Raw genomic sequence first — 57,671 nt, forward strand, 5'->3', positions numbered from 1 at the left:
AGCTTTGACGCAACGTTAAGGTCAAGAGTTAAAATAAAAAAATTTAATTAAACTTAATTATACTTTCAAATCCTTTTACAAAAGGAAAATAGCAAACTAGTAAATCACTAGTTTGCTATTGATTCGCATATTTCCCATGCCATACTATTTCTCGATAACTCTCTTTATCTGTATCACCCTCTGTATTAATAAACAGCACCCTTGCCTGTTCATTTAGGTGCAAGGCATGTTTTAATTCCTTATATTGTTCATTAGTCATTATTTCATAAAAGCAACCAAATGGCGCCGCTCCTGATTCACCAGCTATAATGCGAGTGTCTGTAGCTAAAGGATTTCCTAGAACGCGCATACCTGTTGCTGCTATTTCTTCCTCACAGGAGATACTTATTTTTGTGTAGGCTTTTAAGATTTGCCAAGCCTGTGGATTCGGTTCACCACAAGCAAGACCTGCCATTATAGTTTGCATCTCCCCACCAACAGTGACAAATTGATCTGTATTTTTCTTAAAGCTTTCATAATAGCAATTAGCGACATGTGGCTCAACCAAGACAAATGTAATATCCTGCTCATAGTATTGCTGTAAAAATGCTACTACTGCTCCGGCAAAGGACCCAACACCAGCTTGCAAAAATACATGTGTTGGGGCTTGCTGAATCTGTTCAACAATTTCCTGTACAAGGGTTGTGTACCCCTGCATAATCCATAATGGAATTTCATCATAGCCTTGCCACATATGTATCCTGAATCAAAACCCAACCATTTTCTAGTGCAAGCTGTGAGGTATAACGAACAGTATCGTCATAATTCATTGTCGTAATTTCAGCAAAAGCCCCTTCACTTTTAATATGCAGTAACCGCTCAGCGGCGCTACCAGCTGGCATATATATTCTTGCTTGAAAACCCAGTTCTCTTGCAGCCCATGCCACACCACGACCATGATTTCCATCTGTCGTTGAAATAAATGTTAGATTGCCTACTTGCGCTCTTACTTCTGGAGTTTTTAACTGTTCAAACGATAGCTCCTCTATATTCCTTCCAAGCTTATTGGCAACATATTGCGCAATTGCATAAATACCTCCTAAAACTTTAAAGGCATTTAAACCAAATCGATAAGATTCATTCTTAACCATAATTTTTTCTACACCCATATATGAAGATAGTGCCTCAAGATGATGGAGTGGTGTCTTCTCAAATTGCTCATATGTACGCTGAAATTGACCAACCTTCCTCACTTGATCTAGTGAAAAATATGGAAGTATTGCTGTTGCTTGTTTTATATGATCTTGCTCTAAATAATGCTGATTATAAACCCACCTTAATTTTTCCTTCATCGCCATCCCCCTCAATTTATGGTCAATATCTACATCATAGTCTATCTAACTTACAAGTACCAGGAGAGTATATATTAGGAAGTAAAAAAACTATACATTTATCGAACATCGATAAATGCATAGTTTATAAGAAAATTATTTAACAAAGATTTCTTTCACTTGATCTAGCATAATATTCGCAGCTAAAATGCCTCCAGCCGTATTCCAAATGACATCATCCACCTTATGTGCATTGCCTTTTTGGACTGCTGTTAAGTTTTTCCAAAGCGGGTCTTGTGTCCACTCTTGTTCAGTTGCTAGTGCTGAATCATCGCCTGTTGGCATGTACGTGAAGTAGAAAATAACATCCCCATCCATTTGAGGGATCGCTTCTTTCCCTACTTCAATCGCTAAGTTTCCTAGTTTAGCATTATCTTTAAATAAATCTGCTTGCGCTGCAACACGTTTAAATCCTAAAGCATCAAAAATCACACCTGAGAATGAATCTGTGTAATAGATACGAGATTTATCGGCCATAAAGCGTACAAACGAAACTTCTTGGTTGGTTTGTTCTCCAAGTTCTTCTTTCAGAGCTTGTAACTTATCTTCGTAAGCTTTTAGAACTTCTTCACCTTTTGTTTCTTGATTTACTGCTTTAGCGTATAATTTAAAATTCTCTTTCCAGTCACCACGTAATGTATCAGAAAACACAGTTGGAGCAATTTTGCTAAGTTTAGCATAATCTTTTTCTTGTCGTAATTTATTGCCAATGATTAAATCTGGCTTTAAAGAAGCAATTTTTTCGATATTTATTTCATGTTCAATACCGACAACCTCTACACCTTCCATTTGATCCTTGATGTGATCATACCATGGATCGCCTGTCCAAGATTGAACAGCACCTACTGGTTTAATACCTAGAGCTAATAATGCTTCTGTTCCTTCATTAGTTAAAACAACGATACGTTTTGGTGTGTCTTTTACTTCAGTTGTCCCCATTGCATGGTCAACACTGTAAGCATTGCTTTCTTTTGTACTTTCTTCTTTGGCATTATCTTTAGAAGTACCGCATGCTGCCAGAACAAAAATAGCAACCACAGCTAGTAAAACTAATAGTTTTTGAAAAGCTTTTTGCACCTTTTCTTCCTCCATTGTATATGATAAAATATTTAAGCATATTTGACGAGAATGAAAATCACTTTCATCTGTCTAAGAACGATATTAATCGTATTGTATGTAACTATCAATGTCAATAACTAATTTAATAATTTTCCAAGAAAAGAGTACACGTTAAATATGATATTAAAAAATAATTATTCTAAAATGATTGCTTTACTAGTAGGAGTCATACTATTACTTCTTTCTATGGGGATCAGTATTGTGTATGGTTATACAAATACTTCTATTCAAACTACGTATGAATCTTTTAGACAATTTAACAATTCAAATGAGCATCTTATTATTCAAAATGTTCGAATTCCAAGAGCTCTTATTGCCAGTTGCGTTGGTGCTTCATTAGCTATTACAGGCGTGCTTATGCAGACCTTAACGAAAAATCCATTAGCCTCTCCTGGAATTTTGGGCATTAATGCAGGAGCAGGCTTTGCTGTTGTCTTTGCCATGATTTTTTTCCACATTTCAAGCTTGCAATCTTTTGCGTGGATTGCATTTCTTGGTGCAGCAATCGCTGCTTTATCCGTTTATGGAATTAGTTTCTCAGGTAGAGATGCTGTTACTCCAGTGAAAATAACTTTAGCTGGTGCTGCCATCAGTGCCCTATTTGCATCATTTACGCAAGGTTTACTCGCTACAAATGAAGCAGAGCTTGATCAAGTTTTGTTTTGGTTAGCAGGTTCTGTACAAGGTAGAAAACTTGAAATTCTACTATCTGTTCTACCGTATCTAGTAATTGGGTGGATTGCTGCCCTCATCATTTCCCCCAAAATGAATATTCTCGCTCTTGGCGATGATGTAGCAAGAGGTCTTGGTTTACGTTTAGGACTTATGAAGATATTGGTCGGTCTTATTGTTATTTTTTTAGCAGGGGGAGCAGTTGCAATTGCTGGCCCCATTGGTTTTATAGGGATTGTCGTTCCCCATTTTGCGCGCAAGTTTGTCGGCACTGATCATCGATGGCTTATTCCTATGGCTGCTTTACTTGGGGGGATACTTTTATTGCTGGCTGATGTTGCGGCTCGTTATATTATCATGCCACAAGAAGTTCCAGTAGGCGTCATGACTGCTATGATTGGCACACCATTCTTTATTTACCTTGCGCGAAAAGGTGGAAAAAAATAATGAAACATGTAAAAACAATTCGTTTACTTCAACAAAAAATTTCATTTTTAATAGATGTACAAGCTATAAAAAAATCAACAGTGATTTGCATACTAACTCTTGCCGTGTTCTTTCTTAGTGCATCATTTGGTGATTCATTCATCAATCCATTTAAAGTTTTACAAGCTTTTTTTGGTTACGGCTCAGATTTTGATCAACTGATTATTATTGATTTTCGAATGCCTCGAATTTTCATGGCCTTGTTTGCTGGAATGGCGTTAGCCGTCGCAGGTGCAGTTTTACAAGGAATCATTAAAAATCCACTTGCCTCACCTGATATAATCGGCATATCTGCTGGTGGTGGGGCAGCGGTTGTTGGTTTCTTAGCCATTTTCAGTGATTCTAATCACTCTTTAACAGTTAGTATAGAGTGGTTGCCATTAGCAGGATTCATAGGGGCTACTATCGTCGGATGTATAGTCTACCTATTTGCTTGGAAAGATGGTGTCACACCAAATCGTCTTGTCTTAATCGGTATTAGCGTGTCGGCATTCATGCAAGCAATTACTACAATGTTAATGATTATCGGCCCAATTTATCAAGCAAGTGAAGCGAATAAATGGATTACGGGTAGTGTCAAAAGTTCGGATTGGGATCAAGTACAAATCGTTGTTCCATTGATTATTGTACTTCTACTTATCACCTTTTTTATTACTCGGCAGTTAAATGTTCAAGAATTAGGTGATGATACAGCATCAAGCCTAGGGCAACCTGTTCAAAAAACACGCCTTTACTTAATTCTATTATGTTCCAGTTTAGTAGCGAGTGCCATAGCATTTGCTGGTGCTATTGGGTTTGTAGGATTAATGGCTCCTCATATTGCACGACGCATTGTTGGTTCATCGTTCGGTGTACTTATTCCAGCATCCGCTGCAATTGGTGCATTGCTTGTAATGGTTGCAGATATTATAGGTCGTACAGCATTTAGCCCATTAGAAGTACCCGCAGGCGTCTTTACTGCTGCTATCGGTGCTCCTTACTTTATTTATTTATTATTTAGAAACCCTAAAAAATAAAGGAGTCTATACTACATGACTGAATCTTTATTAACCAAATCTCTAACATTAAGTTATGGTGATTTCAATATTATCGAAGATCTCAATTTATCTATTCCTTTGAATGAAATTACTGTATTAATCGGAGCGAATGGCTGTGGTAAATCCACACTCTTACGCTCCATTGCTCGATTATTAAAACCTAAAAAAGGCTCCGTTTTATTAGACGGTGAGGATATTTTTAAATTATCAACAAAACAAGTGGCTAAAAACCTCTCTATTCTTCCTCAATCTCCTGTTGCACCAGAAGGCTTAACTGTCCTACAACTTGTGAAACAAGGTCGCTATCCTTACCAAAGTTGGCGACAACAGTGGACTGAAAAAGATGAAGAAATCGTTTTAAACGCTTTAAAAGCTACAGGTACCGAGCATTTACAAGATAGACCAGTAGATGAGCTATCAGGGGGACAACGTCAACGTGCTTGGATAGCTATGACGCTTGCTCAAGATACAGATATCATTCTTTTAGACGAGCCTACGACATACTTAGATTTAACTCATCAAATAGACGTTTTAGATTTACTATTCGAATTGAACCAACAGCAAAAGAGAACTATTGTTATGGTACTACATGATATTAATCTTGCTTGTCGCTATGCCGATCATATTATTACAGTGCGTGACCGTGGTGTCTATCGTCAAGGGAAACCAGAAGAAATTATGACCACTGATTTAGTTAATCATGTGTTTGACCTTGATTGCCAAATGACGACAGATCCAATCTTTGGTACACCTCTTTGCATCCCATATGGAAAAGGACGAAAAATTTAATCACTAATTTAAAAAACAACAAGCCTACACAGTTTAATCATTCTGTGTAGGCTTTCATTTATTATAGCTATGTTATAAATCTAAATATCAAGTAAATTAAAAAGTGCAGTAGATGTAAATTCATCTACTGCACTTAGTATGACCCGTACGGGATTCGAACCCGTGTTACCGCCGTGAAAGGGCGGTGTCTTAACCACTTGACCAACGGGCCCATGGCGGAGAAGGAGGGATTTGAACCCTCGCGCCGGTTACCCGACCTACACCCTTAGCAGGGGCGCCTCTTCAGCCTCTTGAGTACTTCCCCAAAATAAAAATGGCTCCGAAGGCAGGACTCGAACCTGCGACAACCTGATTAACAGTCAGGTGCTACTACCAACTGAGCTACTTCGGAATAATGGTGGGCCTAAATGGACTCGAACCATCGACCTCACGCTTATCAGGCGTGCGCTCTAACCAGCTGAGCTATAGGCCCTTGGAGCGGGTGATGGGAATCGAACCCACGACATCAGCTTGGAAGGCTGAGGTTTTACCATTAAACTACACCCGCATAAATGGTGGGTCAGGACGGAATCGAACCGCCGACACTTAGAGCTTCAATCTAATGCTCTACCAACTGAGCTACTGACCCATTTCGTCCATGCTAAGCTTGCTCACTTTTTTGCTTCTCATGACTTTTATTTTAAAAATGGCGGTCCCGACCGGGATCGAACCGGCGATCTCCTGCGTGACAGGCAGGCATGTTAACCGCTACACCACGGGACCTTTTGGTTGCGGGGGCCGGATTTGAACCAACGACCTTCGGGTTATGAGCCCGACGAGCTACCACTGCTCCACCCCGCGATAATTTTATGTTGTTTCGAGTTTTTAAAGCACCATTTATAAAAATTTAAAACTGGAGGAGGTAGAGGGATTCGAACCCCCGCGCGGTGTTACCCGCCTGTCGGTTTTCAAGACCGATCCCTTCAGCCAGACTTGGGTATACCTCCGTTACAATATATAAATGGTGGACCTTGCAGGACTCGAACCTGCGACCGGACGGTTATGAGCCGTCTGCTCTAACCAACTGAGCTAAAGGTCCTTTAAGATGGCGGCAGAGGGGATCGAACCCCCGACCTTACGGGTATGAACCGTACGCTCTAGCCAGCTGAGCTACGCCGCCAGGATCTTTATACTGGTTAATTTACTTATGGTGGAGCCTAGCGGGATCGAACCGCTGACCTCCTGCGTGCAAGGCAGGCGCTCTCCCAGCTGAGCTAAGGCCCCATAATCTTTTTGGAAATGGTCGGGAAGACAGGATTCGAACCTGCGACCCCTTGGTCCCAAACCAAGTGCTCTACCAAGCTGAGCTACTTCCCGTTGTTCTTTTGGCGCGCCCGACAGGAGTCGAACCCATAACCTTCTGATCCGTAGTCAGACGCTCTATCCAATTGAGCTACGGGCGCATTTAAAATGGTGCCGAGGACCGGAATCGAACCGGTACGGTAGTCACCTACCGCAGGATTTTAAGTCCTGTGCGTCTGCCAGTTCCGCCACCCCGGCACATTTGGAGCGGAAGACGAGGTTCGAACTCGCGACCCCCACCTTGGCAAGGTGGTGTTCTACCACTGAACTACTTCCGCATGTGCATAAGCTTTTTTATCTGGCAATGAAAATAATGGTGCGGGTGAAGGGAGTCGAACCCCCACGCCTTGCGGCGCTAGATCCTAAGTCTAGTGCGTCTGCCAATTCCGCCACACCCGCTTATTATTATTTATAAATGGTGAGCCATGAAGGACTCGAACCTTCGACCCTCTGATTAAAAGTCAGATGCTCTACCAACTGAGCTAATGGCTCGAAAAAATGGTGCCGGCTATAGGAATCGAACCCACGACCTACTGATTACAAGTCAGTTGCTCTACCTGCTGAGCTAAACCGGCATATGGTGGAGGATGACGGGCTCGAACCGCCGACCCTCTGCTTGTAAGGCAGATGCTCTCCCAGCTGAGCTAATCCTCCTGGGTATTATGCCTAGCGACGTCCTACTCTCACAGGGGGAAGCCCCCAACTACCATCGGCGCTAAAGAGCTTAACTTCCGTGTTCGGTATGGGAACGGGTGTGACCTCTTTGCCATCATCACTAGACTTGGTTATGTATCATGTTTTGAAGTTGTTTACCTGTCCTTCAAGACAAGAATTATTGTATAACGTTTTCTAACATTGTGCAATACTTTTTTATAAAAAAAAGAAATTATTACTTTTTAAAGATATTTTTGTTAAGTAAGAGAAAATATTGCCCTGCAAAATATTATAGCAATTGTTGGTTCAAAAGAAAACAATTATTTTATTTGCCGATATTATTAACTTATAATCTATTTCACTACAAGTGAAGAATATAGATAATCCTTCACTCGTCTTTTCGTTAAATATTTGAAAGCTCTATTTTTAATTTTACAATATCCTCAAGTTTAGTGGAAGGACCAAAAGATATTCTAAAAAATTGGCGTGCCGCTTCCAAAGAGAACCCCATTGATAGAATAGCCTTTGTTCCCGATTCACTATGAATATCACATGCACTACCTGTAGAGATACAGATTCCCGCCTCATTTAACTTTAAAAGAACATATTGTCCCTCTACTTTTTCCATCATTACCCCACAAATATTAGGTAGTTGCTGTTTACACTCAACGAGCTGACATTTTTCAGGTAAATTATTTTCAAAATAATTTCTTAGCGTTTCATAATGTTGCAATTCATATTGATAGTTTTCAATTGCCGCGGCAAAGGCCACGATTGCAGGAGTATCTAATGTCCCCCCTCTAAGACCCCTCTCATGTGTCAAACCTGGTGTTAATGCAGGTACTCTGATTGCAGGGTTCAGATATATAGCACCACAGCCCTTTGGTCCGCCTATTTTATGAGCCGAGATGGTAATCGCATCTGCCCCTTTTGGTATAGCTAGTTTGCCAAATGATTGTACACAATCAACATGACAGAATATATTTGATTTTCTTGCCATCTTTACGATTTTCTCTACAGGCTGGATTGAACCAATTTCAGAATTGACATGTTGAATGGTAATCAAAGCAGTCTCTTCCCGGATTGCTTGTTGCAATTGCCCCAGATCAACACAACCATCCTTCTGCAAAGGTAATTTTGTTACAGTAAAGCCCTTTTTCTCAAGTGTATTCAAAGCCGCATGCACTGACGTATGCTCAGCTTGAGATGAAATAATGTGTTTTCCTTTTTTTGAGGCTAGCGCTAACGACAAGATGGCTATGAGATTTCCTTCTGTTCCACTACCCGTAAAAATTACGCCATCACTAGTTACACCTAGGGCTTGGGCTACAACCTCCCTTGATTGCTGGACAAAATAAAAAGCTTGTCCCCCTAAATCATGCAAACTCGCACTATTTCCATAATACCGTTGTGCCACCTCTACATATGCCTCAAGAGATTCCCTCATCATAGGTGATGTTGCAGCATAATCCATATAAATCATCGTCTTCTTCCTCTCTTGTTCATCAGGTCTTGTTTTCTTTTATATTTTATGTAAAGATAAGTGTCAAGACAACTGTAAAGAAGGTATAACGATGGATGTAAAGACAGACGTCCTTATAATTGGTAGTGGTATTGCTGCACTTCAGGCTGCTTTAGTGCTTGAAAAACATTTTCAAATACAAATTGTTACAAAATCATCTATATATATGAGTAGTTCTTATCGTGCACAAGGTGGGATTGCTGCTGTTACCAGTGAGGAGGATCATATTCAACATCATATTGCTGATACATTGAAAGCTGGAGAGTATCATCATGAGAAAAGGCATGTTAAAACACTTATAAAAAATGGCACTGAGATTATGCAAAACTATCTAAAGGATGGCCTCCCTGTTGATCGGCAGGTCGATGGAAAACCTGCTCTAGGACTTGAAGGAGCACATAGTCATCATCGTATTCTACATGCAGGTGGTGATCGTACTGGTCAGATTTTCATAGATTACTTGCTTCATAAACTTTCGCCCAAAACAAAGATCAATTGCTATGAAATGGCTTATGAGCTTTTACGGAATACAGATGGTGACTGTGTAGGAGTACTAACTAAAGGAGAAAAAGGTACAAAACGTTATTTGGCTCATCATGTTATTTTAGCGACAGGTGGCGCAGGTGCCCTTTATTCAAGTACATCTAATTTCCCAACTAATACAGGGGATGGGATCGCATTAGCATTTCGAGCAGGCGCTGCCATTAGTGATATGGAATTTATGCAATTTCACCCGAGTCTTCTGTGGTGTAAAAATGAAGCAAAGGGATTAGTTTCTGAAGCTGTCAGAGGGGCTGGTGGTATTTTTGTTAATGCCCAGCATCAGCCCATTATGACAGGTTTACATGCTCAACTTGACCTAGCACCAAGACATATTACTGCACTTGCCCTATTTACAAAACGTGCAGCGGGTGAAGAAACGTTTATTGATATCACTAACATTCAAGACTTTGAAGCAAAGTTTCCAACAATTGCTCAGCTGTGCCATGTTCATCACGTTCATTTACAAGATGGTCTAATCCCCGTGGCTCCGGGAAGTCATTTCTTGATGGGTGGTGTTATTGCTGATGACAAAGGAAGAACTACTATACCGAACTTATATGCAGTCGGTGAGGTTGCCTGTACAGGCGTACATGGTGCGAATCGTTTAGCAAGTAACTCCCTATTGGAAGGTATTACATTTGGTCAAAAAATGGCGCAGTTCATTATTCAAAAAGGGTGTCATCAAAAAAACTTTTTACTGGAAAAGCATCAATGTCCTGATAAAATGCCACCTTTATTTAGCAAACCCCAATTACAGCAACACATGATGCGGTTCCTAGGTATTGTTAGAAATATTGATGACTTGCAGCATTTTGTAAAGCAACTACCCTCCTTGCAATCACTTATTCAAGTTAATTTAAAGGGTCTAGAACTAGCTGAGTTGGAATTATTTATGATGCATGTAGTCGCCACATTAATGGCACATGCAGCAATTACGCGAACGGAAACAAGAGGAGCTCATATTCGGGAGGATAAATCCGAAATGAAATCACAATGGGCAAGCCGATGGATTATTTTTTCGCAAGGACAAATGAAAGTGAGGAACTCATTGTATGAATATCATCAAACTTGAGGAAATGCTCAAGCAATTTTTTAATGAGGATTTAGGAGATGGAGATTTATCGAGTGAATTTATCTTTTCAGCCGAACAACAGGGAGCTTTTTCTTTTTACGCGAAAGAAAGCGGAATTTTTTGTGGGGCTAACATTATTGAGCATGGCTTTCTCTTACTCGATCGATCAATCGAAGTCAATCTTCATACAAAAGATGGAGAGATGGTGAAGTCAGGTGATGTACTCGCTGTGATTAAAGGTCCCTTACAAAAATTATTAATCGGTGAGCGTGTCATTTTAAATCTTATTCAACGTATGTCTGCTATTGCAACGGCTGCCCATCTTGCCGTTCAAGAAACAGTAGGTACTCACGCAAAAATATGTGATACGCGTAAAACACTACCAGGACTGCGTATGCTAGATAAATATGCTGTTCGAATTGGTGGTGCTTTTAATCATCGTAATGGCCTGTATGACGCAATTATGCTAAAGGACAATCATATTGCCTTTGCTGGTAGCATTACAAAGGCAGTTCAGACCGCTAGAGCGAAAGTCGGTCATACCGTAAAAATTGAAGTTGAAATTGAAACAAAAGAACAATTAGAAGAAGCTATCAACGCAGGAGCAGATATTATTATGTTTGATAACCGTAGCCCAGAAGAAATCCGTGCATGGCTTCCCATTGTTCCTCCCACTATTGCGACTGAAGCATCTGGGGGCATCACACTTGAAAATTTAAAGGCTTATGCCCAAACGGGTATTCAATGGATTTCACTTGGCTCCTTAACACATTCAGTTAAAGCTTTTGATATTAGTGCACTCGTTCAAATGAAAGGAGATCATTCCCTTGTCCATCACTAGTTTATTACAACAGACGACATTACTCCCAGAGCATTATCGGGCACTATCTGTAAAGGAAATGGAATCTCGTATTTTATCAATAAAGAAAAAATTAGGTCCTAAATTATTTATTCCTGGCCACCATTATCAAAAAGATGAAGTCATTCAATTTGCAGATGCAACTGGGGATTCTTTACAGTTAGCTCAATTATCCGCAGCAAATAAGGAAGCTGAACACATCGTATTTTGCGGTGTACATTTTATGGCAGAAACTGCTGATATGCTGACAACGAAACAGCAACATGTCTATTTACCAGATATGCGCGCTGGTTGTTCAATGGCTGATATGGCTGATATTTATCAAACTGAACAAGCATGGCCAATTCTTCAAGAACTCTTTGGTGATACGATTATTCCTCTAACCTATGTTAACTCAACTGCGGCTATTAAAGCCTTTACTGGAAGACATGGTGGTGCTTGTGTCACTTCATCGAATGCAAAGGAACTTGTTCAATGGGCTTTTACCCAAAAACAGCGTATCTTCTTTTTACCTGACCAACATTTAGGAAGAAATACTGCCTATGATTTAGGTATACCTCTTGAAAATATGGCTGTTTGGAATCCGCATAAGAACTTGCTCGAAACAAAAGAGCCACTTGAAAATATCCAGGTTATTCTTTGGAAGGGTCACTGCTCTGTGCACGAAGGTTTTACTGTTCAACATACAGAGGTTATTCGCAAAGAACACCCGACTATGAGGATAATTGTTCACCCTGAGTGCAGCCGTGAAGTGGTTGCAGCGGCTGATGATGCAGGCTCCACAAAATACATTATTGATACAATCAATCGAGCTCCAAGCGGATCTGCATGGGCAATTGGAACAGAAATGAACCTTGTCAATCGCATTATTAAGCAGCATCCTGATAAACATATTGTCTCCTTAAACGAAAACTTTTGTCCTTGTTTAACAATGAATCGAATTGACCTTCCACATTTGTTATGGAGCTTAGAAAGTATTGAGCAAGGTCAACCTCATAACCGTATACAAGTAGATGAACATACTACCGCTGAAGCACTTAGTTCACTTGAAAGAATGCTAGCCAGAGGATAAATAGTTAAAACTTTTTAAACAGAAAGGTTGAAGATATAACCTTTCTGTTTTTGTTGACATAACGCCTACTTCTAATAGTGCTAATGGCTTCCATTTGCGCCCCGCTTTGCTATAATTGACACGACTTTATGCTCCATGATACTGTCAATTTGGAGGTGATACTAAATGGCTTTTCAATCGAAAAATATCTTTATCAATTTACCAGTAAAAGATCTAAACAAATCTATCAGTTTTTTTAAGGAATTAGGTTTTGAGTTCAATCAACAATTCAGTGATGAAACAACAGCCTCAATGATTATTAATGAAAATATCTTCGTATTAATAATGGTTGAAGAACGATTTAAAGGATTTAGTAAAAAAGAAGTTACAGATACTACTACTTCTGCAGAAGCAATCTTATGTCTCTCTGCTGAAAACCGAGAACAAGTAGATCAACTAGTGAATAAGGCACTTGCCTCTGGTGGTAAACCTTATAGTGAACCACAAGATCACGGATTTATGTATGGTTGGGGTTTTCAAGATGTAGATGGGCATATCTGGGAAGTAGTTTATATGGATGAAAATGCATTGAATCAAGAGTAAATTTTGTATCTATGAATATCAAAAAACAGTAGATGCAATTGCATCTACTGTTTCTAGTATGACCCGTACGGGATTCGAACCCGTGTTACCGCCGTGAAAGGGCGGTGTCTTAACCACTTGACCAACGGGCCCATGGCGGAGAAGGAGGGATTTGAACCCTCGCGCCGGTTACCCGACCTACACCCTTAGCAGGGGCGCCTCTTCAGCCTCTTGAGTACTTCCCCAAAATAAAAAATGGCTCCGAAGGCAGGACTCGAACCTGCGACAACCTGATTAACAGTCAGGTGCTACTACCAACTGAGCTACTTCGGAATAATGGTGGGCCTAAATGGACTCGAACCATCGACCTCACGCTTATCAGGCGTGCGCTCTAACCAGCTGAGCTATAGGCCCTTGGAGCGGGTGATGGGAATCGAACCCACGACATCAGCTTGGAAGGCTGAGGTTTTACCATTAAACTACACCCGCATAAATGGTGGGTCAGGACGGAATCGAACCGCCGACACTTAGAGCTTCAATCTAATGCTCTACCAACTGAGCTACTGACCCATTTCGTCCATGCTAAGCTTGCTCACTTTTTTGCTTCTCATGACTTTTATTTTAAAAATGGCGGTCCCGACCGGGATCGAACCGGCGATCTCCTGCGTGACAGGCAGGCATGTTAACCGCTACACCACGGGACCTTTTGGTTGCGGGGGCCGGATTTGAACCAACGACCTTCGGGTTATGAGCCCGACGAGCTACCACTGCTCCACCCCGCGATAATTTTATGTTGTTTCGAGTTTTTAAAGCACCATTTATAAAAATTTAAAACTGGAGGAGGTAGAGGGATTCGAACCCCCGCGCGGTGTTACCCGCCTGTCGGTTTTCAAGACCGATCCCTTCAGCCAGACTTGGGTATACCTCCGTTACAATATATAAATGGTGGACCTTGCAGGACTCGAACCTGCGACCGGACGGTTATGAGCCGTCTGCTCTAACCAACTGAGCTAAAGGTCCTTTAAGATGGCGGCAGAGGGGATCGAACCCCCGACCTTACGGGTATGAACCGTACGCTCTAGCCAGCTGAGCTACGCCGCCAGGATCTTTATACTGGTTAATTTACTTATGGTGGAGCCTAGCGGGATCGAACCGCTGACCTCCTGCGTGCAAGGCAGGCGCTCTCCCAGCTGAGCTAAGGCCCCATAATCTTTTTGGAAATGGTCGGGAAGACAGGATTCGAACCTGCGACCCCTTGGTCCCAAACCAAGTGCTCTACCAAGCTGAGCTACTTCCCGTTGTTCTTTTGGCGCGCCCGACAGGAGTCGAACCCATAACCTTCTGATCCGTAGTCAGACGCTCTATCCAATTGAGCTACGGGCGCATTTAAAATGGTGCCGAGGACCGGAATCGAACCGGTACGGTAGTCACCTACCGCAGGATTTTAAGTCCTGTGCGTCTGCCAGTTCCGCCACCCCGGCACATTTGGAGCGGAAGACGAGGTTCGAACTCGCGACCCCCACCTTGGCAAGGTGGTGTTCTACCACTGAACTACTTCCGCATGTGCATAAGCTTTTTTATCTGGCAATGAAAATAATGGTGCGGGTGAAGGGAGTCGAACCCCCACGCCTTGCGGCGCTAGATCCTAAGTCTAGTGCGTCTGCCAATTCCGCCACACCCGCTTATTATTATTTATAAATGGTGAGCCATGAAGGACTCGAACCTTCGACCCTCTGATTAAAAGTCAGATGCTCTACCAACTGAGCTAATGGCTCGAAAAAATGGTGCCGGCTATAGGAATCGAACCCACGACCTACTGATTACAAGTCAGTTGCTCTACCTGCTGAGCTAAACCGGCATATGGTGGAGGATGACGGGCTCGAACCGCCGACCCTCTGCTTGTAAGGCAGATGCTCTCCCAGCTGAGCTAATCCTCCTGGGTATTATGCCTAGCGACGTCCTACTCTCACAGGGGGAAGCCCCCAACTACCATCGGCGCTAAAGAGCTTAACTTCCGTGTTCGGTATGGGAACGGGTGTGACCTCTTTGCCATCATCACTAGACTATGTCGACCTTCCATACACGGCGTACTGCTGTGTCTAGAAGCTCTCTTTTTAGAAAGATTTGCTCTTTCAAAACTGGATAAACGGTGCATTGAATGTTTCAAACTTTTTTGGTTAAGTCCTCGATCGATTAGTATTCGTCAGCTCCATGTGTCACCACACTTCCACCTCGAACCTATCTACCTCATCGTCTTTGAGGGATCTTACTTACTTGCGTAATGGGAAATCTCATCTTGAGGGGGGCTTCATGCTTAGATGCTTTCAGCACTTATCCCGTCCACACATAGCTACCCAGCGATGCCTTTGGCAAGACAACTGGTACACCAGCGGTGTGTCCATCCCGGTCCTCTCGTACTAAGGACAGCTCCTCTCAAATTTCCTACGCCCACGACGGATAGGGACCGAACTGTCTCACGACGTTCTGAACCCAGCTCGCGTACCGCTTTAATGGGCGAACAGCCCAACCCTTGGGACCGACTACAGCCCCAGGATGCGATGAGCCGACATCGAGGTGCCAAACCTCCCCGTCGATGTGGACTCTTGGGGGAGATAAGCCTGTTATCCCCGGGGTAGCTTTTATCCGTTGAGCGATGGCCCTTCCATGCGGAACCACCGGATCACTAAGCCCGTCTTTCGACCCTGCTCGACTTGTAGGTCTCGCAGTCAAGCTCCCTTGTGCCTTTACACTCTACGAATGATTTCCAACCATTCTGAGGGAACCTTTGGGCGCCTCCGTTACCTTTTAGGAGGCGACCGCCCCAGTCAAACTGTCCGCCTGACACTGTCTCCTGCCCCGCTAAGGGGCATGGGTTAGAATTTCAATACAACCAGGGTAGTATCCCACCGACGCCTCCTTCGAAGCTGGCGCTCCGAGATCTCTGGCTCCTACCTATCCTGTACAAGTTGTACCAAAATTCAATATCAGGCTACAGTAAAGCTCCACGGGGTCTTTCCGTCCTGTCGCGGGTAACCTGCATCTTCACAGGTACTATAATTTCACCGAGTCTCTCGTTGAGACAGTGCCCAGATCGTTACGCCTTTCGTGCGGGTCGGAACTTACCCGACAAGGAATTTCGCTACCTTAGGACCGTTATAGTTACGGCCGCCGTTTACTGGGGCTTCAATTCGCAGCTTCGCTTGTGCTAACCACTCCTCTTAACCTTCCAGCACCGGGCAGGCGTCAGCCCCTATACGTCACCTTACGGTTTTGCAGAGACCTGTGTTTTTGCTAAACAGTCGCCTGGGCCTATTCACTGCGGCTCTCATGCGCTTGCACGCTCAAGAGCACCCCTTCTCCCGAAGTTACGGGGTCATTTTGCCGAGTTCCTTAACGAGAGTTCTCTCGCACACCTTAGGATTCTCTCCTCGACTACCTGTGTCGGTTTGCGGTACGGGCACCTCTCACCTCGATAGAGGCTTTTCTTGGCAGTGTGAAATCAGGAACTTCGTCCATACGGACTCGCCATCACAGCTCAACGTTACAGTGTGCGGATTTGCCTACACACACGCCTTACTGCTTGGACGCGCACAACCAACGGCGCGCTTACCCTATCCTACTGCGTCCCCCCATTTCTCAAACGGTGAGGAGGTGGTACAGGAATATCAACCTGTTGTCCATCGCCTACGCCTATCGGCCTCGGCTTAGGTCCCGACTAACCCTGAGCGGACGAGCCTTCCTCAGGAAACCTTAGTCATACGGTGGACGGGATTCTCACCCGTCTTTCGCTACTCATACCGGCATTCTCACTTCTAAGCGCTCCACCAGTCCTTCCGATCTGACTTCAACGCACTTAGAACGCTCTCCTACCACTGACATCGTAGATGTCAATCCACAGCTTCGGTGAATCGTTTAGCCCCGATACATTTTCGGCGCAGCGTCACTCGACCAGTGAGCTATTACGCACTCTTTAAATGATGGCTGCTTCTAAGCCAACATCCTGGTTGTCTGTGCAACGCCACATCCTTTTCCACTTAACGATTACTTTGGGACCTTAGCTGGTGGTCTGGGCTGTTTCCCTTTTGACTACGGATCTTATCACTCGCAGTCTGACTCCCGTGTATAAATATCTGGCATTCGGAGTTTGTCTGAATTCGGTAAACCGGGATGGCCCCCTAGTCCAAACAGTGCTCTACCTCCAGTATTCTCATCACGAGGCTAGCCCTAAAGCTATTTCGGAGAGAACCAGCTATCTCCAAGTTCGATTGGAATTTCTCCGCTACCCACACCTCATCCCCGCACTTTTCAACGTGCGTGGGTTCGGGCCTCCAGTAAGTGTTACCTCACCTTCACCCTGGACATGGGTAGATCACCTGGTTTCGGGTCTACGACCACGTACTATTTCGCCCTATTCAGACTCGCTTTCGCTGCGGCTCCGCCTTCTAAAGCTTAACCTCGCACGTAATCGTAACTCGCCGGTTCATTCTACAAAAGGCACGCTATCACCCATTAACGGGCTCTAACTACTTGTAGGCACACGGTTTCAGGATCTCTTTCACTCCCCTTCCGGGGTGCTTTTCACCTTTCCCTCACGGTACTGGTTCACTATCGGTCACTAGGTAGTATTTAGCCTTGGGAGATGGTCCTCCCGGATTCCGACGGAATTTCACGTGTTCCGCCGTACTCAGGATCCACTCAGGAGAGAACGAACTTTCGACTACAGGGCTTTTACCTGCTCTGGCGGACCTTTCCAAGTCGCTTCATCTAACTCGCTCTTTTGTAACTCCGTATAGAGTGTCCTACAACCCCAAGAGGCAAGCCTCTTGGTTTGGGCTCTTCCCGTTTCGCTCGCCGCTACTCAGGGAATCGATTTTTCTTTCTCTTCCTCCAGGTACTTAGATGTTTCAGTTCCCTGGGTCTGCCTTCAAGACGCTATGTATTCACGTCAAGATACTACGCGATTAAACGTAGTGGGTTCCCCCATTCGGAAATCTCCGGATCAAAGCTCACTTACAGCTCCCCGAAGCATATCGGTGTTAGTGCCGTCCTTCTTCGGCTCCTAGTGCCAAGGCATTCGCCGTGCGCCCTTAATAACTTAACCAAGTTATTAAGCCTATAAAAAACTTAAAAAAATAAATGTGTTTGTTACAATTTCAATGTCGTTTTATCCAGTTTTCAAAGAACAAGTTTTGAAGTGTTTCATTCAGATAGAATGAACCTTCAAAACTGAACGCAAAACGTAATCTTACAAACCCAAGGTTTGTATTCCGAAATAATCCTTAGAAAGGAGGTGATCCAGCCGCACCTTCCGATACGGCTACCTTGTTACGACTTCACCCCAATCATCTATCCCACCTTCGGCGGCTGGCTCCAAAAGGTTACCTCACCGACTTCGGGTGTTACAAACTCTCGTGGTGTGACGGGCGGTGTGTACAAGGCCCGGGAACGTATTCACCGCGGCATGCTGATCCGCGATTACTAGCGATTCCGGCTTCATGTAGGCGAGTTGCAGCCTACAATCCGAACTGAGAACGACTTTATCGGATTAGCTCCCTCTCGCGAGTTGGCAACCGTTTGTATCGTCCATTGTAGCACGTGTGTAGCCCAGGTCATAAGGGGCATGATGATTTGACGTCATCCCCACCTTCCTCCGGTTTGTCACCGGCAGTCACCTTAGAGTGCCCAACTAAATGATGGCAACTAAGATCAAGGGTTGCGCTCGTTGCGGGACTTAACCCAACATCTCACGACACGAGCTGACGACAACCATGCACCACCTGTCACCGTTGCCCCCGAAGGGGAAACTATATCTCTACAGTGGTCAACGGGATGTCAAGACCTGGTAAGGTTCTTCGCGTTGCTTCGAATTAAACCACATGCTCCACCGCTTGTGCGGGCCCCCGTCAATTCCTTTGAGTTTCAGTCTTGCGACCGTACTCCCCAGGCGGAGTGCTTAATGCGTTAGCTGCAGCACTAAGGGGCGGAAACCCCCTAACACTTAGCACTCATCGTTTACGGCGTGGACTACCAGGGTATCTAATCCTGTTTGCTCCCCACGCTTTCGCGCCTCAGCGTCAGTTACAGACCAGAAAGTCGCCTTCGCCACTGGTGTTCCTCCAAATCTCTACGCATTTCACCGCTACACTTGGAATTCCACTTTCCTCTTCTGCACTCAAGTCCCCCAGTTTCCAATGACCCTCCACGGTTGAGCCGTGGGCTTTCACATCAGACTTAAAGGACCGCCTGCGCGCGCTTTACGCCCAATAATTCCGGACAACGCTTGCCACCTACGTATTACCGCGGCTGCTGGCACGTAGTTAGCCGTGGCTTTCTAATAAGGTACCGTCAAGGTACAGCCAGTTACTACTGTACTTGTTCTTCCCTTACAACAGAGTTTTACGATCCGAAAACCTTCTTCACTCACGCGGCGTTGCTCCATCAGGCTTTCGCCCATTGTGGAAGATTCCCTACTGCTGCCTCCCGTAGGAGTCTGGGCCGTGTCTCAGTCCCAGTGTGGCCGATCACCCTCTCAGGTCGGCTACGCATCGTCGCCTTGGTGAGCCGTTACCTCACCAACTAGCTAATGCGCCGCGGGCCCATCCTATAGCGACAGCCGAAACCGTCTTTCAGTCTTTCACCATGAAGCAAAAGACATTATTCGGTATTAGCCCCGGTTTCCCGGAGTTATCCCAAACTATAGGGTAGGTTGCCCACGTGTTACTCACCCGTCCGCCGCTAACGTCAAAGGAGCAAGCTCCTTTTCTGTTCGCTCGACTTGCATGTATTAGGCACGCCGCCAGCGTTCGTCCTGAGCCAGGATCAAACTCTCCATAAAAGAAATTTGATTAGCTCAAATTGTTTTGCTGGCATCATGTTTGATGTCCAAAATTTTTGTTTTGTTCACTAGCAAAACTAGCTACTTAAAACTTTATTGATTACGTTTTGCTTGTTCAGTTTTCAAGGTACATTTTATTTAAGTCGTTTTCAGCGACTTTATTATCTTATCTCATCCCCGACTAAAAGTCAACAACTTTTCAAAATTTTATTTTCAAGCGTTCCTTCTTGTTAAGGACAAGTAATAATATATAATATAGCATTTTAAAAATCAAGCATTTTTCTTAAAAAAATTAAAAATCTTTTTAATATCTATTACAAACAATAGAATTCCTGCTAATACAATCAATCCACCGATGATTTGTGTCATGATTAAATACTCTTTAAATATCACCAAAGCTAAAAGAGCAGCTCCTACAGGCTCAAATAATATAGCAATTGAAACAACATTCGTACTGACGTATTTAATTGACCAATTAAACAAAGTATGACCAAGTAAATTTGGTATTAACGCTAATAAGATAAACCATAACCAATCCATCGAAGAATATGGACCAAAAGATTCCCCTTTAACCATTACATATATAAATAAAGTGATGGTACTTACAACATATACAACCATTGTATAGGTCACAAGTGATAATCTCTTACGTACATCCTGTCCTAATAGAAAATAAGCTGTCGCTAGTGCACAAGCAACGAGCGCCAGTACATCTCCATATAAGGCTGTTCCACTTACTTTAAAATCGCCCCAACTAATTAAAACACTTCCTATTATTGCAATTGATCCTGCTACAATTGTTTTCATCGTAATTTTCTCTTTAAAGAAAAAGTAAGTGCCCACAAACGCAAACAAAGGTTGTAGTGTTACTAAAACTGTTGAACTTGCTACTGAAGTATAGTTGAGTGATTCAAACCATAATATAAAATGAAAGGCTAAAAAAATCCCTGCAACTGAAGAAAATAGCCAATCACGTCTTTTTAAAGTCGTTAACTCCTTTGTATATCCCCTTAAAAACCATGGCGCCATGATTAAAACGGAAAATAGCATGCGATAAAATGCTATAATCCCCGCTTCCGCCGATGCTAATTTCACAAAAATAGCTGACATCGATACTGAAATTACACCAATCACAATCGGGATGTATGGATGGATTTTTGGCTGCTCCAAAAAACCCCACCTTCCTAAAAAAATACTTATATGTCCTTACTTCATGTTGTACAATACAAAAAAGTGATGCACATATAATAATGACAGTTTGCATATCTCTTAGCAATACGAAATATCAATGGAGGGTTGTGTATGGAAACATTATTCGAAAATATGATTACATATGAAGTTGGCATAAAATTAGTTATTGCAGCCACATTAAGTTTAGTAATCGGTATCGAAAGGGAATTAAAGAAAAAACCAGTTGGATTAAAAACAAGTTTAGTTATTGCTACTTTCAGCTGCTTATTAACGATTATCTCCATTGAAACTGCCTACTCAACCCCCGCTAGAGAAGATATTAATATTACGATGGACCCTCTTCGTTTAGCCGCACAAATTGTTAGTGGAATTGGCTTTCTTGGTGCAGGAGTCATTCTAAGACGCGGGAATGACAGCATTACGGGTTTAACAACCGCTGCTATGATTTGGGGAGCCGCTGGTATTGGTATTGCGGTTGGTGCAGGTTTTTACATGGATGCAACACTAGCTGTTGTGATCATTGTTTTTGGAATTGAAGTACTATCACCTTTTCTTATGAAAATCGGACCAAAGCGAATTCGTATGCGGGAAATTTTATTAAAAGTCCAAATTGATGATGACAACCATACAGAATCATTTCTATTATTTTTAAAGGACAACAACATTATCATTGAAAATATACGCATTAAAGATGTGCACTTAAAAAACGATAGTGTTTTACATGAGTTAGATTTACGTCTTTCCTTAATCGTCTCGGATAATTTGTTGTCATTTTATCGTTCATTACGAGCACTATCTTATATAGAAAAAATCGAAATGGAAATTTTAAACTAGTTGGAGGATTTTTTATGGCAGAACTATTAAAACTACTAAAAGACGGTAACAAACCCTCTCTAATGGCTGCATGTGTAAATGCATTTTTAGGAATTATTAAAGGAATCGCCTTTTTCTTTACAGGTAACGTTGCGATGTTTGCAGAAATGATGCACTCTCTAGGCGATGCAGCAAACCAATTATTTGTGTATATAGGTTCAGCACTCTCTAAAAAGGCACCTACAAAACAATTTCCCGGTGGCTTTGGTCGTATTGTCAATTTAGTATGCCTTTTCGCCGTAATAATTGTAGCTATCCTTTCTTATGAAACAATAAAAGAAGGTTGGCATCATTTTATTCATCCCACAGGAGAGTCTAGCGGGATATTGATTGCCCTAGGAGTATTATTCATCGGGATTGTTTTAGAAGGGACAGTGCTAGCTAAAGCGGCTGCAGAAGTGCTACATGAATCAGGTCAAGAAAAAGCAGGTATCGCATCTATTCCGAAAGCATTCACATACTTGAATAGAGCAAAACCGGCAACAAAATTAGTTTTTATGGAAGATTTAGTTGCTACTGGGGGCAACTTCTTAGCCTTTGCTGCTATTTTAATTGCTTATTTTACAGGTTGGGGTCGAATAGAAGGACTAGTTTCGATGATAATTGGGGTCATGATGTTTTATGTTGTAGGTAAGGTATTCCTTGATAACGCACGTGGTGTCATTGGTGAAACTGATGAAGAGATGTTAAACCATATCGCTCACCTCGTAATGGATGATCCAAATATCAAAGATATTGTGCGTCTTGAAGTGATTAAAGAAGGAGAGTTTTTACATGTAGAATTAGTGGCTGAAGCTGATCCGTTTTTATCGTTAGCCTTTTTAGATGATGTTCGGGATCATTTAACAGAGGTAATCCTAAGCCAAAAAGGAGTATCTAAAGTAGCTATATTATTCGACGAAGATGATGGGAAAACAAGTTGGATACACGTTGGTGAAAAACCAAACAACTCCATTTAATACTTTATAAAATAGCCAATTGCCGTATTTCAGGCAGTTGGCTATTTGTTAGACTAATTTTAAATTAGGAATATCCTCATAACCTACATAAACATGGTTTGTAATCATAAAAGTAAGTAATTTATTACAAGCAATCATTTGTCTTTTACCATTCTGCTGAATAACGATTTTTGAAAATAGTAAGGAGGCTTGACGATTAGCTAATGCATATTCTTCTGCATTGAGAATATTTCTGCCATCCACATGACAACCCAACACGAAATTTCCTAAAAAAGAATCCTTTAATACATTCGGATGCATGGATTGATAATGTACTTCAGCAATTGAATCTTCTATATTCATAAATTGATGGGCTACCAAATAATGTTTTAAAGCACCTTTTAAATCAATTGCAATAGCTGTATCTGCTAAAATTGTTCGATAATAAACAGGAACAATCTCAGCCCCCCCCAAATACGGCTTAACTTCTACAACAATTTCTCCAGAAGGACGAACAAATAATTGTACAATTGCTTTATTTACACCATCCGAAAAAATAACATTCGTTCGCCCAAAACGCACGCTTTTAAAAAATATACTTTGATCTACAATGTATCCAGTGATAATTTTATCATTTTCAATTTGCAATGATTTCGTTTCAATCCCCAATACCTCTACACAATTTTGCATTTTATATACATGTTGCTGAAATGGCATTTCTATACAACTTAATGTAACAATACGATCCTGTAGCAATTGTTTCAACATTTGATCCCTCTCCTCTTTGTTTAATATTGTAATTATTTTAGTAAAGGTGGCTGAACAACTTCTGAACATTGACACACGAATTGACTGATTACGACAAAAAACTATCCTTTTCTGTCATCCCATAAATCACCTTATAGTAAAATAATCTACAATATAGGTTGAATGACTCAATTAAAAACATGACTTTCCTCACTTAAAATAAAGAAAAATACATTTGCATTCCTTCTATTATGTATCTATTTTATTATATTGCAGGACTAAAGAAACTTCTACGACAAAATTCTACATTAATCGTTAATTTTTCTTAACCTTGCAATAAAAAAAGTATGAGGCTATAAGCATAGCCTCATACTTAAAGTATTAAAGAGAATTTCGTAAAATGGTTCTTACATCTTCCTCTTGCAATCGATTAAAGTTGCCAAAAGGGCCATTTTGCATAGCATGATCTACAATTTGCTGGAATTTCGAATCATCAATATCGTAATCTGCCAAACGACTAGGTGCCCCTAATGATGTCCAAAATGCAGATAAACGATCAATCCCCTCATAAGCAACCTCTTCTACTGTTTTGCCTGTTGCCTCGACTCCAAACACACGTGTTGCTATACCTGCAAAACGCTCAGGATTTACTGGTACATTTAAACGCATCCAATGCGGTTGAAGAATGGCTAAACCACCTGCATGTGGAATGTCATATACAGCAGACACTGCATGTTCAATATTATGAGATGCCCAATCCCCTCGTGAACCAATTGATAGGAATCCATTTAAACCAATTGTCCCTGCTAATAGAATGGTTTCGCGTAACTTTGTATTTTCTAGGTCCTCTAATAATTTTAGAGCTGTCGTAATAACCGTTCGCAATACCCCTTCACACATTTCATCTGTGATAGGAGTATTCGTTGTATTGTGGAAATATTGCTCAAATACATGTGACATCATATCCACTATTCCATACACAGTGTGATTTTTAGGTACAGTCACTGTATATGCTGGGTTTAGTATCGAAAATTTCGGGAAGGCTGCTGGACTACCCCAACTTAGTTTTTCTTCCGTAGCAGCATTCGTTATCACAGATCCAGCATTCATTTCTGAGCCTGTAGCAGCAAGTGTTAATACCGTTCCTAGTGGTATAGCTTGTTCTACAAACACTTTACGTTTCACGATATCCCAAGCATCTCCATCATACTTAGCGCCAGCAACAATTAATTTAGAACAATCGATTACTGAACCACCACCAACAGCAAGAACTAAGTCAATTCCTTCAGTTTTGCATATCTCAATACCTCGTCTAGCTGTTTCTACTCGTGGATTTGGCTCTACACCACCTAATTCAAATACGGTTTTATCCGCCTGTTGTAATTTTTCTATAACAGCATCGTATACACCATTCGATTTAATACTTCCGCCACCATATACAACTAATACCTTGTTTCCAAATTGCTCTAATTCTTTCGGCAATTTTTCAAGTGCATCCTCACCAAAATGTAGTTTAACTGGGTTAAAAAAAGTAAATGAATCCATCTAATTCGCCCCTTTCTAGTTGGATTTTCTCATAATTACGCTAAAGAAAGCAAAGATTACACTTTCGACATATATTCATTATAAATTTTATGAATGTTCTCAGGGATAGGCATATGAATCTCAGCTAATTTTTCCTGAATAGCTTCATAGCACTTTGTACATTCCTGTTTTTTATTTTGCGTGATTAAAAAATTTAACAAAAGAAACATATACTTTTCATTAAACTCATCTAGCTCTAGCAATTTTTGCAGACAATTATATTTCAACAAAGAATTAACAGATTTTGAATGGGCAATATATGTTTCAAGCACATGCAATACAGACTGTTTTAAACGAAGCCTCATTTGAATAGCCCAGGAATATTCCTCCTCAGCCAAAAAATCACCTTCATAGCAATTTAATAATTGCTGAATGGAAGATTCGTCATGTGTACTTTGTTCCAATAATTGGTTAAGATAATCAAAATCACTTTTAATTTCTACATTTAATTGATAGTGGTTATTTATTAATTGAATGGAAACTTGCATTCCATTTTCTTTTAGCAGTTTTCTTAATTGATAGATCGTAGTATGTAAATTACTTGTCGCCCTCTCAAAATCTATATTTGGCCATAATTCCTCAATAATGACAACACTCATCATAGGCTTTTTATGATGAAACCATAGATATAAGAACAGCTCACGTGTCTTCCTAGTACGCCACTTTATGACCTCCTGCTTAGCATCGAGTAAATAGAAACTTCCTAAAGTATGCGCATAGATAAAATTCTCTTTACTAACTGGGCGTGCTTCTACTTGTAATTGCATTTTTTTCTGTGCTTTTACTAATGCATTAACCAGTCGTTTTTCATGGACAGGCTTTAATAAATAATCTGTTGCTTCTACTTCAAATGCATCCACGGCAAATTGGGCATGGGCCGTCACAAAAACAATTTGTAAGGAAGGGTATTTTTGTAGCAATTGTTCAGCCACTTGTATACCATGCATTTCGATCATTTCAATATCTAAAAAGATAAGATTTACTGTATCTTTTTCAAGAAAATGGAGGGCATCTGCTGCGTTTGTAAATGCCCCCTTGATGTCAATCTTAAATTGTGTAAGCCGTTTTAGCATGATGGTTAAAACATCGATCGCCATTTTTTCATCATCAACAATAATTATATTCATGCTCTCCATCCTCTGGTAATAAAACGACAATAGTGGTCCCCTTTCCTTCTTGACTATATAAACGTAAACTTGCATTTTTCATTAATTTGAATTTCTTTAACGGATTCATAAAGCCAATACGGGTACTTTCTTCATTTAGTAGCTGATGAAGTTTTTCCTCAGGAATACCAACACCATTATCATAGATTTTAAATCGAACAAACTGTCCCTCACGCTGAACACTTATCTCCACTGTACCGCCCTCTTGTTTTTTAGAAATACCATGGAAAATAGCATTTTCAACTAATGGCTGAATAGATAATGCAGGAATCATTAAATGAATGGATTCATCAATATCATATTTAATTGTTAGACGATCACCAAAACGCATTTTTTCAATATATAAGTATGCTTTTACCAGCTCCATCTCCTCTTCAACAGAAACAAAGCTATTTCGATAATGGACATTAAGCTTTGCTCTGAAATACGTTGCCAAACAATAAAGTGCTTCACGGGAATTGTCCATATCCGTATAGCTCAAACCAATAATTGTATTAAGTGTGTTATACACAAAATGAGGCGTGACCTGTGAATATAAATAATTCATTTCTACTTCTATGGCATCTATGGAAGATTGACGAACTGCTAACAAAGATTCAATGCGAATAAATAGTTCATCCATTGAAAGAGGTTTTTGTAAGTAATCATTTGCACCTAGTTTTAAAGATAAAACTAGATCGGAGTGCTTCATGATTGCTGTTAAGATAATAATCGGCAATTCTAGCATATCATATTGTTTGCGTACCCGTTTACATAACTCATAACCTGACATCCCATTCATCATCAAATCTATTAACATACAATCTACTTTATTTGTTTTAATATAATCTACAGCATCAAAACCATTATCAACAGCTATCACTGTATATCCTTTTGAAGCTAATGCGTCAGCTAAAGCTTTTATATTGACATGATTATCATCCACCACAAGTATTTTTTTATCATTTCCTTTATGAATCAATGGTAAGTTAAGTTGAAGTACCTCAGTAGTTGTATATGTGCCTATCGCAGGTGATTGTTCAATGTTTTCGTATTCCTCTGTTGCGAGTGGCATTGTAAACGTAAATGTTGTCCCCTGTCCTAACTCACTTGTTACTCGAATGTCACCATTTAATTTTTCCACAATATTTTTAGTAATACTTAATCCCAAACCAAGCCCTTCTTTTTTATATTGATTATTTACTTGATAAAAGGCATTGAAGATTCGATCTATATCCTGTGCAGGAATGCCAGCGCCTGTATCACTCACTTGGATCACCATATGTTCTTCATGAACATATGCCGTTACTATGATTTCGCCATTTTCCGTGTATTTCATGGCATTATGTAGTAAATTATAGAGCACTTGCTTAAAGCGTAACTCGTCTGTCCATATAGCTGGCAGCGCTAAATCAACTTCAGCATGTAAACGGACTTGACTGTTCTTAGGCATCACACTACGAATTTCTTTTACTACCTCATTGATAACTGAGATAGGGACATGGCGAGGAGAAACCCTTACTTCACCCGTCATTTGGTTAGATGAAAACAATAAATCCTCTACTAAATGTCCTAACCGCTGTGTGACATTATGAATCAATATGACTTGCTCCTGTTGCGTCCGCTTCAACGGTCCCTGCGAACCTTCCATTAAGGTTTTTGATAAATTTAAAATACCATTAAGAGGGGTGCGTAATTCATGTGACGTTTTTAGTAGAAATTCATCCTTCATTTGATTGTGTGCCAGCAATTCTTCTGATAAAGTTTGGATTTTCTCAAATGCTTGATTAGCCCGGTAATTTAATAACGAAGCAAAGCCGAATAAGATCAATAAAAACAGCACAAATTCTGTATAATCAATGGGTACGCTAAATAAAAAATTGATAATAAGTAAAATCGTATAACAACAAATAGCGGAAATAACGATTAACACATAACGAACACCTTCAAGTCGATTTAACATCACTCGGATCAGAATCCAAACATTATAGAAAATAACGGGTGCCGTTACACTGATATACGCTATTTTCCTCAGGAACACCTCCAAATCTGAAGATGCTCTTGCATTTTGAGTTATGGGATTATAAATTCCATAAAAAACAAAGACAACTCCGAGTAAGGCCACAAGCATATAAATGAATTTTCTCTTTTGAAGTTGCGGATACATCGAATAAATAAAAAGTGTTAAAGATAGTAGCGCTATCGGAATTGAACCTAGCTGTAAACGCAATTGATTGACAGGTTCAAAGTCCGAAAATAAAAGGAAAAACACCTTTTGATTAATAAATGACATATAAAACCCTAATGAAATGGTAAAAATGCCAAAGAACAGCTCTTCTTTACGTTTGCGGTTCTGTATATAGGTAAAAGTATAAACGACCCCAATAACGATATGCCCAATACTGATTAATGCATCTAAAAACACTTTCCAATTAAATTGCTGTTGAATAACCTTCTTCGTGCCAAATTCAATAGGATAGACGATACCAGGCTGAAAATAATTGTAGTTCGCCACATGAATGATGATGTCTAATTCTTTATTATCACTATAAGCGTATACAGTATATTTATCATCATTTTCAGAGCCATACTCGCTTAACACTGTGCTTGCTTTTCCTTTAGATCCTACCTCTACTCCGTTTATAAAAACACGACTTGCCTGTCGGATTGTTCGAATATATAGGCCGTAAAACGCTTCCGTTGGCACCTCTACTTTTACGTGATAAGTGCCAACTTCAAGCCCATCTTCATTTGGCTGTACATATTTCCCCCAATTAAAAGGAACATCTAATGTAAGCCGTTGATTTTCATAGTTATCAAGCTTTTCCCACGAAGGAATTAAGACGTTTGGATAAAAAGCCCAATCTCCTTCTAGCTTGACCGGTTTTTGTAATTGCTCCTCCTCTATTTTCACAACACCTTCATGCACCAGTTGAGGCTGATTATTGGAGAAATAATGCCAATTGCTAAAGCAAAAGACCATAACAAACAGCATGATAATACTCACGATGAGTAGGATATTCTTTTTCATTATCACGCCTCCGTAGACGAGTAAATTCTTATGTATGTTAACATCATATTGCTTATGTTTTTTTCAATCAACTCCTTTCGAATAGTAACATAGAATGCATGAACAAAATCTGAACAATGGATTATTTAATGAAGCATAATTCATTCCATTCAAAATTAAAAGCAGGCTAAGGAATTTCTACCTTGCCTGCTTATATTATTATTTTGAAAGTTGCTCTTTTCCATCCTCATCAATAAAATACTTATGAGAATTGGCTGCTTCTTCGATTTCTTTAAATGCCCAATGTGTGGCTTTAACATCTGGGAAGCTTGGTTGTGTCACACCATGTAATGGACCGCGTTCAAACATACGGTTCATCATTACGACAGCTTGTGCACGTGTTAACGCTGCATTTGGTGCAAAACTTCCGTCCTCAAGACCGTTGATAATGCCAGCAGCGCGATTTGCTTCAATAATCCATTGTGCCCAATGGCCTTTTGTATCCTTGAATGTAATCGCCATACCTTCTTCTACAGAAAGCTGTTTATAGTTGGCTACGACCGCCGCCATTTCAGCACGCGTAATGTTGGCATTTGCATGGAAGTTACCGTTTTGATCACCATTCATTATGCCCTGTTCTTTAACAAAGGCAATTGCTCCTGCAGCACTATGGTCTTTTTTTACATCTTTAAATGGTGCTTTATTGACTGTTTGCCCTTCTGTATAGCCTAAAATACGAGCCATCATGATGGCCACTTGTGCACGTGTCACGTTCTTATCAGGACCAAATGTACCATTCGGGAATCCTTTAATATAAGCCTCGTGCTCACTTACCTCTGGTTTTTTAAATTGAATAATCGTAAATATACTGAACTTATCTACCGTGAAACGTAGACCCAGTTCACCATTCGCCATTGTTACGACTTCAGGGAACACTACTTTTTTCTCGCCATCTGAGTGTTCAATGAATACAGCTAATTCATCAAGGAATGCTTGACGCTCTGCTGCCACTGTCGGTATATTCACCCCTTTTAAAGGTAGTGTTACTTGAACTGGACGACTTGGCATATTCGTTTCAATTGTCATTGGACGTGCTACAACATGCACATCATCACTTTCTAGTGTTTCACGTACGACTTGCTCTGCTTTTGCACGTTCCTCAATCGCTTGACGCTCACTTTCCTTCTTCACTGGTACTAAACGGAAGTAGAAGTTGTCGTCAATACCTTCCATTGAGCTATGCGGAATCGCAATATGACCATTTTCTGTTGAAATTTCTAGTGATAAACCATTGTCACGTAACGTTTGTAGAGATTGTTTTGGTACTTCTACCTTTACTTGATCTACTTCATCTTTGACATCAGGAATAACAATACGGGCAATGCTATTACCAATTTGTTTCGCTTTTTCTACTGCTTCTAGTGCTTGTGCTGGTGTTAAGTTGACAAAGTCTGTTACGTCACCATTCGCATGCTTCGTACGTTCAATCTCCACTGTTGTTTTTTCAAGTGGGTTGTCACCATCAATTTCGAGTTCTACTTGAATTTTTATTTTTGTTTCACTTGGTGTCGGTGGTGGTGTTGGGTCTGGCGTCCATGTACTTCCGCCACCTGAATGACCTCCACCTGTATAGGCTTCGCGATATACTTTAATCGTGTAATGTCTCACATTGCCGTTTCCATCCGCCACTGTAATCACAATTATATTTTCCCCTACTTGTAGTGGAATTTGTGCAAGAGTACCTAGTTGTCCATTGACCGTTGTCGTCACCGAAGCACCTGAAGTAATTGGTGTTGCTAAGAACGATAATTGTGTTGTGGCATAATCAACGTTCATTGTATAATCTGTTACTTCTGATGAGAAGCTTGGATTTAATGCACCTTGAGATGGTACTAGTGAGCCTAGACCTGAAGTAGTCAATATAGGTTTCTTTACAAGCGCTTCCTGTGCCGTAGTTAATGCGGCGAAAGTAGCCTGTACTTCCTCTTTTGTTGCATTTGGATTGTCCAGTACTTCTTGAGCATTGTGTAAAGCCTTTTGATACTGTCCCCAGCTCTCTGGAGTGTAGTTGCTTGAAATAAAACTGTTACTTTCATTTACTTTGTTTTGTAACTTAGTTTTATCAACTACTTGCAATGTATCAACGGTGAAAGTATGTTTTTTTACAGCAGTTTCTGTACCATTTGTAGCTGTAGCAATAATTGTGTATATTCCCTCATCTAAATTATTTGGTGGTGTGAATGTCCATTCCCCAGTTATTGGGTCAACTAACGCAATTCCGTCTATTAATATCGTTTCATTATTGCTATTTTTCAGCTCAATTTTTACTGTAGAAGGTGTTGTTGTCACAGCAACAGTACCACTGATTTCTGGCTTTGAATCATTTATAACGCCTGTAGGTTGCTGAATTGTAAATAGATCATTATAAGAAGGCGGTGTTACAGTATCTACATCTTCAATAATCCACTCACCATTAGCATCTTTTGTCGCTTGCATTTTTTTGTCACCATCATTAAATGTAAATTTCTCCACATCTTTTGGTACTGTGAATTTACCTACAGTTCTGTCGTATGATACGCCCTCTGGAGACATCCCAGCAACTTCTGTAGTTGCTATATAGTCTACATATTCTTTATCAATATCTGGATTTTGCATTGTTACTTCTTTATCAAAGTTACTTACAGGCACACCACTTGTCCCTTTTAAGCTTCCTTGAGTAGTAACATATTTAACAGTTACTTTTTTGCCTATTACGTCTGTTCCATCTGGTAGTGTAATAATGACTTTTTTCGCATCAGTTGGATCAACTGTAAAAGTTGCACCCTCAATAGTATTACCACCAACAGTAATCGTAAAGCCTTTTCCATCAGACAGTGTGACATCTTGGTCAAATGTCAGGGTAATTTGTTTGCCCCCTGCTTGTGCTTGCTCGAGCGCCGCACTTTCAAATGTTGGCACAGGTACTGCAATCGTAAAGTATGCACCATTCGAAAATTTACTACTATCTAACGTTACTTTTCCATCTGTAAGCTGGTGGAATGAATCGCTAGTGTCAAATTGGTCGTCTGCACTAATAACTAAATAGAGCGGCCATTCTGTTGCACCTTCTACTTTGTCTACTTGTAACGTAATATCTGTATCTGACCAATTTGTTTTTTCTAGTTTGTAGACACGATTAGTATGTTGTAATTGCTCAGCTTCTTTAGATAATGGAGTAGCAAATATTGCGTCTTGTCCGTTATCACTAAACACGAAAAAGGATTTGTCGTTTGTGATCGTATTAAGGTTTTCTGCATTCGTTGCTTGGATCTCATTTCCCAAAGCAATTGTAATATTCGCACCATTCACTTGAGATTTTGATTGTTTTTGATATAAAGCACCATTATCATCACGACCAATACCTGTAATATGGTTGCCATAGTCTGTAGAGGTTGTCCACATTGTTGTGGAACCATCACTTGCGATATAATCGTCTTTCAATGTTAGACCGTATTTTAAAGCCAGATAACTGTTGACTTGCTTTTGCTCGTTATCTCCCAATTTACGATTAAAAAGAATCGTTTCAGCTATTACCCCGTTAAAGCGACTATTATGACCTGCACCGAAATAATATTTACCGCCTGCAGGAGAGGCAAATTTCGGCGTATTTTCAGTAAGATGAGCCAATTTATTCCCGTTTAACGTTAGTGCCCAATCATTTGCTGCACTCCAGACGTTTAACAGCGCTCCATTTTTAAGCTCATAGTCGGCAACTGTGATGTTTAAGTGACCTAATGCTCTACCGAAATAGGTACGAATAGTTTTGCCGTTATTTATTCCATAAGCGGCATTCATACCAGTGTTTTCTCCCCCGAATTCCCATGGAAATCCACTATAATTCTCACTTGCCTGTACAGAGAATACTTCTCGTGAAGAATCATTATTGGAACCAATTTCACTTGCTGAGCGTGTATAATACCCCTTACTAGCGTTAATTTGAATTCCACTGTTAAAATTAAATGCGTTAGGTAGATTATCATTTGCTATTTCTTGTACCGGATTCCATTTCCCATCATCTGCTAGGTCTTTTAATTGTGTAATCTTAGTTGTTCCAGCTTGTATTTCCGCACTTCGTTCTACATCTATCCAAGAGATTAAACCTGAGCTTACTCCACCTGGGTATGAAGTTGAGGGTAATGTCACCATTATATTCTTTATCGCAGTTGAAGTCTTACCATTCCTCATGACTGTTACTTCTACCGTATACTCACCCTCATCCAATTCAGATGTTGGTATGAAGCTCCAAGTCCCATCTGCATTGACGATAACAGATGGTGTGTCAATGACCGTTCCAGCTTTGTCTTTTATTTCTACTGAAACAGTAGAACCCTTATCCGCAGTCCCTTCAAATCTAGGTTGTGATTCGTATACCTCATTTCCTGCTGGAACTTTGATTTCTAAGGATGGTGGCAATTGCCATTCTATAACATTACCTTCACCATAAAATGCAAAGAGATCTGGATTGTTGTCAGCAAATAGATTTTCTAGCCCTGTCCAACTTCCACCAGTTGCATTTCCAAACTGACTACCTACAGTCATACGTCCCACAGCGTTAATGCCTGCTTTCCCTGTAAAGTTGCCACTTAGATTAAGTATTTTACCGCCTTCCAAATAAACATTTTGTTCCGATTCCCCTACGGTATTCTGTGTGATATCGGCATTGCCAGAAAGGTTAAACTCTCCGCCCTTTACGTGAACTCCACCACCACTATTGCCTGTAATTTTGCCTCCAGTCATAGTAAATGAACCATTATCCATGAATACAGCACCTGTAGTACTTTGTTTATTTCCTATAATTTCTCCGCCAGTCATGATCATGACTGAAGTAGTGTCTCTAATATAGACTGCACTTCCTGTTAAATTGTTTACATTATTTCTTAAAATGGCACCATCTTCTATAATTAGTCTAGAACTATTATAGACATTAGCGATTCTTCCATTGTTAGGAAAATTATCACCATTAATAACAATATTTTTCAAGGTAAGCTGACCACTAGTAACATCAAAAAGTGTTCCCACACCATCACGTTTTATCACTGCCGTATCTGTACCAGCCGAGGTGATAGTAATATTGCTACCTCCATTAATTTCAAGGAATTTTGCTCCAGTATAGGGTGACAATTTGATTTCATCCAGAACATAAATCGTTCCCGTTCCCCCGACAGCTTCATATGCTTTGTACAAGGTAGCAAAAGGATTTTCATGGCTCCCATCATTGGAGTCATTGCCGTAGCTGGCTACGTAAAATTCTGCAGAATTCTCCGCCGCATGTACTTTCACTGGTACTGCTCCTGTCACAAAACTACATACCACTAGCACTAGCGAGAGCATCAGTGCTAATGAACGTTGCCACCATTTTTTCTGTTTCCTCTCCATTTTTTACCCTCCATTCAAAAACTCTTTTGTTCATTTACTTTCGCTACACCCTCCTATAATTCTTGTATCAACACACCCTAATTTACTATAATGCTTCTGAACAAGTTCTGAACAAAAGGCTCAATTTCGAAGACTCTCTCTGATTTTAATAGTACATATGTTCAGAATTTGTATAGGCTGCATCTGTATAGTTAGAGTTACTTAAAGGAAAAGGAATTTTGCTATGACTGTGCTTATGATTGTCGTTTTTTGTTGTATCCTGCTAATTGGAGTGGTTGTTACGTTTCAATATCTTCAGGTACGGAGAGTACGACAGGAGAAGAAAGTGATGTTGGAGCAGCGACTTGAACATCTTATTTATAAGAATAAAAATGAAAAAAACGAGTCATCCGATTAAGGAAATGACTCGTTTTTTCATTTTTTGCTTAAACCCAACCACGGAAGCGAGAAGCTTCTGCAGTACGGCGAACACCTACCATGTAAGCTGCTAAGCGCATGTTGATGTTACGTGTTGTTGCTGTTGTATATACATTATCAAATGCTTCGACCATTTTTTTGTATAGACGTTCTTCCACTTCTTCTTCTGTCCAATAATAACCTTGGTTATTTTGCACCCATTCAAAGTAAGAAACTGTAACTCCCCCTGCAGAGGCTAATACGTCTGGTACAAGTAAAATGCCACGCTCTGTTAAGATTTTAGTTGCTTCAGCTGTTGTTGGACCATTTGCTGCTTCTACTACGATATTTGCTTTCACATTATGCGCATTGTCAGCAGTAATTTGGTTTTCAATAGCAGCTGGTACTAAAATATCACAATCAAGCTCTAACAATTCTTTGTTTGAAATTGTGTTTTCAAATAAAGTAGTTACTGTTCCGAAGCTATCGCGACGATCTAATAAATAGTCGATATCTAAACCTTCAGGATCATGAAGTGCACCATAAGCATCTGAAATACCGATTACTTTCGCACCTAAATCATGCATGAATTTTGCAAGGAAGCTTCCTGCGTTACCAAATCCTTGAATAACAACACGAGCACCTTTAATATCAATACCACGTTTTTTTGCTGCTTCTTCGATTACGATTGTAACACCTTGTGCAGTCGCACGGTCACGACCTTGAGAACCACCAAGTACTAGTGGCTTACCAGTGATGAAGCCTGGAGAGTTGAACTCATCCATTCGGCTATATTCATCCATCATCCATGCCATAATTTGTGCATTTGTAAATACGTCTGGCGCAGGAATATCTTTTGTTGGTCCTACGATTTGACTTACCGCACGAACATAGCCACGGCTTAAACGTTCGATTTCGCCCATTGACATTTGACGAGGATCACAAATGACACCGCCTTTACCACCGCCGTACGGTAGATCGACAATACCACATTTCAATGTCATCCACATTGAAAGCGCTTTAACTTCCTCCTCAGACACTTGTGGGTGGAAACGAACCCCACCTTTAGTTGGTCCTACAGCATCATTATGTTGTGCACGGTAACCAGTAAATACTTTTGTTGTACCATCATCCATTTTCACTGGGATACGTACTTGTAGCATGCGAAGCGGTTCTTTTAGTAATTCATACATTGCTTCATCATAGCCAAGTTTATTTAGAGCATCTTGAATGACATCTTGTGTTGATGTGAAAAGATTTAAGTTTTCAGACATTATTAAATCGCCTCTTTGTTTTTTTTAATGATAGTTATCGGCATCATTGTAACATACTTCCGAATTAAAATGTGAACATTTTGTTAAAGTTTAAATACTTTTTCAATTTGTTCAATTGACCAATCTAAATCCTCTTGAGAAATAACAAGTGGTGGTGCAAAACGAATTACTGTATCATGTGTTTCTTTACATAATAGACCTAATTCTTTAAGTTTTTCACAGTATGGACGAGCCGCTTCTGTTAGCTCCATACCGATAAATAAACCACGACCACGTACTTCCTTAATAACTGGGTTGTTAATTTCTTTTAATTTACCTTTGAAGTATTCGCCAAGTTCGTGTGAACGCTCTGCTAATTTTTCATCTAATAATACTTTAATTGATGCAATTGAAACTGCACAAGCTAAAGGATTACCGCCAAAAGTTGAACCATGTGAACCCGGGTTGAATACACCTAAAATACTACGGTTTGCAGCCACACAAGAAATTGGGAATACGCCGCCACCTAGAGCTTTACCCAAGATATACATATCTGGTTCTACTTCTTCCCAATCACAAGCAAACATTTTACCTGTACGTGCTAAACCAGCTTGAATTTCGTCAGCAATGAAAAGTACATTGTTTTCACGGCAAAGTTCACGAGCTGCTTTTAAGAAGCCTTCTGTTGGAATGACGATACCCGCTTCACCTTGAATTGGCTCAATTAAAAATGCAGCAGTGTTTGGTGTAATAGCCGCTTTTAAAGCTTCAAGATTACCATAATCTACTAATTTAACATTTGGTAGCATTGGACCAAAACCACGACGGTATTCTTCATCAGAAGATAAAGATACAGCTAGCATTGTACGACCATGGAAGTTACCATTACATGCAATAACTTCAGCTTTACCTTCTTCTACGCCTTTTACATCATATGCCCAACGACGAGCTGCTTTAAACGCAGTTTCTACTGCTTCAGCACCAGTATTCATTGGTAATACCATTTCTTTATTTGTTAATTTCCCTACTAGCTCATACCATTCACCAAGGTTTTCACTGTAAAAAGCACGTGAAGTTAACGTTACTTTATCAGCTTGCTCTTTTAAAGCAGCGATAATTTTTGGGTGACGGTGTCCTTGGTTTACTGCTGAATAAGCAGATAACATATCTAAATATTTGTTACCTTCTGGATCTTTAACCCAAGCACCCTCAGCCTCTGAAATAACGATTGGCAGTGGATGATAGTTTGCTGCACCAAAATTTTGTGTTTGTTCAATAACTTGTTGAGTTTTTGTCATATCCTATTCTCTCCTTACTAATCATGTTGAAAAACTTTATAAAAGAAAGGGACTATGTATCACTATAAGTAGAATGTTTAAGAATATAGCAACAATTCAAACGGTAAATTTGCTAACTTCTCCAAGGTAAACTACGTCATGAAAGTCTACGGTTTTAGCCAGGGTAGCGTTACCTGGAGAAGTGTCACAAATTCATTCAAAATGCCTCAATTTCTACCTACTTTGAACAGCCCTCACGTCAATGTGAAAATTAAAGCATTTCTGAAGTTGTTTTTGCTTGCATATGCAGCTGTAGGTAGTCTGGGCCACCTGCTTTTGAATCTGTACCTGACATGTTGAAGCCACCAAATGGTTGGTAACCTACGATTGCACCTGTACAGCCACGGTTGAAGTAAAGGTTTCCTACATGGAATTCTTCACGTGCTTTTTCTAGGTTCATACGATTTGTTGTGATAACAGCGCCTGTTAAACCGTATTCTGTATCGTTTGCAATTTCAATCGCATGGTCGAAATCTTTTGCTTTTGCAATGGCTACCACTGGTCCGAAGATTTCTTCCTTCATAATACGAGCAGAAGGATCTACGTCCGCGAATACAGTTGGTTGTACGAAGTAGCCGACTGAATCGTCTGCTGTACCACCAGCTACTAAACGACCTTCGCCTTTACCGATTTCGATGTACTCTGTAATTTTATTGAATGCTGCTTGGTCAATTACTGTTGCCATGAAGTTGCTGTAATCAGTTGGGTCACCCACTGTTAAAGCGTTTGTTAACTCTTCTACGCGATTTACCACTTGCTCATACACATCTTCTACGATGACTGCACGAGAACAAGCTGAACATTTTTGACCTGAGAAACCAAATGCTGATTTTACGATGGATTGTGCAGCTAATTCTAAATCTGCTTCTTTATCCACTACGATTGTATCTTTACCGCCCATTTCAGCGATGACACGTTTAATCCAAATTTGGCCTTCGTTTAATACAGATGCACGTTGGTTGATACGTAAGCCAACATCACGTGAACCTGTGAAGCTGATGAAGCGTGTTTTTGGATGATCGACTAAGTAGTCACCTACTTCAGCACCAGAACCTGGTACGAAGTTCACCGCACCTGCTGGAAGACCAGCTTCTTCTAATACTTCGATAAATTTATACGCTATAACTGGCGTTGTTGAAGCTGGTTTTAATAACACTGTATTCCCTGTTACTAAAGCAGCTACTGTTGTACCAGCCATGATTGCAAATGGGAAGTTCCAAGGAGAAATGACAATACCGATTCCTAATGGAATGTAGTCATAACGATTGTATTCACCTGGACGGCTTTCGACTGGCTGACCGTTTTTAATGCGTAGCATTTGGCGACCATAGTATTCCATGAAGTCGATTGCTTCCGCTGTATCTGCATCAGCCTCTGCCCATGGTTTCCCGGCTTCTTTTGTTAATAAAGCTGAGAATTCATGTTTACGACGACGAACGATTGCTGCCGCTTTGAAAAGAACGTCCGCACGAATGGCTGGATCAACTTTTTTCCATGTTTTGAATGTTTCATCTGCCGCTTGCATCGCTTTTTCAGCTAAATCTTTGCTTGCTTTCGAAACGCGACCAATGACTTCTGTTTTCTTTGCAGGATTGTACGAAACGATTTTATCTTCTGTTGTAATGCGCTCGCCACCAATAATTAGTGGGTAGTCTTGACCTAAGTAACCTTCAACTTTATTTAAAGCCTCTACATAAGCATTGTAGTTTGCCTCTTGTGAAAAATCTGTGAATGGTTCGTGTTTGTATGGAATCATACTTAATCCTCCCTTGTGAGATGTGTTTGGGTATGCAAAAAACATTGACGCAAAATATCTTTGCGTATAAAATATTCTTACACTTATTATAATGCAAAATTTCGTTGCATATTTCAAGTAAAAAATTTTTGAGGTGCACATTTTTATGAAAAATTCTGAACCTTTACTACCTTTTTATGAGTTTATTGCAACAAATGTATCCGTTGGTATTCATGCAGTAGACCTATCTGGCAAAACGATTATTTACAATACGAAAATGAAAGAAATTGAAGGATTTCATTTTGATGAACTTGCGGATCGTTCCATTATTGAAATGTTTTCCTTCCGTCAACATGAAAGTACGTTAATGCGTGTTTTACAAACGGGAAAAAAAGAAATTAACGTTAAACAATCCTACTGGAATAAAAATGGTCATGAAATTACAACAATCAATGATACTTTTCCACTTTTTGTTGAAGGCAAACTGATTGGCGCAATTGAATTTGCACGTGATATTACCTCTCTGGAAAAGCTTGTTTATCAACCCCTTCGTCGTTACGATGAACCATTAACATTTGATATGATTAAAGCTGATTCTGAATCCATGAAGCAGGTTATCGACAACGCTAAAAAAGCAGCTGCTGTAAAATTACCAGTATTATTAATTGGCGAATCTGGCACAGGGAAAGACTTAGTAGCAGAGGGCATTCACCACGCCGCTTCACCTGATCCTGATGCCTTTGTGACACTCGTTAGTCGCCGTTCAGCTCAATCGGTGCTTGATAAATTACAGCAATTATTAGAAGAAGATAAAGATTACACCTTCTTCTTCGAACGTATAGATTTTTTAAGCTTAGACATTCAAGAGCAACTTTTGGATATACTACATTCACTTCCACAGTCCAAATATATGCTAATTGGCAGTGTGGGCAGTGATCCCATTACATTGATTGCCGAAAAGAAGCTGTCAAAATCTCTATATTATTTCTTTGCTACAATGGCCATTACCATTCCTAATTTAACGGATCGAAAAGAAGACATTCTTCCATTTGTAGAAGATTATTTTAGTCGACATCGAGAACGATTTGCTTCACAAGTCACTGAACTTGCACCAGATGTACAGGAATTATTTTTACAATATGATTGGCCAGGAAATCTAAAAGAGCTTGAGCTACTACTGGATGAAATTGTTTCATTTATGACAACGGAATCCACTGTTACTTCAGATTTATTACCTTTACATTTCCGCTTCAAAGTGCAGCAGCAAGATACAAATAATCGTGAACCAGAATTTTTTATGTTCCATCAAAATCACAATGTCATGCCACTCGATGCCTATTTGCGTGAAGCCGAATCATATTATGTGCAAAATGTCTTAAATTTATATGAGGGCAATATTACAAAGGCAGCGAATGCACTTGGTATGAGCAGACAAAACCTGCAATATCGAATCCGCAAAATAAAAAAGCAATAGAAAAAACGAGGATACTTTCATTCGAAAGCATCCTCGTTTCTTTATTGACCAGATTGTTCAATCCAGTCCTGCAATTTATCTTTTAAGGAATTAAAACCATTTGCATCCGATTCATCTACACGGTCCTGCAATGATTTACGTGGTGGTGCATCTTTTTTCTTACTGTTGCTGGGCGATCCTGTAGCGCTCTCATCGATAAACTAATTTTTTCGGCCTCTTCATCGATTTCAAGAATCTTGACTTCAACTTCTTGCCCAACAGCTAAAAATTCACTAACGTCCTTCACAAAGCCGTATGTTATTTCCGAAATATGCACAAGGCCTTGCGTATTGTCATCTAGTGCAACAAATGCACCGTATGGTTGAATACCTGTAACTTTTCCGGTCAACACGTCTCCTAATTCATATTTTTTTACCATAACCTTTGCCCACTTTCTTTTGTTTGCTACGTATATATCGCTTAAATTATAACATACGTGTAAAAACGGGGCAAAAAATCTCCTTACTAGGAAATGGCTGTAATGATGTAACGTTTTTCACCTTTTCCTGTAGTCACTGTACCTAACTGGAAGGTTAAATGCTGACCAATCATCTGAACTGATTCTGGCTTAACACCTGCTTTAATGGTTGTTTGAGAGGCATCTATGGCATAAAGAACTGTAAAATGTTCCATGCCATCAAATTGAACCACTTTATTTAAATCTACATCTTGAGACAATAACCGTTTAGCTGTTTCTTGATCTCCTTTTCCTTGTGCATATAAGAATAGACTTACAACGTTCATTGGATTTAATGAATCTAGGATCATATCATCTTTGCTTGACGTATACGCATTGTATAAACCTTCCGTTTGGATAATCCACCGGTAATCAATTCGTAAGCTAGTCGAACCATCTTCTGATTCCATATAGACATCGTTACGTAAATATGAAAGCGCCATACCAATATCCTGTGTTGTCAGTTTTTCTCTTATTTTGAATGTTCCTTTTCCCTTAAATTCTTCGAGGATAAATTGTGCAGTCAAGCGCATCGAGTCTCCATACTTCCCATTTGCTGTATCATTTAATAGCTTTATATGTTCGGGGGAGTATCTATTTTTGTCATCTGTACCTTTTAAAAGTACGAGCCACGTATTTTCAAACTCTTTCTTTAAATTGTGTAATTGGAAATCAAGTCCTGATAATGATAAGTCTTTTACTAATGTTCTTTCATATAACTTTAAAATACGAGCAGATTCTTCTACAGAAAATCGTAAGTCCTCACCATTGAATAAAGAGCCCATAGCCAAATATTTAAACAAGCCCAAGATATCAGGATGAAGACGGTCAATAGAGACTGGTGCATCTTTCATAAATAGAGGATTTGTTTTAAAACTATAGGTATTCCCATCATGTGACAACTCGAAATATTGTTTTTCGGTCGTTGCAATCAATTCATTTAGTTCTTTAGGATAATCTTTCTTTGCTTGTGAAAGTACCGTATTAAACTGAGAAAGTTCCTTTGTATAATATTTCAAAACATCTTTCGTTGCGTAGTAATATTTGCTAAAGAAATATCTAGATTCGGTGAATGACATCGGTTTTTCATACGTTTCAATTTGCTCTATTAGTTCTCGAGGTGTTTGCAAACAGTCTAATATTTCTTGCTCTAATTGTGTTAAATATTTTGGATCATCAGCCATTCTATTTAAAACTATTTTTTTATTTTTAGCTTTATCATTGTATATATTATCAGCAGATTCAACAAATGTTAGTTTCTTAAAATTTTCCTCAGGTATATTGAGCTCAAGGCGTGTTTTCTCACGTTTTTCAAGATACTTCTTTTGAAATCTAGAAAACCAATCTTCATAGTTGCTTTCTATTTTTTCTTCATCTGAATGAACGAGTGCTGAAGGATGGAACATATAAGACGAAATTAGAATACCTACCAAAAGCACACTGGCAATACTTGCGATCCATACAGCCGATTTTTGCCATCTTGCAGAAGGCTTTCGAACTGGATTCATATTTTCTAGAGACTCCCTTACATTATCCTCAGCTTCAATTTGATGAAGAACACGTTGTGGATCAAGCTTCGGTTCCATTCGTTCATAGTATTTTTTCAGTAGTGCCATACGTTGGTCAAATTGCTTATCATCCATTTTCAACACTCCCATCTTGCATTAATGCTGCCTTTAGCTTTTCCTTCGCTCGTAATAATCGCACTTTCACCGTCGATAACGAAATATTTAAGACCTCAGCGATTTCTTCGTATTTTAATTCGTGGAAGTAATACAACACGATAGGATAACGGTATTTTTCGTCAAGGACCTGAATAGCACGATGTAGATGCCTGTCCTCTTCAAACAAAAGAACATCCTCTTCAGCAGATGAATGAGTCTTTTGCTGTTGGGCTTGTAGCTTGTCCTCTTTAGCCTGCTGCCGTTGTTCCTTACGATAATAATCACGCGTAGCATTTAATGTGATTTTATAGAGCCACGTGGTAAATCGATCCTGTTTAAATTGGTGTAAAAAGCGATATAGTTTAACAAATACCTCCTGTGAAACATCAGCTAAATCATTTGTATGTACGCCACATTGAAAGGCAAACTTTTCAACGGTTTGTTGATGTATGCGGATAAGCTCGATATAGGCTTCTTTATCTCCTTGCTGCGCCCTTGCTATTAGTTCAACCTCCGTCATAGCTCTCCCCCCTTTTTGATAATGAAACGAAGTATTCTACCTAATTGTTACATAATTTAAATGTCTTTCCTCATATGTCATCTCTCTAAATTTTTACTCCATCAAATGTCTTTCATGCTATCATCAATTTTCTGATATTTGCTTGTGTTATGAGAATATTGAGGTAAAATAATACTTTAGTATAAGGAGGATTTATTTTCGTGTCATCGAGGGATCAATTTACAACAAAAATTGGGTTTATTTTAGCTGCCGCAGGAAGTGCTATAGGGTTAGGAGCCATTTGGAAATTCCCCTATATGGCGGGTACGAATGGCGGTAGTGTCTTTATTTTATTATTTATTTTATGTACTTTCTTTATTGGCTTACCCGTCCTCATTGCTGAGTTCATGATAGGTCGTCGAGGTCAAAAGGATGCCGTCACTTCCTTTAAGGAACAAGCACCAGGAAAGCCATGGTATTTGATTGGCTGGGGCGGTATGGTAATTGCAGGCCTTATCTTATCATTCTACAGCGTTGTTGGTGGATGGATTTAAGCTACTTAGGTCGTGCCTTTACATTTAAGCTAACGAATGCTGGCTCTGACATCAACTACGCTGATTTATTTGGCGATATTATTTCAAGCCCTTTTGAAGCAGTACTTGTACAGGGACTATTTATGTTATTAACAGTAGTCATTGTGTCAGCAGGTATTAAGGGCGGAATTGAAAAAGCCAGCACATGGATGATGCCTCTCCTCTTTATTTTCTTTATTGTCCTAGTTATTCGCTCTTTAACTTTAGACGGGGCTATGGAAGGCGTTAAATTTATGTTTGTACCTGATTGGTCCTATTTAAATGCTGAAACATTTTTAATGGCCTTAGGACAAGCATTCTTCTCATTAAGTGTAGGTATTGCGGTTATGATTACATATGCTTCCTATTTATCTAAAACAGAGAAGATTGGTAACTCTGCGATTAATGTAGCATCTATGAATATTATTATCTCTTTACTTGCAGGACTTGTTATTTTCCCAGCAGTATTTGCGCTTGGTTATACGCCTGATCAAGGGCCAGGCTTAGTATTCATTATTTTGCCAGCTGTATTCGAGCAGTTACCTCTTGGTGGCTTATTCTTAACTATTTTCTTCATTCTATTGCTTTTTGCTACAGTCACTTCTTCCATTTCCATGTTAGAAATAGTCGTGGCAATCGCTATTGGTGATAAACCAGAAAAACGTAGAAAAATTGCTTGGATTGGTGGAATCATTATTTTCATCTTTGGTATTCCAAGTGCCCTTTCATTTGGCATATTAGCAGATGTAAAAATAGTAGATCGCTCTATTTTTGACTTTGTGGATTTTATGACTAATAGCATCGGAATGCCGATTGGAGCTTTGTTGATTTCAATTTTTGCAGGTTATTATTATACAAGGGATATTTCACGTAAAGAATTAGCTGCGTCTAGCTTCATGTTTAATATTTGGTACATTTTAATTCGCTACGTCTCCCCACTCGCCATTTTTATTATTTTCATTCAGGGGATTTTGCCTTTATTTAAATAAGTAATAGCCTCATGATGCATTAAAAAAGAGGTTGTCCATTGACAACCCCTTTTTTTATAAGGAATATGCAAAATATTTTAAATAATACATTTCGCTTCAAATTTAATGGCAATTAGTTTGTAAGAAATGGCTACACAATCTTCAAACGGTATCCATTGCTCAAACGAATGCTCATATGTTTCTTGAATAACTTTTGCAAGTGTTGATGGATCATCAATCCCTTGCAATGCTGCAACTACATCTGCTGTTTCTGTATCATAATGGTCTGGACCTAAGTGGAATGGATCCCACTCCTCTAGCAGATGGACAGCTGCTTGATTCATTTTTATATTTTCCAAAATACTCACCTATTATCCTTTGATCATACTCGTATGATACCATAGTAAAAAAAAAAGAAAAGAGTGATTTGCTTGTCTATTTTTGATCAAACTATCAAACGTCGATGTACAAACTCAGTAAAATGGGACGCAATGGAAAAGGTTTATGGCCTAAACGATGCCTCAGATATCTTACCAATGTGGGTAGCCGATATGGATTTTCCTGCTCCAATAGCCGTTTCAAAGGCTTTACAACAACATGCTGAACATACTATTTTTGGCTATAGTTATATGAGTGAAGAAGCGATACAATCCATTGTAGACTGGCAAAATACTCGCCATGACTGGCACATAGAGAAAGAAGCCATCCTATTCTGTAATGGTGTTGTGGCTGCATTAGCTAACAGCATTGTTGCCCTAACTAACCCTGGGGACAAAGTACTCATTTCACCTCCAGTTTATCCGCCATTCTTTAACATACCAAAAAGTAATGGTCGTGAAGTTGTGAGCTGCCCATTAATTGAAAAAGACGGATTGTTTGTCTATGATTTTGAAGCCTTCGAGCAGTCTTTAGCTCAAGATGTGAAAGCCTACATACTATGTAACCCGCATAATCCAGGAGGCTATGTATGGGATGAAGCTACTTTAAAGGAAATTGTACGACTTTGTGCTAAATATGATGTCATCATTATTTCTGATGAAATCCATGCTGATTTAATGATTAATGGGGATAAACATATTCCTTTAGCTAAAGTTGCAGGTGATGAAATCAATCGCATTGTTACGTGTATGGCTCCTACTAAAACATTTAACTTAGCAGGAATTCAAGTTTCATATATGATCGTAACAGATAAGAAAAAACGCTTGAAGCTAGAGGCCATCAATATGGCAAGTGGTCAAGGCTCATTAAATACATTTGCCTCTGTTGCCCTTCATGCAGCATACACAGAAGGGGCTCCTTGGTTAGATGAATTACTTCCTTATATTTCTGCCAACATGGATTATGTGAAAACGGAGTTAGAGCAGATTCAGGTATTCGTGTTACGATTCCTCAATCTACTTATTTAATCTGGATTGATTACCGAGAACTAGCGCTTGAAGAGAAGGAGATCATGAACCGCTTACTTGAAATCGGAAAGCTTGCTCTAGAACCAGGGACAAAATACGGAGAAGAAGGTCGTGGCTTCCTACGTATGAATGTTGCTTGTTCATTTGATACTGTGAAAGATGGAGTCGAGCGTTTTAAAAAGGTCTTTGCGCAATAAAATGGTTGAAAGGATATCTCTCCCCTTAGAGCTATCCTTTTTCTATGTTTAAAAACAAAATTTTGTGGAAAAGGTTCTTATCAATCGGATTTATACAGAGGTGATTTTACATGGACATTGTCCCTTTAACGATTAAACGTGCTTATATGACATTCCTATTTCCTTCGCCTATTCCGAAAAAAATCGTCAAAAAATCAGTGATATACTACTAAACGAGGGCTTTTCCTTTTTCACCTTAAACAATACATCTCTTGAAGACGCTTTTTATGGTGATATGACGATTATACATGAGGAACTTGCCCAATTTTCTATCCTTTTTTGGAGGATAAATTATTTCCAAACGAAATGAATAACCCTGACTTTATTCGTTTTTCGAAAGCTTTTTATACACAAGGCGCCTTACATCTGCAAGAAAGTCAAATCAATTATGATTACGAAGTGATGAGTATTGATGTGACATTATGTCCTTTTGGGAATGGGATTATAACAGTCAGAACAAATATTACAGATCAATCGCATGATCTAAGTGATATCTTAAATTTTATCCACTATTTTAGAGTATTAGAGGCTAAACTAAGAGAGGAAAAAGGTGCAAGTCATCATTTTTCATTTGGTCATTGTTCTTCTACGAGTGAATTATTATTTAAGTATTTATACCTTATTTAAAACCCTTTCTATTACATCAACAAGACCATAGCTATGAAGGCTTACCTTTCTTTGAAGATGAGAGAATGTTTGCCTCAGCTTATTTAATTGCAGAGAAGAAGCTAAAATTATACCTGAGCATTTATTTCGCTTAGGACAAGTAGACGGTAGGACACCTGCTGGCAAACCCTTTATTTCTAGCACTAATCCTTCATATATCTCTAATTATGTACAAGAGCATGCCCATACACGCTGGGCTCCTAACAGTTATATTATCACCTCCTCACAAGCACAAATAACGATTACAAATAGGGCGTTTGCCAAATGTACACATAGTATTCAAGAATTTATGGGTACGCACTATTACAATTTGTTCATTCATTATTTTTATAAAATGATGCTCTTAAAGCTTTCCTATGAGTATAGTGAAATAAAGTGGGGCAAAGATAAACAGGTTGTCAATGAACTAATCGAGTTGATTACAAAGTTTTCTGCACGCTATTATTTTGAAGAAGTCATCGTACGAACAGAAGGCAGAGAAATTGCTCAATTGCTACGAAAGTACTTCCGTATAAATGAACATTATGTAGAAACGAAAGAAACATTGAATAGTTTGTATCGAACACAGGAAGATCAATCCGATAATCGAAGTAATAATTTACTATTTATTTTAACAGTCTTTACTGTGGTATCGGGCATTTATGGGATGAACTTAGTCATTGAAGGGTGGAAAGATAGCAGTGATTTCGATAGCATCGGTAGTTATACACTCTTTGAATGGGTAGCCTTTATTACTGCATTGAGTGGGATTGGCTTGTCACTTGTACTGGTTTGTTTCACTGCCATCAAGGCCCTGCAAAATACTATTCGACGCTTTAAAAAAAATTGATACAATAAAAAAGAATCTGCTCGCCCTCTGTGGCAAGCGGATTCTTTTTCTTATATATTCTGTTGATTGTTTGTGTTTTTCTTTTCTGCTAAAATACGTGCTTCAATTTCTTTTGATTTTAATTCTTGTTTCTTAGAAATTTTTCTGAAAAGCGTAAACACGATAATACATAAAATAAGCATAATTAAAAATTCAAATGCTGCTGGAATATAACCTGATTTGTCTTCTGGGAAATATAAAAATTGATACATAAAGTTCTGCATGTTCTACACGTCCTTATACGTATTATTCAAAGACTGTAATTGACTCAATTTTCACATCTTCTAATGGTTTGTCACGGAAATCTTTTTCCACATCTGCAATTTTATCCACAATGTCCATACCTTCTACTACATGACCGAATACTGTGTGTTTATGGTCTAACCAAGGTGTACCACCGTTTTGAGCATAAGCTTCGATGATCTCTTCAGGGAAGCCCGCCCCTTGTAATTGACGAAGCATATCACTTGGAAGGTGCTTCATTTGTACAATAAAGAATTGAGAACCATTTGTGTTTGGTCCTGCATTTGCCATTGAAAGCGCTCCACGTAGGTTAAACAATTGCTCTGAGAACTCATCTTCAAAGGAATTACCCCAAATTGATTCTCCGCCCATACCAGTACCAGTTGGGTCGCCACCTTGAATCATGAAGTCTTGAATAACACGGTGGAAAATAATGCCGTTATAGTAGCCTGATTTAGCATGACCTAAAAAATTCTCAACCGTTTTCGGTGCGTGCTCAGGGAATAATTTAATTTTGATAGCACCTAATGTTGTGTTCATTTCTACAAGCACTTCGCCTGCTTGTACGTCTGTTGTTAACTGTGGAAACATGGAAGTCTCTCCTTTAATGATAAATTTCAGTTTCAATGAAAAAGATGCCCTTGCACCTTTTCCGACCTCATTTTAGTCTAACATACTTCCTACTGGTTTTCTCCCTCTAAGTATTGACGATTTTTGCACTTTTACTATTCATGTTTAAAACTATGTAAATAGGTCTGAGCGAGTATTTGGAATCAATCCAAAATATGTTATTCTGATGAAGGATTTATAGAAAGAGTGGAGGCACACATGAAAAAGGCTTTTGGTTTTTTTATTATCGTTCTATCCCTTCCTGCTTTATGGTGGATTAGCACAAACATTAAAACAGAAATCAATATTGCACAAGCACATGAGGAACAAATGACTAATGCAATACATTTACCCGAGGTAGAGGCCCAACTACCTGTTACCCTTATTGATCGAAATGGGCAAACATTTAGTGAGGAATATGTCGAATGGCGGCAGCCACTAAGTTTACAAGAAATTCCACAAATTGCCCAGGAAATATTCATTACCAGTGAGGATGCTGATTTTTATACACATATTGGCTTTGATTTAAGTGCTATTATTCGTGCAGTTGTAGCCAATTCAAATAGCAACACAACCTCTCAAGGTGGTAGTACAATTACGCAGCAGCTTGTTCGGATGCGTTATTTATCCGAAGAAAAAACATATGAACGTAAATTAACAGAGCTTTTTTATGCCTATGAATTAGAAAAAGAATTTGATAAAGAAGCCATTTTAACGATGTACCTAAATGAGTCCTATTTCAGCAATCAAGTTTATGGCATTGGCGGAGCAGCCACCTATTATTTTCAAAAGCCACTCCAAGAATTATCCATCGCTGAAATAGCTTTCATTGCTGCCATCCCAAATAACCCTTCCCTTTATAATCCTTTAAAGAATTATGATCAAACTAAAGCAAGGCAGGAGCGTTTGTTAGATACCCTTGCAGCAAATGGGGCTATTACAGAGGGAGAGGCAAAAAACTATAAGGCTGATACCATTACATTAAATGTGAAAGATAAAATTCAAAGTTATCCAATGTATAGCACTTATGTTCTTCAAGAGCTCAAATGGCTTATTGCAGAAAAAGAAGGTTATGCGGATCGACTAAGCTCTACAGATAATGAGGAAGAAAAGAAAAAAATTAAAGCACAATTAGACATTCGACTCAATACATTATTTCAAAATGGACTCATCATTCACACAGCACTTGATCCTACTAAACAGCAACATGATGAGGAAAAAATGTCAGCTATTTTAGGTACTAGCCCATGGCAAGCTGCAGGTGCAGCCATTGAAAACCAATCAAGAGAAATAGTCAGTCTGTATGCAGGAAAGAACTATGAAAAATTTGATTTCCATCGTGCATTCCAAGGAACACGTCAGCCTGGTTCAGCTTTTAAGCCTCTGGCAGTCTATGCACCATTCTTCGAAACAACATCTCATACACCTGATTCGATTGTCAATGGTGGGCGTTATTGTGTGGGCTCGTTTTGCCCACAAAACTATGGGGGCTATACGTATGGTGATGTGTCAATTCGTACTGCTTTTCGACATAGCTATAATACATCTGCACTTCGTCTCTTTCAAACCGTTGGCGTCGAGACAGCCTTTCATTACCTTAATCGCTTTCACTTCCGCTCGATTGTAGAGAAAGATTATAATTATGCTGCATCATTAGGAGGACTAACCTATGGTGTAACAGCATTAGAACTAGCAGATGCTTATACTAGCTTTATTGATGGCTCTTATGTACTTGCACATAGTATTCGAAAAGTCACAGCATTAGATGGAACAGAGCTTTATAGTTGGGATACACAGCGTGATCAAATTTGGTCTCCTAAAACAGTAAAATACATGCGTGAACTCCTTGCAGATGTTGTAGCAAACGGTACGGGTCAAGGTGTCTATAGTAATAGCAGCTACGTTGGTGCAAAAACAGGGACAACGAATGACTATCGTGACTACTGGCTTGCTGGACTCAATAATGAATATACTGCTGCTGTATGGTTAGGGTATGATAAACCTCAATCGATGCAGCAATTAGAAGAGTACAAAATTCATCACCAATTATTTAACGTGTTGCTTGAGTAGTGAAACATGCAAAAGGTAGTAGTCGCTAAGACTACTACCTTTTTAAAGTGTTAAAAAACAAAACCATCAATTAAATTTTTATTAAAGATGTAAATGGTTTTCCGTTACAGGCTACTTGTTTTCCTGTGGACGAGCGCCGAGCCGCTTCCTCCGCTCCGTACAGGGGCTCGCCTGTCTCACTATCCATGGGATTTAACGTCACAGAGGAGACCCTGGAGCGAATGTAAATGAGTGAAGCGGCTCATCGAACGCCCCCTGGAAAGGACGCTGGCGGAACGGAAATCAACCCCTCGCCTTTCAAACTCTCTTTTTCTACTATTAACATCACCATTTTAATAGTATGTATTAATTTGCAAACGGCAAACTTGCCAAAATGCCATTATATAGCTTTAATACGACATAAATAACTAATGTTAAAAGAATCGTCCACATAAAAAGCTCAAAGATTAATAGACCGATTGTGCCGCCCATTGATATAAAATGACTCATTTTATAAATCAGATAAATAAAGTAGGTAAATATCGTTATGACGAAAATACCTATTAAAACATAAATAAATTGGATGGCAAATGCAGAACACATAGCACCTACAAATAAGATAATATAGCCACCTCGAGCCTGACTAACTGTGGCTCCTTCGTTGTCCTTTGAAAAGAACAGCATTCCTACTTCATGAATGGTTTCGCCTACAAGTTTAAGGGCAGAAAATAACATAAAAAAAACAATGGCAAAGACGATGAGAAGAAATACACGTAACTCAAAATCTGATAAAAACTCTCGCATTCCTGAATACACACCGATAGCTTGAAAAATCTGTAAAGATTCACCAACAGCATACATCCCAAATGTCAAACTAAACAATAAAATTGTAATTAATGGTAGATAACCATAGATATATGGGTTCTTCATAAAAAATTTTTTTCCTCTATTTTTATTGATAACTTCCTATTTATAATATAACGAAAGTTCTCCAACGACCGCAAGCTAAATCCTAATAGTACATATGCATTCCCAATTAAAGTACGTTATAATTGATTTACTTACCTGCATAAAGGAGGGTTTTTTTGTTACAAGTACTTTATATTTTTATTCCAATGCTTGTTGCAATATTAGTGCCAATTTTATATAAACGCATGAATAATATTCACACAGGTTGGTTTGTTCTTGCTGTACCTGTTACACTTGCTGTTATTTATGCAACATATATTGCTCAAGTTGCTAAAGGTGAAGTATTTACTGCAGAGCTACCTTGGATTCCATCGCTTGATATTTCCATCATCTCATATTTAGATGGACTTAGCTTATTATTCTCATTACTCATTACTGGAATTGGCTCGTTAGTTGTGCTTTACTCCATTTTTTACTTAGATAAACATAAAGAAAAATTACATAACTTTTATGTTTACTTACTGTTATTTATGTCAGCCATGCTGGGAGTAGTACAGTCAGATCATTTAATTACACTCTATTTCTTCTGGGAGCTAACATCCATATCATCATTTTTACTCATCGGCTATTGGTATAATCGGGATGCCTCACGCTTCGGTGCATTAAAGTCTATGATGATTACAGTTGGCGGCGGCTTAATGATGCTAGGTGGCTTCGTTCTTCTTTATTTAATGGGAGGGACCTATTCTATTCGAGAATTAATTGTCATGGCACCAAATTTAGTAGACCAGCCTTTATTCACTTGGTCACTTATCCTATTACTCTTGGGAGCATTTACAAAATCCGCGCAATTCCCATTCTATATTTGGTTACCAGATGCCATGGAGGCGCCAACACCAGTAAGTGCATACCTTCACTCAGCTACAATGGTCAAAGCAGGTATCTATTTAGTTGCACGATTTACGCCGATATTTGCAGCCTCTGAACTTTGGGTGTGGCTTGTAACAGGTGTAGGTATCTTAACTTTATTCTGGGGTTCCTTCTTTGCAGTGAAGCAAACTGATTTAAAAGGTATTCTAGCATTCTCTACAGTCAGTCAGCTTGGGCTTATTATGTCACTACTCGGGGCAAGTGCTGTTGCTTTCCATGCAAATGGCTCAATCGATACCATAAAGTTTGCTGCATTTGCTGCCATTTTCCACCTTATTAATCATGCAACATTTAAAGGCAGTCTCTTCATGATTGCAGGCATTGTGGATCATGAAACTGGAACTCGAGATATTCGTAAACTCGGTGGCTTAATGAGTATTATGCCAATTAGTTTTACTGTGGCTGCAATAGGAAGTTTATCAATGGCTGGTCTTCCACCATTTAATGGGTTCTTAAGTAAAGAAATGTTTTTAACAGCGATGCTTGCACTTCAAAAGTTTGAATTCTTCGGCTTTGAAACATGGGGAGCACTCTTCCCTATTGTTGCGTGGATTGCTAGTATTTTTACATTTATCTATAGTTTCTATTTTGTTTTCCGAACATTTAATGGGAATTACAAACCAGAGCAGTTACCTCATAAACCACATGAGGCGCCGATTGGTATGCTAATTTCTCCTATTCTTTTAGCAGCTTTAGTTGTGACAATCTTCTTTATTCCAAACTTTATCGGTAATACCTTTGTAAAACCAGCCGTTCAAGCGATACAGCCATTTTTGTATGATTCACCTCAAGCTGTTGATATTCATGTATCTGCTTGGCATGGCATTACCCCAGAGTTACTGATGACCATTGGAATTATAATAGTTGGGGTATTGTTATTTGTTGCCTTACCAAAATGGCAAGGGATGTATCAACGATTCCCGCAAGCGTTAACATTAAACAATGCATATGACAAAATCATGCAGGGATTAGATGTTGGCTTAAATCGTATTTCCCGACGCTATATGACAGGTTCTATGCGTCACTATTTACTCTATATGTTTAGCGGAATAACTATTATTGTTATCGGCTCTCTATTCGTGAAAGATGCATTTAGTATTTCATTCCAAGGAGCCTCACCAATTAATTTGTATGAAATTATCTTGATCGTAGTTTTATTAATTGGTACTGCCATCACCATCTTGGCCAAATCACGTTTAACAGCCATTATTGGGCTTGGTACTGTAGGCTATACAGTAGCCTTATTCTTTGTCATTTTTAACGCACCTGATTTAGCGCTGACACAGCTCGTTATAGAAACGATTTCAGTAGCACTATTTTTATTAGCATTTTACCATTTACCTAAACTTGGTAAACGCGAGGAGCGAATGAGGTTCCAGTTAAATCGTGCCATTGTTTCCATTGCGGTTGGTGTGATGGTAACACTTGTTGCGCTATCAGCTCATTCCCAAAAACTAATTCCCTCTATTGCTAAGTACTACGAGGAAACCGTCTATTCTTTAGCTGGTGGTGGAAATATTGTAAACGTAATTTTAGTAGACTATCGTGGTTTCGATACATTGTTTGAAATTACAGTACTCGGCATAGCTGGCATGGGCATCTTAGCTATGATTAAGTTACGTATGAATAGAAAGGAGAACACTCATGAAAACAAATGATGTGATAATACAATTTACAGCTAAAATTGTATTTTTCATTATTTTCTTCTTCTCCATTCATATTTTTTTAGCTGGTCACTATACGCCTGGTGGAGGCTTTGTTGGGGGGCTGTTAACATCAAGTGCACTTGTTCTTTTAGTGTTAGCCTATGATATCAACACAGTCCGCCATATTCTACCTATTAATTACACATATTTAACAGCCATTGGCTTACTATTAGCCCTTGCTACTGCGGCATACCCAATGTTTGTGGGCAAACCGTTTTTCACACATTTCTTTGATTATTTCGATTTACCGCTTCTAGGCAAACAGTCATTACACACGGCTATGCTTTTTGATAGCGGGGTCTATTTGGTTGTTGTCGGCGTTACGATGACCATTATTCAAACGATTGGAGAGGATGAATAATGGAAATAATTATGGCCTTTGTGATCGGCTTTCTTTTTATGGCAGCGGTCTATTTAATCTTATCAAAAAGTTTATTGCGCATTATTATTGGAACAGGTCTGTTAAGTCATGGTGCTCATCTACTCATCTTAACAATGGGTGGTCTTGGTGGTGAAGCTCCACCTGTCTTAAACGAAGGAGCCAAAACATTTGCTGATCCCTTACCCCAAGCACTTATTTTAACTGCAATTGTTATAAGCTTTGGGGTGACAGCATTCTTCCTTGTACTTGCCTACCGTTCCTATCAAGAACTTAACACGGATGATATTAGCTTAATGAGAGGAAGTGATGAGGATGAATAACTTCCTACTATTACCCATTATCATCCCGTTTTTCTTCGGTATGATTTTAATGTTTGGACAAAAAAATCTAACTTATCAGCGATCATTTTCATTACTTGGGATTGGACTAGCCCTCCTCTCTGCCCTCTCACTGCTTTTAACAGTGAAAGAAGATGGTATTCAAAAGGTCACATTTGGAAATTGGCCTGTTCCTTACGGTATTACAATGGTATCTGATATGGTGTCTGCATTGCTCGTTACAACGACATTGCTTATTGGGCTATTTGTTGTTTGGTATGGCTTCGGTTCCATCACGAAGGAACGCGAACGCTTCTTTTATTACCCTGGTATTATGTTTATTTTAACTGGGGTCAATGGTGCCTTTACAACAGGTGATATTTTTAACTTATTTGTGTTCTTTGAAGTATTGTTAATGGCTTCCTATTTACTCATCGTTTTAGGTGGTGAGAAGGGGCAACTGAAAGGGTCTATTAAATATATTTTAATTAATGTTATTTCTTCGGCCTTATTTGTTATAACCGTGGCCTATTTATATTCTGTAGTAGGGACATTAAACATGGCTGATATTGCGGTAAAAATTGCTGAAATTAATCAACCAGGAATTATTACTGTTATTGCCATACTATTTTTAATGGTATTTGGACTAAAAGCAGCTATTTTCCCATTATATTTTTGGCTTCCTACTTCGTATGCAGCAGCCCCGATCCCTGTCTTAACCCTATTTGGCGCTCTGCTCACAAAGGTTGGTGTATATGCCATTACACGTACCTACACACTATTTTTTGTACATGATTTATCCTATACGCATGATTTACTAATGGCATTAGCTATTGCAACAATTGTAGCTGGTTGTATTGGAGCACTCGCTTATTTTGATGTAAAGCTCATTATTATCTATAACATTGTCATTGCAGTAGGTGTCATTTTATTTGGTGTCTCTCAAATGAATGAGGCTTCTTTAAAAGGAGCTATGTTTTATTTAATTCACGATATGCTGATTAAGGCAGCACTCTTTATGTTAATCGGTATTGTCATCTATATTACTGGTACATCTGACTTGCGTAAAATGGGTGGACTGATGAAAAAATACCCTGCACTGGGTTGGTGTTATTTAATAGCAGCGTTTGGCTTAGCTGGAATTCCACCACTTAGCGGGTTTGTTGGAAAGCTGTTAATTGTTCAGGGAGGCTTTGAGGCTGGAAGTATGTGGAGCAGTATTTTCATTTTAGCATCTTCACTGCTTGTTTTACTATCCGTGCTTCGTATTTTCCTCTATGCGTTTTGGGGTGAGGAAAAAGAAACACAAGGAACATTCGACAAATCTATCTATAAGATGCTGTTTATGCCCACTGCCTTGTTAGTACTTATTACTATCGCATATGGTGTGGGTTCTGAATGGATTACGCCATTTATGGATGATGCTGCAAAATTATTAAAAGATCCATCTATCTATATAGATGCTGTAATGAAGGAGGATTAACACTATGGCATTTCAAATGATTTTAAATTTTGTACTTGCCTTCGTCTGGATGTTCCTTTCCTCTAATTACACAGCAACTGGTTTTATCATTGGATTCATTATGGGAATAATCTTACTCTTTCTCATGCGGAGGTTTTTCAAGTCGCGTCTTTATGTCTATCGATTATGGGCCATTCTAAAATTAACTTTGTTGTTCTTAAAAGAGTTAATTTTAGCAAATGTTCAAGTATTGAAAGTAGTATTAAAGCCAAAGTTGGACATGCAACCTGCCTTTTTTGCTTATCCAACTGTTCTAACACAAGACTGGGAAATCACTTTATTATCAAGCCTTATTACTCTAACACCAGGAACAGTCGTAGTGCATGTATCAGACGATGCGAAAACATTGTATGTACATGCAATTGATATTAATGATGCAGATGAAGCCATTGCTTCCATTCGAGATTCATTTGAGAAAGCGATTTTGGAGGTGAGTAAATCATGACAACATTTATTATTGCTGTAATCGTAGTGATTTGCTTATCCATGATAGCGGTCATTTATCGAATGGTAAAAGGTCCTTCCGCATCCGATCGTGTTGTAGCTTTGGATTCACTTGGGGTTTCACTCATTTCCCTAATCGGACTATTTTCGATTTT

At 39.4% G+C, this 57,671-nt stretch carries 38 protein-coding genes, 40 tRNA genes, 4 rRNA genes and 3 pseudogenes (1 of these 85 only partly in view); 21 read left to right on the plus strand and 64 right to left on the minus strand.

Annotated elements, in window-relative coordinates:
- Window positions 1-115: 115 nt before the first annotated feature.
- The 3 genes from HXV90_RS17435 to HXV90_RS17445 form a co-directional block, all read right to left on the minus strand.
- The gene (locus HXV90_RS17435; RefSeq protein ID WP_269897678.1) at window positions 116-733 is read right to left on the minus strand and encodes a diaminopropionate ammonia-lyase; all 618 of its coding nucleotides are present in this window, start codon (window positions 731-733) and stop codon (window positions 116-118) included.
- Window positions 717-1,331 carry a pyridoxal-phosphate dependent enzyme gene (locus tag HXV90_RS17440; protein ID WP_269897679.1) on the minus strand — a complete coding sequence of 205 codons (615 nt, stop codon included), beginning with the start codon at window positions 1,329-1,331 and terminating at the stop codon, window positions 717-719. The genes HXV90_RS17435 and HXV90_RS17440 overlap by 17 nt, the downstream gene beginning before the upstream one ends.
- 135 nt (window positions 1,332-1,466) lie before the next feature.
- Window positions 1,467-2,462 carry an ABC transporter substrate-binding protein gene (locus HXV90_RS17445; protein ID WP_048391036.1) on the minus strand — a complete coding sequence of 332 codons (996 nt, stop codon included), beginning with the start codon at window positions 2,460-2,462 and terminating at the stop codon, window positions 1,467-1,469.
- Window positions 2,463-2,606: 144 nt separating this feature from the next.
- Between HXV90_RS17445 and HXV90_RS17450 the strand changes: the two genes are divergently transcribed.
- From HXV90_RS17450 to HXV90_RS17460, 3 genes are read left to right on the plus strand one after another with little or no spacing between them, the layout of a single operon-like run.
- Complete coding sequence (locus HXV90_RS17450; RefSeq protein WP_269897680.1) at window positions 2,607-3,608, plus strand: FecCD family ABC transporter permease; 1,002 nt, start codon at window positions 2,607-2,609, stop codon at window positions 3,606-3,608.
- On the plus strand, window positions 3,608-4,663 hold the full coding sequence (locus HXV90_RS17455) for a FecCD family ABC transporter permease (RefSeq protein WP_269897681.1): 1,056 nt from the start codon (window positions 3,608-3,610) through the stop codon (window positions 4,661-4,663). The genes HXV90_RS17450 and HXV90_RS17455 overlap by 1 nt, the downstream gene beginning before the upstream one ends.
- Before the next feature lie 15 nt (window positions 4,664-4,678).
- Window positions 4,679-5,473, plus strand: coding sequence for an ABC transporter ATP-binding protein (locus HXV90_RS17460; RefSeq protein ID WP_257960523.1), 795 nt, complete (start codon window positions 4,679-4,681; stop codon window positions 5,471-5,473).
- Window positions 5,474-5,612: 139 nt separating this feature from the next.
- On the opposite strand, the gene HXV90_RS17465 is transcribed toward HXV90_RS17460, so the two are convergent.
- The 22 genes from HXV90_RS17465 to HXV90_RS17570 form a co-directional block, all read right to left on the minus strand.
- Window positions 5,613-5,684: transfer RNA gene (locus tag HXV90_RS17465), tRNA-Glu, on the minus strand.
- A gap of 2 nt (window positions 5,685-5,686) precedes the next feature.
- A tRNA-Ser gene (locus tag HXV90_RS17470) sits at window positions 5,687-5,777 on the minus strand.
- Between the two features lie 10 nt (window positions 5,778-5,787).
- Window positions 5,788-5,864 (minus strand) — tRNA-Asn (locus HXV90_RS17475).
- 4 nt (window positions 5,865-5,868) lie between these two features.
- Window positions 5,869-5,945: transfer RNA gene (locus HXV90_RS17480), tRNA-Ile, on the minus strand.
- 1 nt (window position 5,946) lies between these two features.
- Window positions 5,947-6,020 (minus strand) — tRNA-Gly (locus HXV90_RS17485).
- 5 nt (window positions 6,021-6,025) lie between these two features.
- A tRNA-Phe gene (locus HXV90_RS17490) sits at window positions 6,026-6,101 on the minus strand.
- 58 nt (window positions 6,102-6,159) lie between these two features.
- Window positions 6,160-6,235: transfer RNA gene (locus tag HXV90_RS17495), tRNA-Asp, on the minus strand.
- A 3-nt stretch (window positions 6,236-6,238) separates the two neighbouring features.
- A tRNA-Met gene (locus tag HXV90_RS17500) sits at window positions 6,239-6,313 on the minus strand.
- A 53-nt stretch (window positions 6,314-6,366) separates the two neighbouring features.
- A tRNA-Ser gene (locus HXV90_RS17505) sits at window positions 6,367-6,459 on the minus strand.
- Between the two features lie 15 nt (window positions 6,460-6,474).
- Window positions 6,475-6,551 (minus strand) — tRNA-Ile (locus HXV90_RS17510).
- A 7-nt stretch (window positions 6,552-6,558) separates the two neighbouring features.
- A tRNA-Met gene (locus HXV90_RS17515) sits at window positions 6,559-6,632 on the minus strand.
- Window positions 6,633-6,660: 28 nt separating this feature from the next.
- Window positions 6,661-6,736, minus strand: a tRNA-Ala gene (locus HXV90_RS17520).
- A 16-nt stretch (window positions 6,737-6,752) separates the two neighbouring features.
- Window positions 6,753-6,829: transfer RNA gene (locus HXV90_RS17525), tRNA-Pro, on the minus strand.
- 9 nt (window positions 6,830-6,838) lie between these two features.
- Window positions 6,839-6,915: transfer RNA gene (locus HXV90_RS17530), tRNA-Arg, on the minus strand.
- Window positions 6,916-6,923: 8 nt separating this feature from the next.
- A tRNA-Leu gene (locus HXV90_RS17535) sits at window positions 6,924-7,012 on the minus strand.
- Between the two features lie 5 nt (window positions 7,013-7,017).
- Window positions 7,018-7,092, minus strand: a tRNA-Gly gene (locus HXV90_RS17540).
- Between the two features lie 36 nt (window positions 7,093-7,128).
- Window positions 7,129-7,213: transfer RNA gene (locus HXV90_RS17545), tRNA-Leu, on the minus strand.
- 17 nt (window positions 7,214-7,230) lie between these two features.
- Window positions 7,231-7,306 (minus strand) — tRNA-Lys (locus HXV90_RS17550).
- Window positions 7,307-7,313: 7 nt separating this feature from the next.
- Window positions 7,314-7,389 (minus strand) — tRNA-Thr (locus HXV90_RS17555).
- Window positions 7,390-7,392: 3 nt separating this feature from the next.
- A tRNA-Val gene (locus HXV90_RS17560) sits at window positions 7,393-7,468 on the minus strand.
- A 10-nt stretch (window positions 7,469-7,478) separates the two neighbouring features.
- A 5S ribosomal RNA gene (gene rrf, locus HXV90_RS17565) occupies window positions 7,479-7,594 on the minus strand.
- A gap of 277 nt (window positions 7,595-7,871) precedes the next feature.
- On the minus strand, window positions 7,872-8,942 hold the full coding sequence (locus HXV90_RS17570; protein ID WP_053075739.1) for a cysteine desulfurase family protein: 1,071 nt from the start codon (window positions 8,940-8,942) through the stop codon (window positions 7,872-7,874).
- A 100-nt stretch (window positions 8,943-9,042) separates the two neighbouring features.
- On the opposite strand from HXV90_RS17570, the gene nadB reads away from it, so the two are divergent.
- From nadB to HXV90_RS17590, 4 genes are all read left to right on the plus strand, one after another.
- Complete coding sequence (nadB, locus tag HXV90_RS17575) at window positions 9,043-10,605, plus strand: L-aspartate oxidase (protein ID WP_269897682.1); 1,563 nt, start codon at window positions 9,043-9,045, stop codon at window positions 10,603-10,605.
- Window positions 10,586-11,446 carry a carboxylating nicotinate-nucleotide diphosphorylase gene (gene nadC, locus HXV90_RS17580; RefSeq protein WP_048395910.1) on the plus strand — a complete coding sequence of 287 codons (861 nt, stop codon included), beginning with the start codon at window positions 10,586-10,588 and terminating at the stop codon, window positions 11,444-11,446. Before nadB ends, nadC begins: the two co-directional genes overlap by 20 nt.
- Window positions 11,433-12,536 carry a quinolinate synthase NadA gene (nadA, locus tag HXV90_RS17585; RefSeq protein WP_257962333.1) on the plus strand — a complete coding sequence of 368 codons (1,104 nt, stop codon included), beginning with the start codon at window positions 11,433-11,435 and terminating at the stop codon, window positions 12,534-12,536. The genes nadC and nadA overlap by 14 nt, the downstream gene beginning before the upstream one ends.
- Before the next feature lie 165 nt (window positions 12,537-12,701).
- The gene (locus HXV90_RS17590) at window positions 12,702-13,118 is read left to right on the plus strand and encodes a VOC family protein (protein ID WP_257962332.1); all 417 of its coding nucleotides are present in this window, start codon (window positions 12,702-12,704) and stop codon (window positions 13,116-13,118) included.
- Between the two features lie 59 nt (window positions 13,119-13,177).
- On the opposite strand, the gene HXV90_RS17595 is transcribed toward HXV90_RS17590, so the two are convergent.
- From HXV90_RS17595 to HXV90_RS17710, 24 genes are all read right to left on the minus strand, one after another.
- Window positions 13,178-13,249 (minus strand) — tRNA-Glu (locus tag HXV90_RS17595).
- 2 nt (window positions 13,250-13,251) lie between these two features.
- Window positions 13,252-13,342 (minus strand) — tRNA-Ser (locus tag HXV90_RS17600).
- Window positions 13,343-13,353: 11 nt separating this feature from the next.
- Window positions 13,354-13,430, minus strand: a tRNA-Asn gene (locus HXV90_RS17605).
- Between the two features lie 4 nt (window positions 13,431-13,434).
- Window positions 13,435-13,511: transfer RNA gene (locus HXV90_RS17610), tRNA-Ile, on the minus strand.
- Between the two features lies 1 nt (window position 13,512).
- Window positions 13,513-13,586 (minus strand) — tRNA-Gly (locus HXV90_RS17615).
- A gap of 5 nt (window positions 13,587-13,591) precedes the next feature.
- Window positions 13,592-13,667 (minus strand) — tRNA-Phe (locus HXV90_RS17620).
- A 58-nt stretch (window positions 13,668-13,725) separates the two neighbouring features.
- Window positions 13,726-13,801 (minus strand) — tRNA-Asp (locus HXV90_RS17625).
- A 3-nt stretch (window positions 13,802-13,804) separates the two neighbouring features.
- Window positions 13,805-13,879, minus strand: a tRNA-Met gene (locus HXV90_RS17630).
- Between the two features lie 53 nt (window positions 13,880-13,932).
- Window positions 13,933-14,025 (minus strand) — tRNA-Ser (locus HXV90_RS17635).
- A 15-nt stretch (window positions 14,026-14,040) separates the two neighbouring features.
- Window positions 14,041-14,117: transfer RNA gene (locus HXV90_RS17640), tRNA-Ile, on the minus strand.
- Window positions 14,118-14,124: 7 nt separating this feature from the next.
- Window positions 14,125-14,198 (minus strand) — tRNA-Met (locus HXV90_RS17645).
- 28 nt (window positions 14,199-14,226) lie between these two features.
- Window positions 14,227-14,302 (minus strand) — tRNA-Ala (locus HXV90_RS17650).
- Window positions 14,303-14,318: 16 nt separating this feature from the next.
- Window positions 14,319-14,395: transfer RNA gene (locus tag HXV90_RS17655), tRNA-Pro, on the minus strand.
- Window positions 14,396-14,404: 9 nt separating this feature from the next.
- Window positions 14,405-14,481 (minus strand) — tRNA-Arg (locus HXV90_RS17660).
- Between the two features lie 8 nt (window positions 14,482-14,489).
- A tRNA-Leu gene (locus tag HXV90_RS17665) sits at window positions 14,490-14,578 on the minus strand.
- 5 nt (window positions 14,579-14,583) lie between these two features.
- A tRNA-Gly gene (locus tag HXV90_RS17670) sits at window positions 14,584-14,658 on the minus strand.
- A gap of 36 nt (window positions 14,659-14,694) precedes the next feature.
- Window positions 14,695-14,779 (minus strand) — tRNA-Leu (locus HXV90_RS17675).
- Between the two features lie 17 nt (window positions 14,780-14,796).
- Window positions 14,797-14,872, minus strand: a tRNA-Lys gene (locus tag HXV90_RS17680).
- A gap of 7 nt (window positions 14,873-14,879) precedes the next feature.
- A tRNA-Thr gene (locus HXV90_RS17685) sits at window positions 14,880-14,955 on the minus strand.
- A gap of 3 nt (window positions 14,956-14,958) precedes the next feature.
- Window positions 14,959-15,034, minus strand: a tRNA-Val gene (locus HXV90_RS17690).
- 10 nt (window positions 15,035-15,044) lie between these two features.
- Window positions 15,045-15,160, minus strand: a 5S ribosomal RNA gene (gene rrf / locus HXV90_RS17695).
- 110 nt (window positions 15,161-15,270) lie between these two features.
- A 23S ribosomal RNA gene (locus HXV90_RS17700) occupies window positions 15,271-18,198 on the minus strand.
- 182 nt (window positions 18,199-18,380) lie between these two features.
- Window positions 18,381-19,932: ribosomal RNA gene (locus tag HXV90_RS17705) — 16S ribosomal RNA — on the minus strand.
- Together the 16S, 23S and 5S rRNA genes with 20 tRNA genes alongside form the textbook arrangement of a ribosomal RNA operon.
- A gap of 270 nt (window positions 19,933-20,202) precedes the next feature.
- Window positions 20,203-21,102: a DMT family transporter gene (locus HXV90_RS17710; protein WP_112116429.1), complete on the minus strand. Its 900-nt coding sequence runs from the start codon at window positions 21,100-21,102 to the stop codon at window positions 20,203-20,205.
- 132 nt (window positions 21,103-21,234) lie between these two features.
- On the opposite strand from HXV90_RS17710, the gene HXV90_RS17715 reads away from it, so the two are divergent.
- Window positions 21,235-21,957 carry an MgtC/SapB family protein gene (locus tag HXV90_RS17715; RefSeq protein ID WP_004233792.1) on the plus strand — a complete coding sequence of 241 codons (723 nt, stop codon included), beginning with the start codon at window positions 21,235-21,237 and terminating at the stop codon, window positions 21,955-21,957.
- A 14-nt stretch (window positions 21,958-21,971) separates the two neighbouring features.
- Complete coding sequence (locus HXV90_RS17720) at window positions 21,972-22,955, plus strand: cation diffusion facilitator family transporter (protein ID WP_112116431.1); 984 nt, start codon at window positions 21,972-21,974, stop codon at window positions 22,953-22,955.
- Window positions 22,956-23,003: 48 nt separating this feature from the next.
- Here HXV90_RS17720 and HXV90_RS17725 read toward each other — a convergent pair whose 3' ends face one another.
- The 8 genes from HXV90_RS17725 to pruA all read right to left on the minus strand — a co-directional run bounded on the left by HXV90_RS17725 (window position 23,004) and on the right by pruA (window position 39,577).
- Window positions 23,004-23,702 (minus strand): hypothetical protein, encoded by a 699-nt coding sequence (locus HXV90_RS17725; protein WP_269897683.1) that lies wholly within the window; start codon window positions 23,700-23,702, stop codon window positions 23,004-23,006.
- Between the two features lie 360 nt (window positions 23,703-24,062).
- Window positions 24,063-25,226, minus strand: coding sequence for an iron-containing alcohol dehydrogenase (locus tag HXV90_RS17730; RefSeq protein WP_269897684.1), 1,164 nt, complete (start codon window positions 25,224-25,226; stop codon window positions 24,063-24,065).
- Between the two features lie 56 nt (window positions 25,227-25,282).
- On the minus strand, window positions 25,283-26,392 hold the full coding sequence (locus tag HXV90_RS17735; RefSeq protein WP_269897685.1) for a response regulator: 1,110 nt from the start codon (window positions 26,390-26,392) through the stop codon (window positions 25,283-25,285).
- The gene (locus HXV90_RS17740) at window positions 26,373-29,441 is read right to left on the minus strand and encodes a sensor histidine kinase (RefSeq protein ID WP_269897686.1); all 3,069 of its coding nucleotides are present in this window, start codon (window positions 29,439-29,441) and stop codon (window positions 26,373-26,375) included. Before HXV90_RS17740 ends, HXV90_RS17735 begins: the two co-directional genes overlap by 20 nt.
- A gap of 198 nt (window positions 29,442-29,639) precedes the next feature.
- Entirely contained in the window at window positions 29,640-34,835 is a 5,196-nt protein-coding gene (locus tag HXV90_RS17745) for a DUF8202 domain-containing protein (protein WP_269897687.1), read from the minus strand.
- Window positions 34,836-35,260: 425 nt separating this feature from the next.
- Window positions 35,261-36,505, minus strand: coding sequence for a Glu/Leu/Phe/Val family dehydrogenase (locus HXV90_RS17750; protein ID WP_004233781.1), 1,245 nt, complete (start codon window positions 36,503-36,505; stop codon window positions 35,261-35,263).
- Between the two features lie 83 nt (window positions 36,506-36,588).
- Window positions 36,589-37,782 (minus strand): ornithine--oxo-acid transaminase, encoded by a 1,194-nt coding sequence (locus HXV90_RS17755; protein WP_004233780.1) that lies wholly within the window; start codon window positions 37,780-37,782, stop codon window positions 36,589-36,591.
- Between the two features lie 250 nt (window positions 37,783-38,032).
- A complete protein-coding gene (gene pruA / locus HXV90_RS17760) occupies window positions 38,033-39,577 on the minus strand; it encodes an L-glutamate gamma-semialdehyde dehydrogenase (RefSeq protein ID WP_112117357.1) in 1,545 nt (514 codons plus the stop codon).
- 145 nt (window positions 39,578-39,722) lie between these two features.
- Here pruA and HXV90_RS17765 point away from each other — a divergent pair, with 145 nt between their 5' ends.
- Entirely contained in the window at window positions 39,723-41,030 is a 1,308-nt protein-coding gene (locus tag HXV90_RS17765; RefSeq protein WP_103118704.1) for an AAA-type ATPase lid domain-containing protein, read from the plus strand.
- 41 nt (window positions 41,031-41,071) lie between these two features.
- On the opposite strand, the pseudogene yugI reads toward HXV90_RS17765, so the two are convergent.
- The 3 genes and pseudogenes from yugI to HXV90_RS17780 form a co-directional block, all read right to left on the minus strand.
- Window positions 41,072-41,448, minus strand: a pseudogene (gene yugI / locus HXV90_RS17770) (S1 domain-containing post-transcriptional regulator GSP13).
- Between the two features lie 86 nt (window positions 41,449-41,534).
- On the minus strand, window positions 41,535-43,169 hold the full coding sequence (locus HXV90_RS17775) for a hypothetical protein (protein ID WP_269897688.1): 1,635 nt from the start codon (window positions 43,167-43,169) through the stop codon (window positions 41,535-41,537).
- Complete coding sequence (locus HXV90_RS17780) at window positions 43,162-43,710, minus strand: RNA polymerase sigma factor (protein WP_269897689.1); 549 nt, start codon at window positions 43,708-43,710, stop codon at window positions 43,162-43,164. The genes HXV90_RS17775 and HXV90_RS17780 overlap by 8 nt, the downstream gene beginning before the upstream one ends.
- A gap of 200 nt (window positions 43,711-43,910) precedes the next feature.
- On the opposite strand from HXV90_RS17780, the pseudogene HXV90_RS17785 reads away from it, so the two are divergent.
- Window positions 43,911-45,250, plus strand: a pseudogene (locus HXV90_RS17785) (sodium-dependent transporter).
- A 77-nt stretch (window positions 45,251-45,327) separates the two neighbouring features.
- Here HXV90_RS17785 and HXV90_RS17790 read toward each other — a convergent pair.
- The gene (locus HXV90_RS17790; protein WP_004228396.1) at window positions 45,328-45,588 is read right to left on the minus strand and encodes a DUF1871 family protein; all 261 of its coding nucleotides are present in this window, start codon (window positions 45,586-45,588) and stop codon (window positions 45,328-45,330) included.
- Window positions 45,589-45,660: 72 nt separating this feature from the next.
- On the opposite strand from HXV90_RS17790, the pseudogene HXV90_RS17795 reads away from it, so the two are divergent.
- The 3 genes and pseudogenes from HXV90_RS17795 (at window position 45,661) to HXV90_RS17805 (ending at window position 48,366) form a co-directional block, all read left to right on the plus strand.
- Window positions 45,661-46,832, plus strand: a pseudogene (locus HXV90_RS17795) (MalY/PatB family protein).
- Between the two features lie 318 nt (window positions 46,833-47,150).
- Complete coding sequence (locus HXV90_RS17800) at window positions 47,151-47,498, plus strand: hypothetical protein (protein ID WP_269897690.1); 348 nt, start codon at window positions 47,151-47,153, stop codon at window positions 47,496-47,498.
- A gap of 328 nt (window positions 47,499-47,826) precedes the next feature.
- Window positions 47,827-48,366, plus strand: a complete 540-nt coding sequence (locus tag HXV90_RS17805) for a magnesium transporter CorA family protein (RefSeq protein ID WP_269897691.1) — start codon at window positions 47,827-47,829, stop codon at window positions 48,364-48,366.
- A 50-nt stretch (window positions 48,367-48,416) separates the two neighbouring features.
- Here HXV90_RS17805 and HXV90_RS17810 read toward each other — a convergent pair whose 3' ends face one another.
- Window positions 48,417-48,629, minus strand: coding sequence for a hypothetical protein (locus tag HXV90_RS17810; RefSeq protein ID WP_004228391.1), 213 nt, complete (start codon window positions 48,627-48,629; stop codon window positions 48,417-48,419).
- 22 nt (window positions 48,630-48,651) lie between these two features.
- Entirely contained in the window at window positions 48,652-49,239 is a 588-nt protein-coding gene (locus HXV90_RS17815; RefSeq protein ID WP_004228389.1) for a peptidylprolyl isomerase, read from the minus strand.
- Between the two features lie 237 nt (window positions 49,240-49,476).
- On the opposite strand from HXV90_RS17815, the gene HXV90_RS17820 reads away from it, so the two are divergent.
- Window positions 49,477-51,327, plus strand: coding sequence for a transglycosylase domain-containing protein (locus tag HXV90_RS17820; RefSeq protein ID WP_269897692.1), 1,851 nt, complete (start codon window positions 49,477-49,479; stop codon window positions 51,325-51,327).
- 345 nt (window positions 51,328-51,672) lie between these two features.
- On the opposite strand, the gene HXV90_RS17825 is transcribed toward HXV90_RS17820, so the two are convergent.
- Window positions 51,673-52,236 carry a DUF5366 family protein gene (locus HXV90_RS17825; protein ID WP_269897693.1) on the minus strand — a complete coding sequence of 188 codons (564 nt, stop codon included), beginning with the start codon at window positions 52,234-52,236 and terminating at the stop codon, window positions 51,673-51,675.
- Window positions 52,237-52,391: 155 nt separating this feature from the next.
- Between HXV90_RS17825 and HXV90_RS17830 the strand changes: the two genes are divergently transcribed.
- The 6 genes in view from HXV90_RS17830 to HXV90_RS17855 are tightly spaced (at most 4 nt apart) and all read left to right on the plus strand, a layout consistent with a single transcriptional unit that may run on beyond the window.
- Window positions 52,392-54,803: a Na+/H+ antiporter subunit A gene (locus HXV90_RS17830; RefSeq protein WP_269897694.1), complete on the plus strand. Its 2,412-nt coding sequence runs from the start codon at window positions 52,392-52,394 to the stop codon at window positions 54,801-54,803.
- A complete protein-coding gene (locus HXV90_RS17835; protein WP_004228380.1) occupies window positions 54,790-55,212 on the plus strand; it encodes a Na(+)/H(+) antiporter subunit B in 423 nt (140 codons plus the stop codon). The genes HXV90_RS17830 and HXV90_RS17835 overlap by 14 nt, the downstream gene beginning before the upstream one ends.
- Window positions 55,212-55,553 carry a Na(+)/H(+) antiporter subunit C gene (locus tag HXV90_RS17840; RefSeq protein WP_004228379.1) on the plus strand — a complete coding sequence of 114 codons (342 nt, stop codon included), beginning with the start codon at window positions 55,212-55,214 and terminating at the stop codon, window positions 55,551-55,553. Before HXV90_RS17835 ends, HXV90_RS17840 begins: the two co-directional genes overlap by 1 nt.
- The gene (locus HXV90_RS17845) at window positions 55,546-57,033 is read left to right on the plus strand and encodes a Na+/H+ antiporter subunit D (protein WP_269897695.1); all 1,488 of its coding nucleotides are present in this window, start codon (window positions 55,546-55,548) and stop codon (window positions 57,031-57,033) included. The genes HXV90_RS17840 and HXV90_RS17845 overlap by 8 nt, the downstream gene beginning before the upstream one ends.
- 4 nt (window positions 57,034-57,037) lie before the next feature.
- Window positions 57,038-57,517, plus strand: coding sequence for a Na+/H+ antiporter subunit E (locus tag HXV90_RS17850; protein WP_004228376.1), 480 nt, complete (start codon window positions 57,038-57,040; stop codon window positions 57,515-57,517).
- Window positions 57,514-57,671, plus strand: partial view of a Na(+)/H(+) antiporter subunit F1 gene (locus tag HXV90_RS17855; protein ID WP_004228375.1) — the 5' portion only. 124 nt of this gene lie beyond the right edge of the window; 158 of the gene's 282 nt are visible here — the first part of the coding sequence; the start codon lies at window positions 57,514-57,516; its stop codon lies beyond the right edge, outside the window. Before HXV90_RS17850 ends, HXV90_RS17855 begins: the two co-directional genes overlap by 4 nt.

Source organism: Lysinibacillus sp. JK80 (assembly GCF_027557635.1).
GTDB classification, from domain to species: Bacteria; Bacillota; Bacilli; order Bacillales_A; family Planococcaceae; genus Lysinibacillus; species Lysinibacillus capsici.

What these genes read in the sequence shown, in the direction of transcription:
- HXV90_RS17435 (WP_269897678.1), bottom strand. Translation starts at nt 733, where the DNA reads ATGTGGCAAGGCTATGATGAAATTCCATTATGGATTATGCAGGGGTAC.
- HXV90_RS17440 (WP_269897679.1), bottom strand. Translation starts at nt 1,331, where the DNA reads ATGAAGGAAAAATTAAGGTGGGTTTATAATCAGCATTATTTAGAGCAA.
- HXV90_RS17445 (WP_048391036.1), bottom strand. Translation starts at nt 2,462, where the DNA reads ATGGAGGAAGAAAAGGTGCAAAAAGCTTTTCAAAAACTATTAGTTTTA.
- HXV90_RS17450 (WP_269897680.1), top strand. Translation starts at nt 2,607, where the DNA reads ATGATATTAAAAAATAATTATTCTAAAATGATTGCTTTACTAGTAGGA.
- HXV90_RS17455 (WP_269897681.1), top strand. Translation starts at nt 3,608, where the DNA reads ATGAAACATGTAAAAACAATTCGTTTACTTCAACAAAAAATTTCATTT.
- HXV90_RS17460 (WP_257960523.1), top strand. Translation starts at nt 4,679, where the DNA reads ATGACTGAATCTTTATTAACCAAATCTCTAACATTAAGTTATGGTGAT.
- HXV90_RS17570 (WP_053075739.1), bottom strand. Translation starts at nt 8,942, where the DNA reads ATGGATTATGCTGCAACATCACCTATGATGAGGGAATCTCTTGAGGCA.
- nadB (WP_269897682.1), top strand. Translation starts at nt 9,043, where the DNA reads ATGGATGTAAAGACAGACGTCCTTATAATTGGTAGTGGTATTGCTGCA.
- nadC (WP_048395910.1), top strand. Translation starts at nt 10,586, where the DNA reads ATGAATATCATCAAACTTGAGGAAATGCTCAAGCAATTTTTTAATGAG.
- HXV90_RS17590 (WP_257962332.1), top strand. Translation starts at nt 12,702, where the DNA reads ATGGCTTTTCAATCGAAAAATATCTTTATCAATTTACCAGTAAAAGAT.
- HXV90_RS17715 (WP_004233792.1), top strand. Translation starts at nt 21,235, where the DNA reads ATGGAAACATTATTCGAAAATATGATTACATATGAAGTTGGCATAAAA.
- HXV90_RS17720 (WP_112116431.1), top strand. Translation starts at nt 21,972, where the DNA reads ATGGCAGAACTATTAAAACTACTAAAAGACGGTAACAAACCCTCTCTA.
- HXV90_RS17725 (WP_269897683.1), bottom strand. Translation starts at nt 23,702, where the DNA reads ATGTTGAAACAATTGCTACAGGATCGTATTGTTACATTAAGTTGTATA.
- HXV90_RS17730 (WP_269897684.1), bottom strand. Translation starts at nt 25,226, where the DNA reads ATGGATTCATTTACTTTTTTTAACCCAGTTAAACTACATTTTGGTGAG.
- HXV90_RS17735 (WP_269897685.1), bottom strand. Translation starts at nt 26,392, where the DNA reads ATGAATATAATTATTGTTGATGATGAAAAAATGGCGATCGATGTTTTA.
- HXV90_RS17740 (WP_269897686.1), bottom strand. Translation starts at nt 29,441, where the DNA reads ATGAAAAAGAATATCCTACTCATCGTGAGTATTATCATGCTGTTTGTT.
- HXV90_RS17745 (WP_269897687.1), bottom strand. Translation starts at nt 34,835, where the DNA reads ATGGAGAGGAAACAGAAAAAATGGTGGCAACGTTCATTAGCACTGATG.
- HXV90_RS17750 (WP_004233781.1), bottom strand. Translation starts at nt 36,505, where the DNA reads ATGTCTGAAAACTTAAATCTTTTCACATCAACACAAGATGTCATTCAA.
- HXV90_RS17755 (WP_004233780.1), bottom strand. Translation starts at nt 37,782, where the DNA reads ATGACAAAAACTCAACAAGTTATTGAACAAACACAAAATTTTGGTGCA.
- pruA (WP_112117357.1), bottom strand. Translation starts at nt 39,577, where the DNA reads ATGATTCCATACAAACACGAACCATTCACAGATTTTTCACAAGAGGCA.
- HXV90_RS17765 (WP_103118704.1), top strand. Translation starts at nt 39,723, where the DNA reads ATGAAAAATTCTGAACCTTTACTACCTTTTTATGAGTTTATTGCAACA.
- HXV90_RS17775 (WP_269897688.1), bottom strand. Translation starts at nt 43,169, where the DNA reads ATGGATGATAAGCAATTTGACCAACGTATGGCACTACTGAAAAAATAC.
- HXV90_RS17780 (WP_269897689.1), bottom strand. Translation starts at nt 43,710, where the DNA reads ATGACGGAGGTTGAACTAATAGCAAGGGCGCAGCAAGGAGATAAAGAA.
- HXV90_RS17805 (WP_269897691.1), top strand. Translation starts at nt 47,827, where the DNA reads ATGGGTACGCACTATTACAATTTGTTCATTCATTATTTTTATAAAATG.
- HXV90_RS17810 (WP_004228391.1), bottom strand. Translation starts at nt 48,629, where the DNA reads ATGCAGAACTTTATGTATCAATTTTTATATTTCCCAGAAGACAAATCA.
- HXV90_RS17815 (WP_004228389.1), bottom strand. Translation starts at nt 49,239, where the DNA reads ATGTTTCCACAGTTAACAACAGACGTACAAGCAGGCGAAGTGCTTGTA.
- HXV90_RS17820 (WP_269897692.1), top strand. Translation starts at nt 49,477, where the DNA reads ATGAAAAAGGCTTTTGGTTTTTTTATTATCGTTCTATCCCTTCCTGCT.
- HXV90_RS17825 (WP_269897693.1), bottom strand. Translation starts at nt 52,236, where the DNA reads ATGAAGAACCCATATATCTATGGTTATCTACCATTAATTACAATTTTA.
- HXV90_RS17835 (WP_004228380.1), top strand. Translation starts at nt 54,790, where the DNA reads ATGAAAACAAATGATGTGATAATACAATTTACAGCTAAAATTGTATTT.
- HXV90_RS17840 (WP_004228379.1), top strand. Translation starts at nt 55,212, where the DNA reads ATGGAAATAATTATGGCCTTTGTGATCGGCTTTCTTTTTATGGCAGCG.
- HXV90_RS17845 (WP_269897695.1), top strand. Translation starts at nt 55,546, where the DNA reads ATGAATAACTTCCTACTATTACCCATTATCATCCCGTTTTTCTTCGGT.
- HXV90_RS17850 (WP_004228376.1), top strand. Translation starts at nt 57,038, where the DNA reads ATGGCATTTCAAATGATTTTAAATTTTGTACTTGCCTTCGTCTGGATG.